49 protein-coding genes (2 of these 49 cut by a window edge) are annotated in these 57,671 nt (G+C 67.3%); 24 read left to right on the forward strand and 25 right to left on the reverse strand.

Going from position 1 to position 57,671, the window contains the following annotated elements; all coding sequences use genetic code 11:
• Positions 1-644 carry the 5' portion of an RluA family pseudouridine synthase gene (locus JF515_RS00800; RefSeq protein WP_203099977.1) on the reverse strand. It extends 313 nt beyond the left edge of the window, so the window shows 644 of its 957 coding nt (coding positions 1-644); the start codon lies at positions 642-644; its stop codon lies off the left edge, out of view.
• Between the two features lie 674 nt (positions 645-1,318).
• On the opposite strand from JF515_RS00800, the gene rne reads away from it, so the two are divergent.
• Complete coding sequence (gene rne, locus JF515_RS00805; protein WP_203099979.1) at positions 1,319-4,750, forward strand: ribonuclease E; 3,432 nt, start codon at positions 1,319-1,321, stop codon at positions 4,748-4,750.
• A gap of 297 nt (positions 4,751-5,047) precedes the next feature.
• Here the strand turns inward: rne and JF515_RS00810 are convergent, their stop codons facing one another.
• The 11 genes from JF515_RS00810 to JF515_RS00860 form a co-directional block, all read right to left on the reverse strand.
• Positions 5,048-8,167: an efflux RND transporter permease subunit gene (locus tag JF515_RS00810; RefSeq protein ID WP_203099981.1), complete on the reverse strand. Its 3,120-nt coding sequence runs from the start codon at positions 8,165-8,167 to the stop codon at positions 5,048-5,050.
• The gene (locus JF515_RS00815) at positions 8,164-9,387 is read right to left on the reverse strand and encodes an efflux RND transporter periplasmic adaptor subunit (protein ID WP_203099983.1); all 1,224 of its coding nucleotides are present in this window, start codon (positions 9,385-9,387) and stop codon (positions 8,164-8,166) included. Before JF515_RS00815 ends, JF515_RS00810 begins: the two co-directional genes overlap by 4 nt.
• On the reverse strand, positions 9,384-10,772 hold the full coding sequence (locus tag JF515_RS00820) for an efflux transporter outer membrane subunit (protein WP_203099985.1): 1,389 nt from the start codon (positions 10,770-10,772) through the stop codon (positions 9,384-9,386). The genes JF515_RS00815 and JF515_RS00820 overlap by 4 nt, the downstream gene beginning before the upstream one ends.
• A 202-nt stretch (positions 10,773-10,974) precedes the next feature.
• The gene (gene murB, locus JF515_RS00825) at positions 10,975-11,988 is read right to left on the reverse strand and encodes a UDP-N-acetylmuramate dehydrogenase (RefSeq protein ID WP_203099987.1); all 1,014 of its coding nucleotides are present in this window, start codon (positions 11,986-11,988) and stop codon (positions 10,975-10,977) included.
• Positions 11,985-12,467 carry a low molecular weight protein-tyrosine-phosphatase gene (locus tag JF515_RS00830; protein WP_203099989.1) on the reverse strand — a complete coding sequence of 161 codons (483 nt, stop codon included), beginning with the start codon at positions 12,465-12,467 and terminating at the stop codon, positions 11,985-11,987. The genes murB and JF515_RS00830 overlap by 4 nt, the downstream gene beginning before the upstream one ends.
• The gene (kdsB, locus tag JF515_RS00835) at positions 12,467-13,225 is read right to left on the reverse strand and encodes a 3-deoxy-manno-octulosonate cytidylyltransferase (RefSeq protein ID WP_203099991.1); all 759 of its coding nucleotides are present in this window, start codon (positions 13,223-13,225) and stop codon (positions 12,467-12,469) included. Before kdsB ends, JF515_RS00830 begins: the two co-directional genes overlap by 1 nt.
• Positions 13,222-14,223 carry a tetraacyldisaccharide 4'-kinase gene (gene lpxK / locus JF515_RS00840; protein WP_203099993.1) on the reverse strand — a complete coding sequence of 334 codons (1,002 nt, stop codon included), beginning with the start codon at positions 14,221-14,223 and terminating at the stop codon, positions 13,222-13,224. Before lpxK ends, kdsB begins: the two co-directional genes overlap by 4 nt.
• The gene (gene msbA, locus JF515_RS00845) at positions 14,216-15,964 is read right to left on the reverse strand and encodes a lipid A export permease/ATP-binding protein MsbA (RefSeq protein ID WP_203099995.1); all 1,749 of its coding nucleotides are present in this window, start codon (positions 15,962-15,964) and stop codon (positions 14,216-14,218) included. Before msbA ends, lpxK begins: the two co-directional genes overlap by 8 nt.
• Positions 15,961-16,386 (reverse strand): biopolymer transporter ExbD, encoded by a 426-nt coding sequence (locus tag JF515_RS00850; protein WP_203099997.1) that lies wholly within the window; start codon positions 16,384-16,386, stop codon positions 15,961-15,963. The genes msbA and JF515_RS00850 overlap by 4 nt, the downstream gene beginning before the upstream one ends.
• On the reverse strand, positions 16,383-17,024 hold the full coding sequence (locus JF515_RS00855) for a MotA/TolQ/ExbB proton channel family protein (RefSeq protein ID WP_203099999.1): 642 nt from the start codon (positions 17,022-17,024) through the stop codon (positions 16,383-16,385). Before JF515_RS00855 ends, JF515_RS00850 begins: the two co-directional genes overlap by 4 nt.
• 21 nt (positions 17,025-17,045) lie before the next feature.
• On the reverse strand, positions 17,046-19,274 hold the full coding sequence (locus JF515_RS00860; protein ID WP_203100001.1) for a DNA internalization-related competence protein ComEC/Rec2: 2,229 nt from the start codon (positions 19,272-19,274) through the stop codon (positions 17,046-17,048).
• 118 nt (positions 19,275-19,392) lie between these two features.
• On the opposite strand from JF515_RS00860, the gene JF515_RS00865 reads away from it, so the two are divergent.
• On the forward strand, positions 19,393-19,914 hold the full coding sequence (locus JF515_RS00865) for a DUF2062 domain-containing protein (protein WP_203100003.1): 522 nt from the start codon (positions 19,393-19,395) through the stop codon (positions 19,912-19,914).
• 95 nt (positions 19,915-20,009) lie between these two features.
• Here the strand turns inward: JF515_RS00865 and JF515_RS00870 are convergent, their stop codons facing one another.
• Together JF515_RS00870 and JF515_RS00875 are read right to left on the reverse strand one after the other, a co-directional pair.
• Complete coding sequence (locus JF515_RS00870) at positions 20,010-20,690, reverse strand: ABC transporter ATP-binding protein (RefSeq protein WP_203100005.1); 681 nt, start codon at positions 20,688-20,690, stop codon at positions 20,010-20,012.
• A complete protein-coding gene (locus JF515_RS00875; RefSeq protein ID WP_203100007.1) occupies positions 20,683-21,918 on the reverse strand; it encodes a lipoprotein-releasing ABC transporter permease subunit in 1,236 nt (411 codons plus the stop codon). The genes JF515_RS00870 and JF515_RS00875 overlap by 8 nt, the downstream gene beginning before the upstream one ends.
• A gap of 237 nt (positions 21,919-22,155) precedes the next feature.
• Between JF515_RS00875 and JF515_RS00880 the strand changes: the two genes are divergently transcribed.
• From JF515_RS00880 to JF515_RS00890, 3 genes are all read left to right on the forward strand, one after another.
• On the forward strand, positions 22,156-22,758 hold the full coding sequence (locus JF515_RS00880; protein ID WP_203100009.1) for a hypothetical protein: 603 nt from the start codon (positions 22,156-22,158) through the stop codon (positions 22,756-22,758).
• Between the two features lie 68 nt (positions 22,759-22,826).
• Positions 22,827-23,834 carry an agmatine deiminase family protein gene (locus tag JF515_RS00885; protein ID WP_203100011.1) on the forward strand — a complete coding sequence of 336 codons (1,008 nt, stop codon included), beginning with the start codon at positions 22,827-22,829 and terminating at the stop codon, positions 23,832-23,834.
• 32 nt (positions 23,835-23,866) lie between these two features.
• Complete coding sequence (locus JF515_RS00890) at positions 23,867-24,760, forward strand: carbon-nitrogen hydrolase (RefSeq protein ID WP_203100013.1); 894 nt, start codon at positions 23,867-23,869, stop codon at positions 24,758-24,760.
• A gap of 132 nt (positions 24,761-24,892) precedes the next feature.
• Here the strand turns inward: JF515_RS00890 and JF515_RS00895 are convergent, their stop codons facing one another.
• The 5 genes from JF515_RS00895 to JF515_RS00915 all read right to left on the reverse strand — a co-directional run bounded on the left by JF515_RS00895 (position 24,893) and on the right by JF515_RS00915 (position 29,386).
• Entirely contained in the window at positions 24,893-25,852 is a 960-nt protein-coding gene (locus tag JF515_RS00895) for a DegV family protein (RefSeq protein ID WP_203100015.1), read from the reverse strand.
• A 195-nt stretch (positions 25,853-26,047) separates the two neighbouring features.
• Positions 26,048-26,290, reverse strand: a complete 243-nt coding sequence (gene tusA / locus JF515_RS00900) for a sulfurtransferase TusA (protein WP_203100017.1) — start codon at positions 26,288-26,290, stop codon at positions 26,048-26,050.
• A 94-nt stretch (positions 26,291-26,384) separates the two neighbouring features.
• Entirely contained in the window at positions 26,385-27,425 is a 1,041-nt protein-coding gene (gene rlmM / locus JF515_RS00905) for a 23S rRNA (cytidine(2498)-2'-O)-methyltransferase RlmM (protein ID WP_203100019.1), read from the reverse strand.
• A 61-nt stretch (positions 27,426-27,486) separates the two neighbouring features.
• Positions 27,487-28,359, reverse strand: coding sequence for a formyltetrahydrofolate deformylase (gene purU, locus JF515_RS00910; protein ID WP_203100021.1), 873 nt, complete (start codon positions 28,357-28,359; stop codon positions 27,487-27,489).
• A complete protein-coding gene (locus JF515_RS00915; RefSeq protein WP_203100023.1) occupies positions 28,346-29,386 on the reverse strand; it encodes an AraC family transcriptional regulator in 1,041 nt (346 codons plus the stop codon). The genes purU and JF515_RS00915 overlap by 14 nt, the downstream gene beginning before the upstream one ends.
• A 177-nt stretch (positions 29,387-29,563) precedes the next feature.
• On the opposite strand from JF515_RS00915, the gene JF515_RS00920 reads away from it, so the two are divergent.
• From JF515_RS00920 to JF515_RS19330, 6 genes are all read left to right on the forward strand, one after another.
• Positions 29,564-30,226 carry a TetR/AcrR family transcriptional regulator gene (locus tag JF515_RS00920; RefSeq protein ID WP_203100025.1) on the forward strand — a complete coding sequence of 221 codons (663 nt, stop codon included), beginning with the start codon at positions 29,564-29,566 and terminating at the stop codon, positions 30,224-30,226.
• Positions 30,223-31,221, forward strand: coding sequence for an HlyD family secretion protein (locus tag JF515_RS00925; RefSeq protein WP_203100027.1), 999 nt, complete (start codon positions 30,223-30,225; stop codon positions 31,219-31,221). The genes JF515_RS00920 and JF515_RS00925 overlap by 4 nt, the downstream gene beginning before the upstream one ends.
• Entirely contained in the window at positions 31,211-32,161 is a 951-nt protein-coding gene (locus JF515_RS00930) for an ABC transporter ATP-binding protein (RefSeq protein ID WP_203100029.1), read from the forward strand. Before JF515_RS00925 ends, JF515_RS00930 begins: the two co-directional genes overlap by 11 nt.
• Positions 32,161-33,267, forward strand: a complete 1,107-nt coding sequence (locus JF515_RS00935) for an ABC transporter permease (RefSeq protein WP_203100031.1) — start codon at positions 32,161-32,163, stop codon at positions 33,265-33,267. The genes JF515_RS00930 and JF515_RS00935 overlap by 1 nt, the downstream gene beginning before the upstream one ends.
• 87 nt (positions 33,268-33,354) lie before the next feature.
• On the forward strand, positions 33,355-34,557 hold the full coding sequence (locus tag JF515_RS00940) for a cryptochrome/photolyase family protein (protein ID WP_238400758.1): 1,203 nt from the start codon (positions 33,355-33,357) through the stop codon (positions 34,555-34,557).
• Entirely contained in the window at positions 34,523-34,888 is a 366-nt protein-coding gene (locus JF515_RS19330; protein ID WP_238400759.1) for a hypothetical protein, read from the forward strand. The genes JF515_RS00940 and JF515_RS19330 overlap by 35 nt, the downstream gene beginning before the upstream one ends.
• A gap of 93 nt (positions 34,889-34,981) precedes the next feature.
• On the opposite strand, the gene JF515_RS00945 is transcribed toward JF515_RS19330, so the two are convergent.
• Positions 34,982-35,599 carry a 2-hydroxychromene-2-carboxylate isomerase gene (locus tag JF515_RS00945; RefSeq protein ID WP_203100033.1) on the reverse strand — a complete coding sequence of 206 codons (618 nt, stop codon included), beginning with the start codon at positions 35,597-35,599 and terminating at the stop codon, positions 34,982-34,984.
• A gap of 174 nt (positions 35,600-35,773) precedes the next feature.
• On the opposite strand from JF515_RS00945, the gene JF515_RS00950 reads away from it, so the two are divergent.
• A complete protein-coding gene (locus tag JF515_RS00950; protein WP_238400760.1) occupies positions 35,774-37,066 on the forward strand; it encodes a dicarboxylate/amino acid:cation symporter in 1,293 nt (430 codons plus the stop codon).
• On the opposite strand, the gene JF515_RS00955 is transcribed toward JF515_RS00950, so the two are convergent.
• From JF515_RS00955 to JF515_RS00970, 4 genes are read right to left on the reverse strand one after another with little or no spacing between them, the layout of a single operon-like run.
• Complete coding sequence (locus JF515_RS00955) at positions 37,047-38,681, reverse strand: sigma-54-dependent Fis family transcriptional regulator (RefSeq protein WP_203100035.1); 1,635 nt, start codon at positions 38,679-38,681, stop codon at positions 37,047-37,049. The genes JF515_RS00950 and JF515_RS00955 overlap by 20 nt on opposite strands.
• Entirely contained in the window at positions 38,681-39,502 is an 822-nt protein-coding gene (locus JF515_RS00960; protein WP_203100037.1) for an ABC transporter permease, read from the reverse strand. The genes JF515_RS00955 and JF515_RS00960 overlap by 1 nt, the downstream gene beginning before the upstream one ends.
• The gene (locus tag JF515_RS00965; RefSeq protein WP_203100038.1) at positions 39,499-40,746 is read right to left on the reverse strand and encodes an ABC transporter substrate-binding protein; all 1,248 of its coding nucleotides are present in this window, start codon (positions 40,744-40,746) and stop codon (positions 39,499-39,501) included. The genes JF515_RS00960 and JF515_RS00965 overlap by 4 nt, the downstream gene beginning before the upstream one ends.
• A gap of 28 nt (positions 40,747-40,774) precedes the next feature.
• The gene (locus tag JF515_RS00970; RefSeq protein WP_203100040.1) at positions 40,775-41,584 is read right to left on the reverse strand and encodes an ABC transporter ATP-binding protein; all 810 of its coding nucleotides are present in this window, start codon (positions 41,582-41,584) and stop codon (positions 40,775-40,777) included.
• 583 nt (positions 41,585-42,167) lie between these two features.
• Here JF515_RS00970 and JF515_RS00975 point away from each other — a divergent pair.
• Genes JF515_RS00975 through cynS form a run of 4 tightly spaced genes read left to right on the forward strand, consistent with a single transcriptional unit; the run spans position 42,168 to position 45,769 of the window.
• A complete protein-coding gene (locus JF515_RS00975; RefSeq protein WP_203100042.1) occupies positions 42,168-42,716 on the forward strand; it encodes an OsmC family protein in 549 nt (182 codons plus the stop codon).
• A gap of 57 nt (positions 42,717-42,773) precedes the next feature.
• Complete coding sequence (locus JF515_RS00980; protein ID WP_203100044.1) at positions 42,774-43,925, forward strand: acyl-CoA dehydrogenase family protein; 1,152 nt, start codon at positions 42,774-42,776, stop codon at positions 43,923-43,925.
• Entirely contained in the window at positions 43,922-45,268 is a 1,347-nt protein-coding gene (locus JF515_RS00985; RefSeq protein ID WP_203100046.1) for an FAD-dependent oxidoreductase, read from the forward strand. Before JF515_RS00980 ends, JF515_RS00985 begins: the two co-directional genes overlap by 4 nt.
• Positions 45,269-45,319: 51 nt before the next feature.
• Entirely contained in the window at positions 45,320-45,769 is a 450-nt protein-coding gene (cynS, locus tag JF515_RS00990) for a cyanase (protein WP_203100048.1), read from the forward strand.
• 64 nt (positions 45,770-45,833) lie between these two features.
• On the opposite strand, the gene JF515_RS00995 is transcribed toward cynS, so the two are convergent.
• A complete protein-coding gene (locus tag JF515_RS00995; RefSeq protein ID WP_203100050.1) occupies positions 45,834-46,250 on the reverse strand; it encodes a PaaI family thioesterase in 417 nt (138 codons plus the stop codon).
• A gap of 266 nt (positions 46,251-46,516) precedes the next feature.
• On the opposite strand from JF515_RS00995, the gene JF515_RS01000 reads away from it, so the two are divergent.
• From JF515_RS01000 to ubiM, 8 genes are all read left to right on the forward strand, one after another.
• On the forward strand, positions 46,517-48,544 hold the full coding sequence (locus tag JF515_RS01000) for a TonB-dependent receptor domain-containing protein (RefSeq protein ID WP_338015152.1): 2,028 nt from the start codon (positions 46,517-46,519) through the stop codon (positions 48,542-48,544).
• Positions 48,544-49,521, forward strand: coding sequence for an alpha/beta hydrolase (locus JF515_RS01005; protein ID WP_203100052.1), 978 nt, complete (start codon positions 48,544-48,546; stop codon positions 49,519-49,521). Before JF515_RS01000 ends, JF515_RS01005 begins: the two co-directional genes overlap by 1 nt.
• Positions 49,522-49,577: 56 nt before the next feature.
• A complete protein-coding gene (locus tag JF515_RS01010) occupies positions 49,578-50,117 on the forward strand; it encodes a sigma-70 family RNA polymerase sigma factor (protein ID WP_203100054.1) in 540 nt (179 codons plus the stop codon).
• Positions 50,118-50,203: 86 nt separating this feature from the next.
• The gene (locus JF515_RS01015) at positions 50,204-51,145 is read left to right on the forward strand and encodes a FecR family protein (RefSeq protein WP_203100055.1); all 942 of its coding nucleotides are present in this window, start codon (positions 50,204-50,206) and stop codon (positions 51,143-51,145) included.
• A gap of 89 nt (positions 51,146-51,234) precedes the next feature.
• Entirely contained in the window at positions 51,235-53,988 is a 2,754-nt protein-coding gene (locus tag JF515_RS01020) for a TonB-dependent receptor (RefSeq protein ID WP_203100057.1), read from the forward strand.
• A gap of 28 nt (positions 53,989-54,016) precedes the next feature.
• Entirely contained in the window at positions 54,017-56,476 is a 2,460-nt protein-coding gene (locus JF515_RS01025; protein ID WP_203100059.1) for a PKD domain-containing protein, read from the forward strand.
• A 66-nt stretch (positions 56,477-56,542) separates the two neighbouring features.
• Complete coding sequence (locus JF515_RS01030; protein WP_203100061.1) at positions 56,543-57,124, forward strand: tetratricopeptide repeat protein; 582 nt, start codon at positions 56,543-56,545, stop codon at positions 57,122-57,124.
• Positions 57,063-57,671, forward strand: partial view of a 5-demethoxyubiquinol-8 5-hydroxylase UbiM gene (ubiM, locus tag JF515_RS01035; protein ID WP_203100063.1) — the start only. 726 nt of this gene lie beyond the right edge of the window; the window shows 609 of its 1,335 coding nt (coding positions 1-609); it begins with the start codon at positions 57,063-57,065; its stop codon lies beyond the right edge, outside the window. Before JF515_RS01030 ends, ubiM begins: the two co-directional genes overlap by 62 nt.

Below are 57,671 nucleotides of genomic sequence, written 5' to 3' on the forward strand. Positions count from 1 at the left end.
GACGGCTTGCCCTCCCGGGACACCCGCACCACCCGCTCATTGCCCTGCATGAGCTTAAGCAGCGGCGCCTCCATGCGGCGCTCCTTGCCCTTGAAGCCCTGGCAGAGCAGCCAGTAACGCTTCTCCACCCCACCCTGCTGCATCAGCCTCTGCAGCTTACGCAGGAATCCCCGGTGACGGGCCACCATGATGCAGCCGCTGGTATCCCGGTCGAGCCGATGCACCAGCTCCAGTTGGGTCTCCTTGGGATAGAGCACGCGCAGCGCCTCGATCAACCCCAGGCTGACACCGCTGCCGCCATGCACCGCCAGGCCGGCGGGCTTATTGAAGATCATCAGGCGGTCGTCCTGGTAAATCAGCGCCCGGGACAGGCGCTCGGCGAGGCCGTCGCTGACCACCGGCGGCGCCGACGACTCACTGGTGCGAACAGGCGGGATGCGCACCACGTCGTCGGTGGCCAGCCGGGTGGTGGGCTTGGCGCGCTTCTTGTTCACGCGCACCTCGCCGGCACGGATGATGCGGTAAATACGCGAGCGCGGCACGCCCTTGAGGTGGACGAACAGGAAATTATCCAGGCGTTGGCCGTCGCGCCCGTCATCAATGGTGATGAAGGTGACGCGATCGGCGGCGGGGGTGTCAGACATGCGGCGATTCTAGCCAAGGCGCCCGGCCCGCGCCAGCGCCGGCGCGCGGCCCCGCCCGATTCGTCGACCTTCACCCCCCTCATTCATGTATCTGATTGATCGCATTATGGTTTCACTGCTATTATCCGGTGTCGGCCGAGGCTGGCCAACGGCGACGCGCAGCGACCATTCGCCGTCGGTAGACACAGTACCCGCCAGCCCGCCCGACAAAAACAGAGACGAACGGGCCCTTGGGGCCCCGACGCTGCATGGCACCGCGGAGCGGTCACACACTCCCTCCGGCGGCCGACCGAAAACCAACAACGGCGGTCTGCAGCATCAGGTCGAAGACAAAACGGTGTGCCGTCGTGGCCGCGCGTGACGCGCCCGACGACACCCCGGCACGGTATACAGACACGAAGAGTTTACCCGGTCCGACGCGCCTGGCGCGCCGGACACAGCGCGAAGCCGATAAGAGGATATCGCCTCGCGAGCGACGCCAACGGCGCAACTTCACCCGGTCCGGAGAACAAGGAAAGGTCGAGAGCAGGCACCATCACCGTTGATCCGGCGCCCCGCGCCACCACCCGTGACGTTCATGCCTGACAGGCATTTCCCCTCCCCCGGACCGCAGGTCTGATACCGGTTATTGATACCGGCCCGCTGCATGCCGCCACGAACCTTGTGGTAGCACAATGAAACGTATGTTGATCAATGCCACGCACCCCGAAGAAATTCGGGTGGCGCTGGTGGATGGCCAGAGACTTTATGATCTGGACATCGAGCACCGCACCCGCGTGCAGAAAAAAGCCAATATCTATAAAGGCAAGATCACCCGGGTCGAACCTTCCCTGGAAGCCGCTTTCGTGGATTTCGGCGCCGAGCGCCACGGTTTCCTGCCGCTGAAGGAAATCTCCCGTCAGTATTTCCAAAAGGACCCGAAGGACATCCAGGGTCGCATCAACATCAAGGATGTGATCAAGGAAGGCCAGGAAGTGATCATCCAGGTGGACAAGGAAGAGCGCGGTAACAAAGGCGCCGCCCTGACCACTTTCATCAGCCTGGCCGGTCGTTACCTGGTGCTGATGCCCAATAACCCCCGTGCCGGCGGCATCTCCCGCCGTATCGAGGGCGAGGAACGCCAGCAGCTCAAGGAAGCCCTGGGCAGCCTGCAGATCCCCGACGAAATGGGCGTGATCGTGCGCACCGCCGGCCTGGGCCGCTCCGCCGAGGAACTGCAGTGGGACCTCAACTACCTGCTCAAGCTGTGGGGTTCCATCGCCGAGGCGTCCGAGACCCGCAAGGCGCCGTTCCTGATCTATCAGGAATCCAACGTCATTATCCGCGCCATCCGCGACTACCTGCGCAAGGACATCGGCGAAGTACTGATCGATTCCCAGAAGGTCTACGATGAAGCCCAGGCCTTCGTGCAGCAGGTGATGACCGACTTCCAGCACAAGATCAAGCTGTACAACGACGACACCCCGCTGTTTTCCCGCTACCAGATCGAGTCGCAGATCGAGACCGCCTTCGAGCGTGAAGTGAAGCTGCCCTCCGGCGGTTCCATCGTCATCGATCCCACCGAGGCACTGGTGTCCATCGACATCAACTCCTCCCGCGCCACCAAGGGCGCGGACATCGAGGAAACCGCCCTGCAGACCAACCTGGAGGCGGCGGACGAAATCGCCCGCCAGCTGCGCCTGCGCGACATCGGCGGCCTGATCGTGGTGGACTTCATCGACATGGGCCCGGCGCGCAACCAGCGCGAAGTGGAAAACCGCATGCGCGAAGCCCTGGAGGCGGATCGCGCGCGCATCCAGTTGGGCCGCATCTCCCGGTTCGGCCTGTTGGAGCTGTCCCGTCAGCGGCTGCGTCCCAGCCTTGGCGAGACCTCCAGCATCGTGTGCCCGCGCTGTGACGGCCTGGGCCACATCCGCGACGTGAAATCCCTGGCCCTGAGCATCCTCCGCCTGATCGAGGAAGAGGTGATGAAGGAGCGCACCGGCGAGATCCAGGCCCAGGTGCCGGTCGCCGTCGGCACCTTCCTTCTCAACGAGAAACGCCAGGTGCTGCGCGAGATCGAGGCCAACCACAATGTGCGCGTGCTGGTGATCCCCAACCCCAATCTGGAGACGCCCCACTTCGAGGTGGAGCGCATCCGCGACGACCAGACCAAGGCCCTCGTGAGCCACGAGCTGGAGTTGCACGAAGGGCACAAGGACCCGGCCACGGTCTCCGCCCAGGACACCGAGATCAAGACCCAGGAGCCCGCCGTCAAGGTGGTGGCGCCGGACACCGCGCCGCCGCCGCCCAAGCCGGTCGCCGAGAAGCCCCGGGAACAGCCGCAGGCCAAACAACAGCCCAACCGGCCCCAGCAAGGCAAACCGCCGGCGGCCAGGAACGATCAGGCGCCGCTGCAGCCCGGGCTGCTGGCACGCTTCTTCACCTGGCTTTCGGCACTGTTCGGTGGCTCCGAGGACGAGCGGAAGGCCCGCGCCAAGGGTCGCGACGAGCAGCGTAAAGGCCAACGTCAGAATCGTGGCGACCGTGACGACGCGCGCGGCAACCGCAACGATAACCGTCGTGGCGGCCAGAACCGCGGCAAGGGCGGAAATCAGCGCGGCGACAAGGCCGGGGGCAACCGCGACCAGAACGACAACCGCAACGGCCAGCGGGACGACAGACGCAAAAGCGGCAAGGACGACGGTGACGGCAGAAACGGCGAAAACCGTGGCCGTAGCCGCAACCGCCGTGGCGGTCGCGGTGGCAACAACCGCAACAATGAAAGTCGCAACGGCGAAGGCCGCAACACGGAAGGCCGCAACGGCGACAATCGTGACGGCAAGGCCGACAACCGTCAGGATAATCGCCAAGACAGCCGTCAGGACGCCAAGCCTGATAATCGGGGCGGCAACGACGGCAAGGCCGGCGGCAGCAGAGGCAAGAGCGCCGACAAGCAGGACAAGGCGCCACGCAAGGACGACGGCCCCAAGGCAACCCGTCGTACCGAGTCCAAGGACGACCGGCCGCTGCGTGAACGTCAACGCCCGGATGGCAAGGACGCCCAGGCCCAGCAGCCCGCCAGGCCCCAGGACCAGGCTCCGGTCGAGGCGCCCCGGGAGGAAGCCACCACCCTGCCCGCGCGCATGACCTCGGAGGACAACACCCCGGGCCGTGATCAGGAGCGCGGTGACAGCCGTCCGCCCAAGGCCAAGCTGGTGCCCGCCGACGAGCACGCGCCCAGCATCGAGCAGCCCGCCCCGGGCGCCCAAGCCGACGCCGAGAAGCCGGCCGCCCAGAGCGACCAGCCCAAGGCCGAACCGGCTCCGGTGCGGGAAGCGAAGCCGGCCCGGGAAGAGAAGCCCGCGCAACAGGACAAGCCCGCCCAGGACGCGAAGCCCGCGGAGCAGGCCCAACCGGTGACGCCGGCGCAACCCGCCGCCGAGAGCCCGGCTGAGCAGCCCGCCGCCAAGCAGCCTGAGCCGGCGTCCAAACAGCCTGAGCCCAAGCAGGAACGGCCTGAGCCCAAGCAAGCACAGCCCGAGCCCCAGCAAGCACAGCCCGAGCCCGATGGGGATAAGCCCGAGCCCAAGCAGCCGGAAGTCGGGACCCGGCAGGCCGAGCAGCAACCGGAGCCGCAACAACCGGAGCAGGCCAAGCCGGCCGTCGCGGAAGCCGAACCGGCTGAACCGGCCCAGCCCGAGCCGGTGAAGCAGCCGGAGCCGCAACAGCCGGCCCCCGCCGCCGAGGCCCCGAAGCAGCCGGAACCAGCCGCCGAAGCCAAAGCGGAGGCCCAGGCCAGGCCGGAAGCGGACGCCGAACCGAAGCCCGAGCCCGCCGCCGAGGCGCCCCGCGCCGACGCGGAACAGGCCGCCCCGCGACGGGCCGCCAACGATCCGCGCTCGCGGGCGCCCGGCACCCCGGCGCCGCGTCCGGCGCCCAAGCCGCGGCCCGAGAAGCCGGCTCCGGCGGCCCAGGAAAGCACCTTCGAGGCGCCGACCTTCGCCAAGCCGAAACCGGCGGACATTCCCGCCGGCCGGGCCGGCAACGACCCCCGTCAGCGCCGTCGGCAGCAACAGGCCGAGCAGGCGTCCGGGAATGATCAGGACTCCAATCCCGGTACCTGATTGATCCCGCCGTAACGAAAGAAGCCGCCTTCGGGCGGCTTTTTTGTGCCCCGGGGTTTTGGGCATTGAGCAGGATCGGGCCCTCCAGTGGGGCCGCGTCTCGGTGTGGTCCCCCTTCCGGGAACGCCGTGAACCCGTCCCTGGGGGCTCCCGGTTTGACATCCTGTCAAACAGGGTCCCGGAAGGGGGACCACACCGAGACGCTACGAGGTAGCTTCCCCGGAGGCTTCGCAGTGTGGCGTTGGCGTGGGAGGTTGCGGTAGGAGCGGCTTTAGCCGCGATGGCCCGGCGGGTTGGTTAATGCCGCGCCGGTTGATCGGGGTTAAAGCCGCGCTTGCTGCTTTCCATGAGGTCGTCGAGAGCCAGATAGAGGCACGGCACCACGAACAGGATCAGGGCGGTGGCGAACACGATGCCGAAGCCCAGGGAAACCGCCATGGGAATCAGATAGGCCGCCTGCAGGGAGGTCTCGAAGATGATCGGCATCAGACCGGCAAAGGTGGTCAGAGTGGTGAGCAGGATCGGCCGGAAGCGTCGCAGGCCGGCTTCGTAGACGGCATCCGCCGCGCTCAGGCGGTGCCGTTGGCGGTTGGCGTAGTCGACCATGATCAGGGAGTCGTTCACCACCACGCCGGCCAGCGCGATGATCCCCATGAAACTCACCAGGGACAGATCCATGCCCAGCAACATGTGGCCAAGCACCGCGCCCACGGCGCCGAACGGAATCGCCAGCATCACCACCAGCGGCTGCAGATAGCTGCCGAAGGCCACCGCCAGAAGGGCGAAAATCACGCCCAGGGCCAGGCCAAAGCCGCCCCAAAGCGCCGAGGTGGATTCGCGCATGTCCGCCTGGCCACCCTGGAAGGTCCAGGTCAGTCCCGGGTAGTCAGCGCGCAGTTGCGGAAGGATTTCATCGCGCACCACGTTCAGCACCCGGGTGGTGGCGCTCTTGGGCAGCACGTCGGCGCCCACGGTGATCACCCGGCGGCCATCGCGGCGGTCGATGGAGCGGAACGATTCGCTCACCGAAACCCGCGCCACGTCCATCAGCGGCACCTCGCCGCCGTCCGGCAGTTGAACGATGAAATTATCCAGGTAGCGCAGGTCCTGGCGCTCCGCCTCCGGCAGGCGCACGCGGATTTCATTTTCATTGATGCCGCGCAGCTGGCGCAGGGCGATGGCGCCGTAGAAGGCGTCCCGAAGCTGCCGCCCCACTTCGGCGCCGGTCAGTCCGAGGGCGTCCGCCTGGGGCGTGAGGCTGATGTCGAACTGGGGCTTGCCGGCGGTGTAGCTGTCATTGACGTTGCGCGTCTGGGACAGTCCCTTGAGGGCTTCGAGCAGGCGTTCGCTGGCCTTGGCGAGCACGTCGATGTCGGTGTGGCTAAGATCAACGCTGATGTCGTCGCGCCAGGAGCCGGGCCCCTGCTCCGCCTCGAAGGTGATCTGATCGACGCCCTTGAAATCACCGATCTGGTCACGCCACAGCTCGACGATCTGCTGCACCGTCATGTCCCGCTCGTGCTCCGGCTTGAGCACCAGTTCCACGTCGATCACCCGCTCGCCGCGCACATTGCTTTTTATGCCATGGGCATTGCGACCCAGATCGTGTTCCTCGAACAGGCGCTCGGTTTCGCGGGTCAGCGCCAGGGCGAGATCGGCGGCCTGGCGGGGCGTGGTGCCCACCGGCAGGCGGATACCGGCCTCGATCTCGTCCGCCGGCGCTTCCGGCATCATGATCATGCCCATGTGATCACTGACCGCGTAGGCGCCCACCACCAGCATCAGGGTCACGGCGGCGCTCAGGGTCAGGTAGCGGGCAGCCAGGGCACGGTCCAGCAGCGGTCGGTAGCCACGTTCGACCAGCGCCTGGAAACGTTGGGAGAAGGCGCGCTGCACCCGGTGCAGGGCGCGCCCGTACACGGTCACCGTGCCTCGACCGCTGTGCGCCAGGTGGGCGGGCAGAATGAACAGCGCCTCGAACAGGGAGATCGCCAGCACCACGATCACCACGGCCCCCAGGGGCCACCAGAAATTGCCGGTGACACCGGGCATGAACAGCAGCGGCATGAAGGCGACGATGTTGGTGAGAATACTGAAGGTGACCGGCCCGGCAATGTCGCGGGCACCGCGAATCGCCGCCTCCATGAAATCCATGCCTTGCTCGCGGTATTCGTAGATGTTCTCGCCCACCACGATGGCGTCGTCGACGACGATGCCAAGCACCATCAGGAAGCCGAACATGGAGATCATGTTGATGCTGACGCCCATCACCGGCAGAAACAGCACGCCGCCCACGAACGATACGGTCATGCCCATCATGATCCAGAACGCCAGGCGGTATTCCAGGAACAGGCTGAGCACCACCAGCACGATGACCATGGCCAGCACGCCATTCTCCAGCAGCATGCTCATGCGATCCTCGAACTGCTCGGCGCGGTTGCTGTCGATACGCACCCGGATGCCCTCGGGCAGCGTGGTTTCCAGCTCCGCCATCACCGCCTCGGCGGCCTCGGCGATATCCAGCGGCGACTGCCCGCCGGTGCGGAACAACTCGATTTCCACCGACGGCTTGCCGTTGAAGCGGGAATGGAAGCCCCCCTCCTCGAAACCATCATGGACGGTGGCGATGTCGCCCAGGGTAACCACCGCGCCGGTGTCGGCGCGGCTCACCACGATGCCGGCGAATTCATCGGCCCACTGCTTGCGTTCCTTCAGGCGCAGCAGGATATCGCCGTTGTCGGTGGCCAGGTTGCCAGCGGGCACGTCGCGACTGGACTGCTCGATGATCGACGCCACCTTGTTCAGGGTGAGGCCGTATTCACGCAGCGCGTCCTGGGGAATTTCCACGCTGGTCAGGTAATCCGGCACGTCGCTGATGTCCGCGCGGGTGATGCCCGGTTCACTGAGCAACCGGTTGCGCACCTGTTCGCCAAGCTGTCGCAGAGTCCAGATGTCGACGTCGCCGTACAGCACCAGTTCCATTACGTCCGGGGTGTGCGCCAGCAGGCGCACGCGCGGTTCCTCGGCCTGGTCCGGGAAGGTCCGCACCCGGTCCACCGCCTGTTCGATGTCCTGCAGCGCCTGCATGCGGTTGGCGCCGGCCACCAGTTCGAGCTGGATCACGCCGCTGCCCTCACGGGCGGTGGACACCATCTCGGCGATGCTCTCCACGCCCTGAACCGCCTCCTCCACCGGCATCAGCACGCCCTGCTCCACCTCCTCCGGCGCGGCGCCGGGGTAGGTGACTTCCACTTCCACCACATCAAGCCGCGCTTCCGGGAAGATTTCCTTCTGCACCTGCGCCGCCATCCACAAACCGCCGCCGAGCAGCAGGATCATCAGCAGGTTGGCGGCGATGCTGTTGCGCGCCATCCACTCAATCGGGCCCACCCAGCCCTGGCGGCGCGGCGCGCTCATTCCGGTGCCTCGCCGGCGGGCTGTTCCAGGCGCAGGGGCGCGCCGTCCACCACCGTGGCCAGATCGGTGCGCACCACCTGATCACCGTGGGCCAGCCCGTCGGCGATGTAGGCGTATTCACCGTCGCGCAACAGTACCGTCACCGAGCGGATATCCAGGGCGCCGTCGGCCATCACCCAGACGGTGTCGCCGCGACGCACCAGGCCCCGCTCCAGACGTACCACGTGTTCCAACTCACGGCCCTGGATCAGCGCGCTGACGAAGCCGCCCAGCATCAGCGGCGGCGTACCCGCCGGCGCCGCCAGGGCAAGCGGGTCGTCCACGGTGATCAGCACCCGCGCCAGGCGGGCGGCCTCGTCCAGCTCGCCCACCAGCCGCCGCAACCGGCCTTGGCGGTACCGATCCTCGCCCCACACCGCATCCTGGCGCAGGGTTACCGGCGCGCCCTCCGTGTCGCCCTCGGCGAACCGCAGCCAGCGCAGCCGCGACAGTGGCACGCTGGCTTCCACCCAATAACGATCCGTGGCCACCAGCCGGGCAAGACCGTCGCCGGCGTTGATCTGACTGCCCAGGGTGACCTCGCGGCTCAGAATCTGGGCGTCGAACGGCGCCGTCAGCCGGGTGCGTTCAAGGTCCAGCCGTGCCCGCCGCAACGCCGCTTCGGCGGCCTCTACCCGGGCCCGGGCCTGCTTGAGCTGCGGCTGGCGCAGCACCAGGGCGCGGTTGCCCTGGTCCAGGTCCTCGCCGAGCAGTTCGAAATCCTGCCGCGCCACGGCCTGGCGACCCTGCTCCAGTTCCAGGTCGGCGCGGGCCTGGTCCAGTTCGCTGCGGCGCTGGCGTAACACGGCGTCGTAATCGGCCGGGTCCAGGCGCAGCAATACATCGCCCTCGCCCACCCGGCCACCGGGCTCGAACGCCTCGCGGGTCTCGATGACCCGACCGCCCACCCGCGGGCGCAGGGTCACTTCGCGGGCCGGCACCACCCGGCCCATCACCTCGATGCTCGGGTGGAAGCTGCCCCCTTGCGCCGGCGTCACCTCCACCAACATGGCGGTTTCCCTGGCCACGTCGCGGCGGGTGGCGGTGGGCTCGGTCTTGAAGATCAGTACCATCAGGGCAACCCCGACCAGCAGGATCGCCACCGAGATCAGCGCCGTCTTCAGGCGACCGGCGCGACCGCTTTCCGGGCGGGCGGCCCGATCATCCACCGGCTTGCTCATGCGTTCTCATCCTCCTCGTCAACCGGGAGCCCCCCGGCCAGGGCGCGGTACAGGGCGACCCGAAAGGTCAGCAGTTCCTGGCGGGCGGTGATCAGCGTGCGGCGCAGCGCCTGACGATCCTGCAGCGCGCTGAGCACTTCCAGATAGCCGACCGCGCCGTTGACGTACTGAATGCCCAACTGGCGATAGGCGGTGTCCGCCAGTTCCACCTGCTCGCGCAGGCTCTCCATGCGGCGCTGCTGCTGGCGCTCCTGGACCAGGGCGTCCTCCACTTCCTGGAACGCCACCAACGCCGCCTGGCCGTATTCATGGACACGCTGCTCGCGCAGGGAGCGGAACCGGCGTGCCTCGGCGCGGCGCTGACCGCCGTCCACCAGCGGCAGCACCAGGTTGCCGGCCAGGGTGGAGAGCCAGTCATCGAACAGATCGGCGCTGTCGTCGGCCTCGCTGGTCACCGAGGCGGACAGGGTCAAACGGGGAAAGCGCTCGGCGACGGCCGAGGCCAGGTCGGCGTCGGCGGCGCGCAGCCGGTACCAGGCGCCGAGCAGGTCCGGGCGCCGTTGCACCAGATCCGCCGGCAGCCCGGTGGCGGGCAGCGGCGGCAACGCCGGCAGGGTGCCATCGCCGGGCAGCGTCACGGCGCCCGGCGGCACGCCCAGCAGCACCGCCAACTGGTGTTCCAGCACTTGGATGCGCGCCTCCACATTGAGCAGTTGTTCCCGGGAGGCGGCCACCAACTGGCGCTGGCGCAGCACATCGGCGCTGGCGCTCTCGCCGATGGCGAAGCGGGCACGGATCAGCGACAGCACGTCCTGGTTGGTCTCCAACTGAGCGCGGGCCAGTTGCCGCTGGGTACGCTGGGTGAGCAATTGGAACCAGGTGTTGGCGACCTCCGCCGCCAGGGACAGGGACGCCGCCTGATAGTCCGCCAGGCCGGCGCGGGCGCGCAGGGCCTCGGCATCCGCCTGGGCGCCCACCCGCCCCCACAGATCAAGCTCATAGTCGGCGGCCAGGCCGGCGCTGAACAGATCGCTTTCGGTATCGCCGTCATCGCGACGCTGGGCACCGGCACGGGCTTCCAGGCTGGGGAACAGCCCGGCCCGCTGACGATCACGTAGCGCCCGGGCCTGGCGCAGCCGCTCATGGGCGGCGCGCAGATCCAGGTTGGCGCCCAGGGCCTGCTCCACCAGGGTGTTCAGGGAGGCATCATCGAAATCGGTCCACCAGCGCTGGGGGGCGGGCCGCTCGCCGTCGCGGGAAAAAGCGTCCGGCGGCGACACCGGTGGCGGTGGGGTATCCGGCTTGATCGCGCAGCCGGCCAGCGCCAGCAGCACGGACAGCAAGGCGGCGCGAGCCGCGAACCGGAGGTCGGCGGAGGAGGACATCAACGTCAAGGAATCCTGATTTCTTATTGGCGGCGTGCCAGCGAGGCGAAGCGCTATTAGGCTAACAGGGGCAGCCCGGCATAACCACCGACGAACGGTGGGGCCATTCGGATTCATCGCGCTCGCCGGAACGCCCGCTCTCCATTGGGGCCGCGTCTCCGCAGGTTGGATATTGCTGTAGGAGCGACCGGGCGGCGTACCGCTAACGACCTGGCAGCAGCACCGGTTCCTGCTCCAGATCCACATCGAAGCGCTGGCGCACGTCGGCGCGCACCGCCGCCGCCAGGGCGCGCACGTCGGCGGCGCGGGCGCCGCCGTGGTTGACCAGCACCAGGGCCTGGTCGCGGTGCATGCCCACCGGCCCCAGGCTGCGGCCCTTCCAGCCGGCCCGTTCGATCAGCCAGCCGGCAGCCAGCTTCATGCCGTCGCGGTGCGGGAAGGCCACCAGTTCCGGCCAGACGGCCTTGAGGCGATCGTGATGGGCGGTGGACACCACCGGGTTCTTGAAGAAACTGCCGGCGTTGGGCAGTTCCCGAGGATCGGGTAGCTTGCTTCGCCGCTGCTCGATCACCGCCTGGCGCACCGTGGCCGGGTCCAGACTGGCCGGGTCGGTCCCGGCGAAGCGTGCCGCCAGGGCGCCGTAATCCACCCGGCAGGGGCCGTGGCGGCGCAGGGTCAGGGTAATGCCGGTAATGATGAATTCGCCGCGTCGGCGGCTCTTGAACAGGCTGTCGCGGTAATCGAATTCGCAGTCGGCGGCTTCGAAGCGCACTGGACGGCCATCCGCCACCGCCAGGGTGTCCACGCTGTCCAGCACGTCGGCCAGTTCCACGCCGTAGGCGCCGATGTTCTGAAACGGCGCGGCGCCGGCGGTGCCGGGGATCAACGACAGGTTTTCCAGACCCCGCCAGCCGCGCGTCACGGTGTCCGCCACCAGGGTATCCCAGACCACGCCAGCCCCCACGGTGACGCGCGCGGTATCGCCCTGCTCCCGGTACTCGATGCCGGAGAGCGCCGGGATCAGGGTCAGCCCGGGCAGATCACCGTCGAGCACGATGTTGCTGCCCTGCCCCAGCACGAACAGGGGTTCGCCTGCGGCCCGCGCCGCCAGGGCCTCGGCCAGGGCCTCCTCGCTGGCGGGCCGGGCCAGCCGTTCGGCCCGGGCCGGCAGCGCCAGGGTGTTGGCGCCGGACAGGTCCGCGTTCCGTTCGATCACAGCCGCTCCCGCAGCCGGTCCAGCCACAGATCGCTGGCCTGCTCCACCAGGTCGAGCACGTGGTCGAAGCCATCGTCGCCGCCGTAGTAAGGGTCCGGCACTTCCCGGGGGCCGGCGCCGCCGAGCACGTCCAGGAAGCGGGCCAGCACCACGCCGTCATCGCCCCCCGCCCCGGCACGCAGCGCTTCCAGATCCGCCAGATTGTTATCGTCCATGGCCAGCACATAGTCGAAACGGTGGAAATCGTCGCCGCTGACCTGGCGGGCGCGCAGGTCGTCCATGGCGTAGCCCCGTTGCGCGGCGGCGGCGCTGGCGCGGCGATCCGGCGCCTTGCCGATGTGCCAGTCACCGGTGCCGGCGCTGTCGATGCGAATGCGTTGTTCCAGGCCGGCGTCGATCACCCGCTGCCGGAACACCGCCTCGGCGGTGGGCGAGCGGCAGATGTTGCCCAGGCATACGAACAAAACGGATACCGACATCAGGCTTCTCCCGCCAGGTGGCGACGCATGCGCGCCAGGTCATCCTCGGTGTCGACGCCGCCGGGCACCGGCTCCCGGGCCGGCGCCACATGGATGGCGGCGCCGTTGGCCAGGGCGCGCAATTGCTCCAGGGATTCCAGTTGCTCCAGGGGCGCCGGCGGCCACTGCACGAACTGGTGCAGGAAGCCCACCCGGTAGGCATAGATGCCGATGTGCCGCCACCAGCGGCCACCGCTCAGGTCTTCCCGGTCGCGAGCGAAGCCGTCCCGGTGCCAGGGAATCGGCGCCCGGGAGAAATACAGCGCGCGGCCATTGACGTCGAACACCACCTTGCAGACGTTGCTGTTGAACAGGTCCGCGGCGTCCTCGATGGGTTCACACAGGGTGGCCATGCGGCAATCGTCGTGGCGGCGCAGATTGTCCGCCACCTGATCGATTACCGTCGGCGGAATCAGCGGCTCGTCGCCCTGCACGTTGACCACGATGTCGTCGTCGTCCAGGCCCAGTTGCGCCGCCACTTCCTGCAGCCGGTCGGTGCCGGAGGGATGGTCGTCCCGGGTCATCACCACCCGGGCGGTATCGCCCACCGCGTCACGTACCCGGGGATCATCGGTGGCCACCAGCACCTGGCCGGCGCCGCTGCGCGCGCAGCGTTCCGCCACGCGCACGATCATCGGCTTGCCGGCCAGATCCGCCAGCGGCTTGCCCGGCAGCCGCGACGAGGCGTAACGGGCCGGCACTACCACATAAAAACTCATTGTCTCTCCTCGCGGGGACCCTGCCCCAGGGTCCGGTCGAGCATGGCGTCCAGGATCGCCGGCGGCAGGTCGGCGCGCACCGGCAGCGTCCACAGACGGGGATCATCGAAACCCTGGCATTTTACCGCGTCCTTCTCGGTCATGATCACCGGGCGGTCGTCACCGAAGGTCAGGTCCGAGGGCCGGAAGGCGTGGTGATCGGGGAACGCGTGGGGAGTCACCGCCAGGCCGAGCAGGTCCAGGGTGCGGAAGAACCGCTCCGGGTGGCCAATGCCGGCCACCGCGTGCACCGCCGGGTAGCGGTCCCGGAACGTGGCCGCGTCCAGGGCAGCGCCGTCACTCAGCCGCGACGGATCGCCGGGCACCAGGTGCATGACCACGGCGCCGGGCCAGGGCCCGCCGTTGGCGACCACGAAGTCCACCCGGTCAAGGCGGTCGGCGGGCTCGCGCAGGGGACCGGCCGGCAGGCAGCGACCGTTGCCCAGGCCCCGCCGGGCGTCGATCACCGCCACCTCGGCGGAACGCGGCAAGGCGTAATGCTGCAGCCCGTCATCACTGATCACCAGATCGGCGCCGTGGCGGCGCGCCGCTTCGTCCAGGGCCCGGTCGCGGCGCGGATCAAGCACCACCGGCACGTCCGCGCGGCGGGCGATCAGCAGAGGTTCGTCGCCAACCCGGGCCGGGTCATCATCGGCGCGCACGGTGAGCGGATAGTCACCGCCCTCGCCGCCATAGCCCCGGGAAATCACCACTACCGTGAGCCCCCGCTCCCGGGCCCGGCGCGCCAGGGCGATCACCAGCGGCGTCTTGCCGGTACCACCCACGGTGACATTGCCCACCACCAGCACCGGCACCGGCGGTGCCTCGGCGGCGGCCAGGAAGCGGCGCAGCCGGCGCCGCGCCACCCGGCCCACCAACCAGCCCAGCGGACGCAATGGCGCCAGCCAGGGGCTGCCGGCGTACCAGCCCTGTTCAACGCGGCGGGCCCAGTCAGCCATTGCCGCTGTCGGCGAAATCCATCTTGTAGAGCTGGGTATAAAGGCCGTTGCGGGCGAGCAGTTCCTCATGGCTGCCCTGCTCGATCAACTGGCCCTGGTCCAGCACCAGGATGCGATCCGCCTTCTCGATGGTGGACAGGCGATGGGCGATCACCAGGGTGGTGCGACCGGCCATCAAGCGCTCCAGCGCCTGCTGAATGTGGTGTTCGGATTCCGTGTCCAGGGCACTGGTGGCCTCGTCCAGAATCAGGATCGGGGCATCCTTGAGCAGCGCCCGGGCGATCGCCAGACGCTGGCGCTGGCCGCCGGAAAGCTGGGCGCCGTCCTGGCCTACCTCGGTGTCCAGGCCATGTTCCAGGCGCTGGATGAAGTCCCAGGCATAGGCGTTGCGCGCCGCCTCCTCGATGGCGGCGTCGTCGGCGCCGCGCATTTCCCCGTAGGCGATGTTGTTGCGCACGGTGTCGTTGAACAGCACCACCTTCTGGCTGACCATGGCGATCTGCGCACGCAGATCCGCCAGTTTATAGTCCGTCAGCGGCACGCCATCGAGGCGCACCTCGCCGGAATCCGGGTCGAAGAAGCGCGGCAGCATCGCCGAGATGGTGCTTTTGCCAGCACCGGAGCGGCCCACCAGGGCGATGGTCTCGCCGCTGGTCACCGAAAAACTCAGGTTGCGCAGCACCGGCTGGGCCGGATCATAACCGAACGTGACATTGCGAAATTCGATCTCGCCGCTGGTGCGGCTCAGGGTCTGCGTACCCAGGTCCGGTTCCGTGGGCCGGTCCATCAGCTCGAACAGGGACGAAGCGCCGGTGACGCCACGCTGGATTTTCACGTTCACGTCGGTGAGTTGCTTAAGCGGCTTTTGCACCATGCCGGCGGCGGCGATGTAGGACAGGAAGCCACCCACGGTGAGCGCCTCGCCCATCAGGGTGATGTACAGATAGGTGACCGCGCCGATCGCCGCCGCCACGAACAGCTGCACGATCACCGTGGAGGCGATCTTGCTGGCGTTGAGCTTGGTGTTCTGCCGCGAAAAACGGCGGCTCACGGAATGGAAGCGGTCGGCCTCCAGCTTCTGGCCACCGAAAATCTTCACCGCCTGGTTGCCCTCGATGGCCTCGCCCAGGAACTGGGTGATGTTGCCCATGGACGACTGGATGCGCCGGCTGATGCGTCGGAAACGCTTGCTGGTCAGATTGACCACGGTGGCCACCAGGGGCGCCATCACCAGCAGGATCAAGGTCAGCTTCCAGTTCTGGTAGAGCAAAAAGGTGATCAGCCCGATCACCGTCAGTCCCTCGCGCAGCATCACGATGATGGCGTCGGTGCCGGCGCTGGTGACCTGCTGGGCATCGAAGATGATCTTCGACATGATCCGCCCGGAAGCGTTGTTGTTGTATTCCGCCTGGGGCAGACGCAGCACCTGGCCGAACACTTCGTTGCGCAACCGGTAAACAATCTCCTGGGCCACCCAGGTCATCGAGTAACTGCCCATGAACTGGCCGATGCCCTGGGCCAGGGCGATAAAGAACGGCGCGATGGACACGATCACCACCCGGTGCGGTTCCGGGTTGACCACGGTCTCGCCCAGGTAACCGGCGAGCTGGGCGGCGCCGGCCTGGGTGGCGGCGTAGATGGCGTAGCCGAAAAAACTGGCGAGCAGAATCGCCCAGTGGGGTTTTACGTAGGAAAGCAGCCGTTTGTAGGTCTGCCAGGCATCATCGGGTAGTTGGCTCATTGCCCCTCGTCATCGGCTTCGCGCGTGGTGAGCGACAGCTTATCAAAGCCGAGCTGTCCGGCCACGTCCATCACGCGCACCACCGCCTGGTAACTGGCGTTGGCGTCGGCGGTAATGATCATCGGCCGGGTGGTCTTGTCCTGACCCAGACGCAACAGCGCCGAGCGCAGACCCCGCTCGCTGTTGTCGGCGAGCTTCTCGCCATTGATCACATACTCGCCCAGCGGCGACACCAGAATCTCCACCGCCTCGGGCACCGCTTGCGGCGGCGTGCCCTTGGCCTCGGGCAAGGTCAGCGCCAGCTGGGTCTCGCGGGTGAAGGTGGTGGACACCATGAAGAAAATCAACAGCAGGAACACCACGTCGATCAGCGGCGTCAGGTTGACGCTGATTTCCTCCTGACGCGGGCGCGGGAATTTCACGGCTTGCCTCCGGCACCGTCCGCCGGGCCGGCTTCCCGGTCACCGTGCACCAGATCCACCAGGTGCACCGCGTTCTGTTCCATGCCCACGGTAATCTCCTCCACCCGGCGCACGAAGAAGCGGTGGAAGAAAATCGCCGGGATCGCCACCACCAGACCGGCGGCGGTGGTAAGCAGCGCCTGGGAAATGCCGCCGGCCAGTTGGGCGGCGTCACCGGTACCGTGGATCATGATCGCGGCGAACACGTCGATCATGCCGATCACCGTGCCCAGCAGGCCCAGCAGCGGGGCGATGGCGGCGATGGAACCCAGGGTGGCCAGGTATTTTTCCAGATCGTGGACCACGCCGGTGGCTTCCTCCTGGATGCTCTCCTTCATGATCTCGCGGCCATGGCGGGCATTGGCCAGGCCGGCGGCGAGGATGCGCCCCAACGGCGACTGCTCACGCAAGGCATTGAGGCGCTGGGCGTTGAGTTGCCCTTTGCGCAGCCAGCCGCGCACCTGGTTGAGCGTATCCGGCGGCGACAGTTTACTCGGACGCAGGGTCCAGAAGCGTTCCACCACGATGGCCAGGGCCACCACCGAACTGATCAGGATCGGGAGCATCATCCAGCCCCCGGACCGCACTAGATCCTGCACGTAAGATCCCCTTTCCACGATTCACCAATAGCGCCCGCTGGCGGGCCGGTGCCAGGGCCGGCCATGGTCCTGGCGCCACTTTGTTATAAGCGCGGCATTATCAAGGCCCCCCAGGCGAAACACAATCATGCCGGTCCGGTCGGTGCGCAGAACCGTGACACCGGCCGCTTCCAGGCGGGCGACCAGGTCCGGCGCCGGGTGGTGGAAGCGGTTGGCGTAACCCACCGAGGCCACCGCCCAGCGCGGCGCCAGCGAACGCACCCAGGCGTCGGCGCTGGACGAGGCGCTGCCGTGATGGGCCAATTGCAGTACTTCCACCGGCGCCACCTTGCCCAGCAGTCGGTATTCCACCGCCGTGGTGATGTCGCCGGTGAGCAGCAGGCTGGCGCCCACCGCGTCCACGCGCAGCACACAGCTGGCATCGTTACCGCTCCAGCCATCGTCGCGGGGCCACAGCACCCGGAAATCAACGCCGTCGAAACGCCAGTGCTGACCGGCCCGGCAGGCCGTGGCCGGCGCGGAGAGACGGCCCGGCTCCCCGGCCAGCAAGCGCCCCGGCCAGGGCAGATCCCCCAACCCGCCGGCGTGGTCGCCATCGCCATGGCTGACCACCGTGACATCCGGTCGCAGCCGATGACGGCGCAGCCAGGGCACCACCACCCGGGCCATGGCGGAGCCGCCCTCCCAGGCCGGCCCCACGTCGTACAGCACCAGATGCCGGGCGGTGCGCAACGCCAGGGCCTGGCCCTGGCCGACCTCGAACACCACCAGATCCACCCGCCCTGGCGGCGGTGCCCCCGGGTCCGGCAACCACCAGGGCAGCAGACACAGCACCAGCAACCGGCGCGGCCAGGGCCAGGCCGGTAACAGCCACAGCAGGCAGGCGGCCAACAGCAATGCCCCACCCCAGCCGGCCGCCGGCGGCAGCGACGGGGCCGGCCAGGTGGCCAGGCAGTCCATGATCGCCACCGCCAGTTCCACGCCGGTCGCCGCCGCCATCAACGGCGGGCCGCTGTCCACGACCGCCCCCAGCAACGCCGCCGGCACCACCAGCAGGCTGAACAGCGGCACCAGCAGCAGATTGGCCAACGGTGCCCACCAGGCCCAGATACCGAACAGCGCGGCGCCGGCCACCGCCATGGGCACCGGCAACGCCAGCATCACCGGCAGGCGCCCGCCGTCGAGCAGCAACAGAATCACCGCCACGGCGCCGAATGACAGCCACAAGCCCGCCGAGAGCGCCGCCAGCGGGTCCACCAGCAGCACCGCCATCAACGCCAGAGCCAGCACCCGGCCGGCGGGAGGCCCACGCCGGCGCAGCCGGCACCAGGCCAGCACCGCCATCATCAGCAGGGCCCGCTGGGTAGGCAGGCTGAACCCGGCCAGAGCGGCATAGCCCAGCCCCCCGGCCAGGGCCGGCAACCAGGCCAGTTGCTGCAGGGCCAGGTGCCGGGCCGGTGGCCACGCCCAGGCGTACAGGGGCGCCAGCAGCCAGCGACCGACCCACCACAACAGGCCGGTGACGAGAGTGAGATGAAGGCCGGAGATCGCCAGCAGATGGGCGGTGCCGGTGGCCTGGAACCGTTCCCGCAGGGTGGGACCCAGACCGCGCCGGTCACCGGCCACCAGGGCCGGGATCACGGCCGCGCCCAGAGGGCTGCCGGCCAACCGCTCGCGCAGGCGCGCCGCCAGCCGCGCGCGAAAGGCATGCAGCCCCCCGGCGGCCCGCACCGGGCCCTCCACGGCCACCAGCTCGCCACGGGCATCCAAGCGCCGGGACAGCGCGAAACGGGCACCATCCGGCCCGGTCTGGTTGTGCCAGCCATGGGGGAAATAGAGCCGCACCCGGCCCTGGAAGCGGTCTCCGGCCTGGAGGGCGGGCAAAGGCCCCCAGGCGGTGACCCGCACCCGGTGGCGCCCCGGCCAGCGTGGCTCACCAGGACCCGGGCTCACCTCCAGCCATAGCCGCTGCCAGGCCACCGGCTCGCCGTAGCGGGCGCGCTGGTCACGCTCCACCAGATCCACCACCCGGGCCCGCACGCTCAGTTCCTGGCCGTTCAACGGCTCCGGCAGCCGCGCCGCGAGGCCCTGGTGCAGCGTCAGCGCGCCCAGCCCCCAGGCCAGCGCCAGGCTCACGGCCAGGCGCGGCTGGCGGGCCACCACGGCCAGCCCCACCAGAGCCGCCAGGGGCCATGGCGAGGTACTCCATACCGCCGCGACCAAGGCCACGGCGACACCGGCGTAACGCATCCTTGCGCTCCTGATCATCCTGGTCGCGGAGATTCCCTAGGCGACGGCGCCCGGGATCGGCATAATAGCGCCCGCAACGGAACCCTCGTATGGATTCCCGCCCGGGAAGCAGTCTCACATGCCGAAACGGTTATTCCGAAAATACCTGCCCTCGCCGGACCGCCTCAAAGGACATAAGTCCCTGAGCTTTCTGGGTGGCGTGTTGTCGGACCCCAACCTGTGGCACATCAACCGCCATTCCCTGGCCGGCGCCGCCTTCATCGGCGTCTTTACCGGGCTGCTGCCCATTCCCCTGCAAATGGGGCTGGCCGCCCTGCTGGCGGTGCGCTTCCACTGCAACCTGCCGCTGTCGGTGGTTCTGGTATGGATTTCCAACCCCGTTACCTATGTGCCGATCTTTTATTTCACCTACCGGATCGGTGCCTGGATGCTGGGCATGACCCCCAGCCCGCCCCACGGCATCAACGTGGCCTGGTTCGTGGAGCAACTGGTGCCGCTGTGGGCCGGTTCCCTGGTCTGCGCGCTGATCGCCGGCTTCACCTCCTACCTGGCGGTGAAACTGTTCTGGCGGCTGGCGGTGGTGCGCAGCTGGCACCTGCGCGCGCGGCGGCGCCGTCAGCAGCGCCGTAACAGCCGCTGAACCCGGCCACCCGACAGGACGCAGAATACCCGCCACGCCGGGCCGCCGCTGTCGGCCATCGCGGTGTCTTTGCGTAGGCTGGGGCTTACCCGGCGTCAGAACGTTCTGAGAAGACCTTCGTGGAGTTCGTGGCGGGTCTGGCAGCGGCCGGCGATGCGATGATCGTGGGTGACGATCAGCAACGCGGTGCCCAGGCGCCGGTTGAGATCCAGCATCAGTTCCTGAACCTGATCGGCGGTGCGCTCGTCCAGGTTGCCGGTGGGCTCGTCGGCGAGCACCAGGGCCGGGTCGGTGACCAGCGCCCGGGCAATGGCCACCCGTTGGCGTTCGCCGCCGCTGAGCATGGCCGGCTTGTGGCTGGCGCGTGCCGCCAGCCCCACCTGGTCAAGCAGGCGCGCCGCCCGTTCCCGGGCCTCGGCGGGCCGCAAGCGGCGGATCAGCAACGGCATGGCCACGTTTTCCAGGGCGGTGAATTCCGGCAGCAGATGGTGGAACTGGTAAACGAACCCCAGGTAGTGGTTGCGAATACGCCCCAGACCCCGGTCGTTGAGCCCGGCCAGGGGCTGCCCACCGATGGCCACGGTGCCCTCGGTGGGCGCGTCCAGGCCACCGAGCAGATTCAGCAGGGTGGACTTGCCGGAGCCCGAGGCGCCAACGATGGCGGCGGTGTCGCCACGGCGCACGGTCAGGTTGACGCCGCTCAGCACCTCCAGCTCACCCTGCCCTTCCTGGTAGCGTTTGATCAGGCCATCGGCGGCCAGCACGATGTCATTCATAACGCAGCGCCTCCGCCGGCCGCACCCGGCTGGCCCGCCAGGAGGGGTAGAGAGTGGCGGCGAAGGTGATCACCATGGCGATGGCGACGATGATCCCCACGTCGCTCCATTCCAGTTGCGACGGCAAATAGTTGACGAAGTAAGCATCGAACAGCCGGGTATTGAAGGTGCGTTCGATCCAGGCCGCCACCTCGCTGACGTTATTGGCCAGCAGCACCCCGAGCAGGGTGCCGAGGATGGTGCCGGCCAGACCGATCACCGCTCCCTGGACCATGAAGATCCGCATGATGGTACCCGGCGACGCGCCCAGGGTGCGCAGCACGGCAATGTTGCCGCGCTTCTCGGTGACCAGCATCACCTGGCTGGAAATAATATTGAACGCGGCCACCGCGACGATGAAGCTGAGCAGCAGGGTCATCATGCTCTTTTCCATCTTGATGGCCTGGAACAGATTGCCGTGGGTGCGGGTCCAGTCGGTGGTGTAGTAATCCGGGCCAAGTGCTTGCTGCAGCCCCCAGCCGATGTCCGGCGCCGCGAACAGATCGCTCAGCCGCAGATGGATGCCCTCCACGGTGCCAGGCTGGCGGTGCAGCACGGCGGCGTCCCGGGTGGATACATAGGCATACAGGCCGTCCACCTCGGCGCGGGCGCGGAACACCCCCACCACCTTGAAGCGCTTGAAGCGCGGCATCACACCCGCCGGCGACACGCTGGCCTCGGGCAGCACCAGGGTCACCTTGTCGCCGACCTCCGCGTTCAGCTTGCGGGCCAGACCGTAGCCCAGCACCACCCCGAAACGGGTATCCGCCAGGGCATCGAAATCCCCTTCCCACATCATGTCGCCAACGATGGAAACGCGCCGTTCCGCCTCCGGCTCGACGCCATTGATCAGGGCGCCGGCCACGTTGCCCTTGTGGGTGAGCATGCCTTCAAGCTGAATGAACGGCGCCGCCGCTTCCACGCCCGGGTAACCGCTCACCTGATCGGCGAGCTGGCGCCAGTCCTCCACCGGCTCGCGGCCATGCACGGACAAATGGGTCACCATCCCCAGGATGCGGGTCTGAAGCTCACGGTCGAAGCCGTTCATCACCGACAAGACGGTGATCAATACGGCGACGCCGAGCATCAGCCCGAGCGCGGAGATCAGGGTGATCACGGAAATGAAGCTATTACGGGCCCGGGCGCCGGTGTAGCGCAGGCCCACGAACAGGGCAAAGGGTCGAAACATGGCGCGCATTTAAGCACTAAAAGGCCGCGGGGCGCCAGACGAAAACCGGCCCGCTGCCGGGATTGGCACGGGCGGGTTGTGATCGGCATCCACGACCGTCCAGCGCGGTCCTGGTTGAATTCGAATCCGCCGGCGAACACCGACGGTGTTCGGGCGAGGGTCCCGTTGGGACCGCGCCACTTGAACAAAGGTTCAGACTGTGGATGCTAAGGGGTCCAGATTGGGGGAAGGAACAATATGAACAACATCATTGCCGCGCTGCTGGTGGCGCTGATCGTCTCGCCGATGGCCGCCTGGGCCGCCGACGGCCCTACCCGGGGCATGAGCAAGGCGCAGGTTCGCCAGCAGTTCGGCGAACCGCAACGGGTGCGGACACCGGTGGGCAATCCGCCCATCGGGCGCTGGCACTACCCGGACTTCACCGTTTATTTCGAGAACGACATCGTGCTGCACAGCGTGTCCGAGGAGCGCCCGGCACGCACCGATGAGACCACCACCGTGCGTGAACGGGAAACAGGCCACCCTTTGCCTCCGGACGTGGAGAACGAGGAAACCCAGATCGAAGTGGAGTCGCGCATCAAGAACCGGGACGCGGATTCCGACGATGAGCGCGACAAGAAAAGAGACGACGACGAAACCGACGAATCCGACATCGCCCCGGGCAGCACCGGCGTGCGCGCCGCCGGCAGCGAGCAGGAAGAGGAAGCGGAGCGCGACCTGGATGCCGACCCGCAAGACCAGGACACCGCCACCGACCCGGACAAAGCCGCCGACCGGTTCCGTTTCGACCCGGCGTCCGGCCGCATCGTGATCGAGGATGAGGACGACAACGAGGGCTAGGCGGTTATCATTGACGCTGATCGGCGACCGCCACACAATCGCGCGGTTGCCAATCAGCGAGCCGACCGATGCGCCTGTTATTGCCCGAATGGCACCCCCAGTGGGGGGTGCTGCTGGCCTGGCCCGACGCCGACACCGACTGGGCCCGCCAGTTGGACGCCGCCCACGCCACCTACACCGCCCTGATCCGTGCCCTGCTCGACCACGAGCGGGTGCTGTTGCTGTGCCGTGACGACGAGCGCGCCGACCAGGCCCGCCGATGCCTGGCCGAGGCCGGCGCCGACCTGAGCCGGCTGCGCATCGAGTTGGCCGACTACGACGATACCTGGGCCCGGGACTTCGGCCCCATCAGTGTCGCCGACGACGGCGCCCCGCGACTGCTGGACTTCCGTTTTACCGGCTGGGGCCACAAGTTCCCGGCGCGACGGGACGACGCCCTTAACGCCACCCTGCCCTGGCGCGCCCCCCGGGAAACCGTGGACCTGGTACTGGAAGGCGGCGCCATCGACACCGACGGCCACGGCACCCTGCTCACCACCCGGGCCTGCCTGCGCAACCCCAACCGCAACCCGCTGCTCAGCGAGCAGGAACTGGCCGAACGCCTGCGCGTCACCCTCGGCGTCGAGCGCATCTGGTGGCTGGACCATGGCGAGCTGGAAGGCGACGACACCGACGCCCACGTGGACACCCTGGCGCGCTTCGTCAACGCCAACACCATCGCCTACGTGGGCTGCGACGACCGGGAGGACGCCCACCACGCAGCCCTGGCGGACATGGCCCGGGAACTGGAAGCCCTGGCTGATGCCCACGACCTGAGGCTGGTGCGCCTGCCCATGGCCAACGCCCAATACAACGCCGAGGGCGAGAGGTTGCCGGCCACCTACGCCAACTTCCTGATCACCAACCGCAAGATCCTGGTGCCGGTGTACGGCTGCGCCAGCGACGCGGCGGCACTGAATGCCCTGGCGGCGGTGGCCGGCGAGCGCGCCGTGGAGGGTATCCCCTGCCGGCCGCTGATCGAGCAGGGCGGCAGCCTGCACTGCGTGACCATGCAACTGCCGGAAGGCGTGCTGTAGACTGATTCACCCAACCCCTGAAAAGGAACACCATGCGCGTCGCCGCCATTCAGCAGCAAAACAGCGCCGACCTGGCGCGCAACCTGGACCGCTCCATGGAGAAGATCCGCGAGGCCGCCGCCGCCGGCGCCGAGCTGGTGATGCTCCAGGAGCTGCACCGCAGTCTGTATTTCTGCCAGACCGAGGATACCTCGGTGTTCGACCTGGCCGAGCCGATCCCTGGCCCCAGCACCGACGCGCTCGGCGCCCTGGCCCGGGAGCTGAACATCGTGATCGTGGCCAGCCTGTTCGAGAAGCGCGCCACCGGCCTGTACCACAACACCGCCGTGGTGCTGGAACGCGATGGCAACCTGGCCGGCCTGTACCGCAAGATGCACATCCCCGATGACCCGGGCTTCTACGAGAAGTTCTACTTCACCCCCGGTGACGCCACCTTCAACACCGGCCAGTCCGGCTTCACACCGATCCGTACCAGCGTCGGCAAGCTGGGGGTGCTGGTGTGCTGGGATCAGTGGTACCCGGAAGCGGCGCGGCTGATGGCCCTGGCCGGCGCCGACCTGCTGCTCTACCCCACCGCCATCGGCTGGGATCGCACCGACGAGCCCGACGAGCAGGCCCGTCAGCTGGACGCCTGGATCACCGTGCAGCGGGCCCACGCGGTGGCCAATGGGCTGCCCGTGGTGGTGGCCAACCGTACCGGCTTCGAACCGGCGCCGGACGGCGACGGTGGCATACAATTCTGGGGTAACAGCTTCATCTGCGGCCCCCAGGGCGAATACCTGGCCCGCGCCGGCGACGACCAGGAGCAGATCCTGATCGCCGACCTGGACCCGGCACGCTCCGAATCCGTGCGCCGCATCTGGCCCTACCTGCGCGACCGCCGCATCGACGCCTATGAGGACCTGACCAAGCGCTTCCGGGACTAAACCCCCACTCCTCGCGCCCGCAAAAAATGGTAGGAGCGGCTGTAGGAGCGGCTGTAGGAGCGACTTTAGTCGCGATCACCCCACCGCGATCCGATTCCGGGGATCGCGGCTGAAGCCGCTCCTACGCGGGCGCTACTCGAACTGGTCGTTCTCGCTGGCGTAGGCCACGAACAGGCAACCGGCGCCCACGTTGATGGCGCCGGTGGGACTCATGGTGGAAATCAGCAGGCGCACGCCGCGCTCCTCCGCCGCCACCTTCAGCTCCGCGTAGCCCGGCATCGCCGAGACACGGCTCACGTCACCGGCGTAGCTCAGGCACACATGGCGGGAAATCAGATGGCCGCCACGAATGCGCCCGGCCACGTGCTCGAACAGCCGCCGCACGGATTTTTCGTAGCTGCGGTTCACCGCCGCCGGATTCTCCTCGCCGCCATGAATGCGGATGATCGGATGCATGGACAACGCCGACCCCACGCTCAGCGCCAGCCCGCGCATGGAATCCGAGAGCCGCTTGCGCTCGCCCTTCTTGAAACCCCGGTCGCGCACATAGCCCAGGTCCGCCGGCACCATGTAGCCGCAAACGTGGGGAACCATCTCATCGATATTGAGGCGAATGGCGTTGCGATTGGCACCGCCGCGAATCAGCTCCACCGCTTCGCAGACCAGTACCGCGGTACCGGAAAAAAGGGTCTTGCTGTCGATCACCCGCATGGAGAACGGGCCTGACACGCCGGCATCGGCGCGCACCTTCTGGTACTCCTTGAGGATCGAGAAGGACGCCTGGGTGGCGTTGTCGAAAATCTGGCTGCGCTTGCCGGACACCGTGATGCAGAACACCAGGTCGTAATCCAGCACCAGTTCCTCAAGGAACACGGCGCGAATCTGATCCGCCGAATAAGGAATGGATTCCGCGTCGCGGCCCTTGGCGTCGAGCTGGTCACGGTAGAAACGCGCGGTGGCGTCCGGGTCCCGCTTGTCCACCAGCAGGTCTTCACCGAGACGGACGGAAATAGGCAGGATGCGAAGATTGTGTTCGCGGAAATATTGTTCCGGCAAATCGCAGGTCGAGTCGACGACGATACCGATACGCATGGTGGTTCCCCCAAATTGTGCTTGTTGTTATGGCGCGGCGGCTGGCCTCAAAAACTAGCACGCCGGTACGGCAACAACCACACCCCGATACCGTGGCCATTGACCGTCGGTATCGACATTAGGGGAAAAAAGGTCAGCGGCAATTGGCGCCAGCTTTGCCCGGCCGGGTCGCCGGAGCAAGCGGTCCGGCGCCGCTCAGGCCGGTTTCTTCTCGATCCAGTAAAGATACAGCTCGCCGTCCTGGCGCCACTCCAGCAGGCGGTGACCGAGAAACTGGCAGAACTTGGGAATATCGCGCTCGGTGGAGGGGTCCGTGGCGCGCACCTCCAGCACCTCACCGGGCGCCATGTCGCGGACCTTGCCGTGCAGCAGCATGACCGGTTCCGGGCACAGCAGGCCGGTGGCGTCGAGGTGGTGTTGCGGCTGAATGTCAGTCATGGGGTATCGGCATTTCGGAGGGTGCGAAAAAAGGGCGGCCATTATAACCGGCCCGCCAAGGGCGGCGGCAAGCGATCACCGCCCACCGCGCCGGTCACGGCGCCCGGGTATCCACCCAGACGGTGATTTCCTCGCGATCATGGTAAAGATGGGAAGCCTGGATCAGCGCCCCCACCTGGCGGCGTTCCAGGCTATCGGCAAGGCGCTCCAGCAGCGCCCGGCTTTCCCGGTAACGGCGCGCCATGGGCAGCTTGAGGTTGAACAGCGCCGCCCGCGCCCAGCCCTGCTCCAGCCATTTCTGCATCAGCGCCAGAGTTCGCGCCGGCTTGTCCACCACATCGCAGACCACCAGATCCACCGGCCGCTCCGGGCGCCAGGTAAAGGCATCGCCGAACACGTGACGCACCGGGTACTCGTCCAGCAAACGGGCATCCAGGCGCCCATGATCGACGCCGGTGACCTTGAGCCCCAGGCGTGCCAGCTGCCAGCTCCAGCCGCCCGGGGCGGCGCCCAGATCCACGGCGGTGTGCAGGCCCGGCGGCTTGCCCCGGCCCAGGAAGCGCAGCATCGCCTCCTCCAGTTTCAGCGCCGAACGGCTGGGCGCCTCCGGCGCCAACCGCAGCCGCGTGACGCCGCCTTCCGGCAGCGGCACCTCGATCGGGCTGACGCCCACCCGGCCAGTGCGGGAATCCTCGAAGAAAAGATGCAGGCGGCGATCGGCCCGGTCGCGCAACAGACCGGCCTTGCGCAGGCGTGGTTCCAGGGCCTTACGGAAGCCGCGCAGAAAGCGCGCCAGCTCCCGGCCATCGTTGGTGTCGGGGTGCTCCAGATAGAGCTCGGCGAACGGCCCCTGCAGTGCCAGCTCCGGCCACAGGGCGCCGATGCGATCGTGCTCCGGCAGGTCCTCGAACGTCGCCGTGAGCGGGTAGAACGAGCGACCGAAGATCAGCCCGGTGTGCAGCAGAGCATCCGGGTCCCCCTGCAGGTTGTTCCACAGCACATAGCCGCTGCCGTCGGTGGCCTGGGGGTACCCGGAGGCCCCCAGTTCGGCGCAGCGGTCGGTGAGTTCCCCGGCCAGGTCCGATTCGAACCCGGGCCGGCACAGCGCCAGGAACACTTCCTCGCTGGATGACATGATGACTCCATACAGGGCCCCATCGCGGCTGAAGCCGCTCCTACGAAAACGTGGGGGGCGGCTACTTAACAAACACCACGGTCTTGTTGCCGTCGACGATGATGCGGTCCTCCAGGTGCCAGCGCACCGCGCGCAGCATCACCTGACGTTCCACATCCTGGCCCAGACCGCGCAGCTCGGCGGCGGAATGCCGGTGCGAAACGCGCTGCACGTTCTGCTCGATGATCGGCCCCTGGTCCAGGTCCTCGGTGACGTAGTGGCTGGTGGCGCCGATCAGTTTGACGCCCCGGTCCCAGGCCTGCTGGTAGGGATTGGCGCCGACGAAGGCGGGCAGGAACGAATGGTGGATATTGATGATGCGGTGCGGATGCCGGGACACGAATTCCGGGCTCAGGATCTGCATGTAGCGCGCCAGCACGATCACGTCCGCCTGGCCTTCCAGCAACTCCAGGGCCCGCGCCTCCGCCTCCGCCTTGTTGTCCTTGTTGACCGGGATATGGTGGTAGGGAATGCCGAAGCGTTCCACCTCGTCGCGCAGGTCGTCGTGGTTGCTGATCACCATCGGGATGGTGGCTGGCAGGTCGCCCCGGGATACCCGCCAAAGCAGGTCCATGAGCACATGGTCGTGGCGCGACACCAGGATCGCCATGCGCTTCTTGGCGCCGGGATGGCTGATGTGCCACTGCATGCCATAGCGCGCCGCCACCCGGTTGCGGAAGTTGTTTTCCAGGGCCTCGTGGCTGCAATCCAGATCCGGAGTCTGAAATTCCAGACGCAGGAAGAAAGTGCCATCCTGCTGGTCGCTGGAATGCTGGTCGAAATCGGTGATGTTGGCGCCGTGGTTGTACAGGAACGTGGATACGGCACTGATGATGCCCGGCTGGTCCGGGCAGGTAACGAGCAGGCGCGCGGTGGCGTCGTCAGCGGCGGTCATTGAGGTCTCCGTGGAAATCGCCGAAATGTTGTCGCCGGTAGGCGGACGGGGTCTGGTTGGTCCATTTCTTGAACGCCCGGTGGAAGGAGCTGGCCTCGCTGAAGCCCATCAACAGGGCGATCTCGTCGATGCTCAGCTCCGGCTTGGACAGGTAGTACACCGAGGCGTCCTTGCGGATCGAATCCTTGATCTCCTGATAACTGGTGTTGCCCTCCTTGAGACGGCGGCGCAGGGTTTGCGGGGTCATGTCCAGTTTCTCGCAGATTTCGCCGAAATCCGGAAAGTGGTTGCCGTACTCAGTGGAGATGATGGCGCGAATCCGCGCCGGCAGGCCCACGTTGTGCACCGTGCCGTCGAACAGTTGCGCCAGGGATGCGCGCAGGAACTTGGACAGTGACAACTCGTTCTGCACCAGGGGCAGGTCCAGGTAGTGGGCGGGAAACAGCACCTGGTTGCAATCACTGTCGTGGTAGGTGGGGCAATCGAACATAAAACGGTATTCATCGTCCTCGCGCAGGGGCTCGTAATCCAGATAAACCGCTTCCGGCACCACCGGCTTGCCCACCAGCCAGCCCATGAAACGCAACGACAGGAACAGCATCGTCTCGATGATCACATCACGGAAATCCAGGCGGGGATCGACCCGGGTGATCAGCCGCGCGGTATCACCGTCGCGCACCAACTCACTGTTCATGCTGAGATTGAACAACTGGTAGAAGCGAATACCCCGGTCCACCGCCGCTTCCAGGTTGGGACAGTTGATCACCGCATGGGCCATCATGGAAAAAGTGCCCGGCTTGGATTTGCGGCCCTGGCCGAAGCCCAGGAACTCGTCCTGGGTCTGCTCCATCACCCGGAGCATCAATTTGATGAAGGTATCGCGCTCGATGCGCGCTTCCGGATCCTCCAGTACCCGCCGTTCGATGCCGCAGTCATCCAGCAGGGCGGGAATGCTCACCCCGCCACGGGCGGCGCCCTGCAGCACCTTCACCACGCGGCGCACATTGATGGTTCTTTTCTGAATCATTGGCCGTCCTGAAGCGTCTTCGTTCCCCGGGGAACCCTGCCCGAAGCGGGCAAGCGCCCCATGATAATGAAACTGACGCCGAATGGCATGGCCGGCACCCTCGTTGGCCGCCGCCGGCCCACGGCGCGGGCGCCGATTCCCCTTTTAATTAAATTAAATATTAATTAAATTAGCGCCATGAAAAAGCCCCCTGCCGCCAAAACGCCGCGACGGCGCGGCCGCCCCAGCGACGAAACCGGCAACCTGCGCGACCGGCTGCTGGACAGTGCCGTGCGCCTGTTCGGCGAGCATGGCGTGGCCGGTACGCCCCTGAACCGCATCGCCCGGGAGGCCGGCGCCACGCCCGCGCTGATGCACTACTACTTCGGCCACAAGGAACGCCTGCTGGAGGCGATCGTCGAGGAGCGCATCCTGACCCTGATGGCGCCGGCCATCACCCTGGTGCTGAACGCCCCGCCGTCGCGACCGGCACGGGCGGTGATCGTCGAGCTGACCCGCCACCTGATCGTCACCGTGGACGCGGCGCCCTGGCTGCCGCCTCTGTGGATCAAGGAAATCATCTCCCGGGAGGGCCAGCTCCGCCCCCTGCTGATGCAACGCGACGCGCCCCGGCTGTTCCGCCAGCTCGGCGAACTGGTGGCCCGGGGTCAGGCGGAAGGTGACCTCAATCCGGATCTCGAGCCGCGCCTGTTTCCCATTTCCCTGATCGGCCTGACCATGTTCACCCTGGCCTCCCGACCGATCTGGTCACGGCTGCCTGATTACGGCGACATCCGCACCGAGGATCTCATCAACCATGTGCTGGCCCTGCTCGACCGGGGCCTGGGGGGACCACCATGAAAACCACTGGCGCCGTTCTGTTCGCCAAGACGGCCATTCGATTTGTCGCCGTGGCACTGTCCCTGGCCCTGTTGAGCGCCTGCGACGCCGAACCGGAGACGCTGCCTGGCACCCTGGAATGGGACCGGGTCGATATCCTCGCGGAAGCCTCGGAACCGGTGGTGGAGTTGTCGGTTCGGGAGGGCGAGCGGGTCGAGGCGGGGCAATTATTACTGCGCCTGGACCCGCGCCGAACCCAGGCACGGCTGGACGAAGCGCGGGCCACCCTGCGCCAGCAACAGGCCCGCCTGGAAGAGCTGCGCCACGGCGCCCGGCCGGAAACCGTGGATGCCGCCCGGGCGGAACTGGCCCAGGCGGAAAGCGACCGCGACACCGCCCGCACCGCCCTGCGCCGGGCCCGCTCCCTGCAAGAACGGGGCGCGCTCGCCCAAGCCGGCTTGGACGATGCCCGCAACGCCTTCGACACCGCCGAGGCCCGGGTCAACGCCCAGAAGGCCCGCCTCACCGAGTTGCTGCACGGCACCCGCCCGGAGCAACTTGAACAGGCGGAAGCGGCGGTGGACAGCGCCACCGCCCGGGTGGCGGGCCTGGCCATCAGTCGCCAGCGGCTGGACGTGATCGCGCCGGCGCCGGGCCGGGTGGACGCCCTGCCCCATCGCCTCGGCGATCAGCCCACCACCGGCGCCACCCTGGTCACCTTGCTGGCCGGCGCGGCACCTTATGCGCGGGTGTTCATCTCCGAGCCACGACGGGCTTCGATCCATCCCGGGGACCGCTACCGGGTGCGCGTCGACGGCGTCGACACGCCGTTCGACGCCGTCGTGCGCAGTGTGCGCAGCGAGCCTGCCTTTACCCCCTACTACGCACTCACCGGCGACGACGCCAACCGGCTCTCCTATCAGGCGGAGCTGGTATTGCAGGGCGAGGCGGCGCGGCAACTGCCCGCCGGGCTGCCCTGCCAGGCCTGGCCGGCGGAAGACGGTGATGAGCGATAACCCGGGCAGCCCCGCGATCCAAACCCGGGGCCTGACCCGTCGGTTCGGCGACCTGGTGGCCGTGGACCACCTGGACCTGTCGGTGCCGCGCGGCCAGGTGTACGGTTTCCTCGGCCCCAACGGCTGTGGCAAATCCACCACCATCCGCATGCTGTGCGGTCTGTTGCTGCCCAGCGACGGCGACATCCGGGTGCTCGATCTGGACATCCCCCGCCAGGCCGAGACACTCAAGCAGCATATCGGCTACATGACCCAGAGCTTTTCCCTGTACCGGGATCTGAGCGTACGCGAAAACCTGGAATTCGTGGCGCGACTGTTCGGGCTGTCCCGGGCACGCCGGCGCCAGCGGCTCGACGAGCTGTTCCAGACCTACCGCCTGGAAGCCCTCAGCGAGCAACTGGCGGGCACCCTGAGCGGCGGCCAGCGCCAGCGGCTGGCGCTGGCCGCCGCCGTGCTCAACGAACCGGAACTGCTGTTTCTCGACGAGCCCACCAGCGCGGTGGACCCGCAATCCCGACGTGATTTCTGGGACGTGCTGTTCGGCCTCGCGGACAGCGGCACCACCCTGCTGGTGTCCACCCATTACATGGACGAGGCGGAACGCTGCCACCGGCTGGCCATCCTGCAGCAGGGCGAGCTCGTGGCGGAGGGCAGCCCGGACCAGCTCAAGCAACGGATGGAGGCGGTCTCCCTGCTGGTGGAAACCGACCGCCCGCGCCGCGCCCAGCATGCCCTGGACGGCCTGGAAGGAGTGCGCTCCTGCGCCCAGATCGGCGCCACCCTGCGGGTACTGGTGGACGACGAGGCCGCCCTCGCGCCGGTGCGCCAGCGGGTACGCACGGTGGACCCGGACGCCGGGGTGAACGTCACCGACGTCAACCTGGAAGACGTGTTCGTGGCCGCCACCCTGGCCCGCGCCCGGCACGGGGAGGCGCAGTGATGATCGGATTCAGCCCCCGGCGCCTGTGGGCGGTGGTCACCAAGGAACTGCGCCAACTGAAACGGGACCGGCTCACCTATGCCATGATCGTGGGCATCCCGATCATGCAGCTGCTGCTGTTCGGCTACGCCATCAACATGGACGTGCGCCACCTGCCCGCCGCCGTGGTCGACCAGGCGCACAGCAGCCGCAGCCGCCAGGTCATCGATGAACTGCATCAGGCGCGGGTGTTCGATTTCCTGCACGCTCCAACCACCGCCGACCAGGCCCAGCGCCTGCTGCGCGCCGGCGACATCAAGGTGATCCTGGTGGTGCCAGCGGATTTCGAGCACCGTCTGACCACCGACCAGCCGCCGTTGCAGCTGATCGTGGATGGCTCCGACCAGGTGGTGCAGCAGGCCGCCCGCCAGCTCAGCCAGTTCCCGGTGCGCGCCTATCTGAACGGGCAATCACTGAGCCCGCCAGCGGCGCAGGTGGCGGTGGTCGCTTACTACAATCCGGACCGCGAGGCCCCGCTGAACACCGTGCCCGGCCTGATCGGCGTGATTCTGACCATGACCATGGTGATGTTCACCGCCATTGCCCTGGTGCGCGAACGGGAGCACGGCAATCAGGAGTTCCTGATCACCACACCGTTGTCATCAGCGGAGCTGACCCTGGGCAAGGTGCTGCCGTTCATCGCCATCGGCCTGATCCAGACCAGCCTGGTGCTACTGCTCGGCAAGCTGATCTTCCAGGTACCGGTGCGCGGCCCGCTGCTGGACCTGTACCTGGCGGCGCTGGTGTTCATCGTCGCCAGCCTGGCGTTGGGCATCCTGATCTCCACCGTGGTGCGCAGCCAGTTCCAGGCCATGCAGGCGGCGATCTTCACCTTCCTGCCACAAATTCTGTTGTCCGGCTTCATGTTCCCGTTCGAGGGCATGCCAAGGCCGGCGCAATGGTTCGCCGAGATTCTGCCGCTCACCCATTTCGTGAGGCTCAGCCGTGGCATCATGCTACGCGGTGCCGACCTGTCATCGCTGTGGCCGGAACTGCTGGCGCTGACGGTGTTCTCGGTGGTGGCGCTGAGCGTGGCCATTCTGCGCGTCAACAAGCGGCTCGACTGATACCGACCGGCGGCGGCTTGACTCGCCGTTGATGGCCACCGGCTATGCTGGGGCTTCCACCAGCGCGATGCACCATTTGGAAGTCCCATGCCCCGACCCCGCTTGATTCTGATTCTCGGCGACCAGCTCAGCCCCGGCCTGAGCAGCCTGGCCGAGGGCAACCCGGCCCGCGACCGCATTGTCATGGCGGAGGTGCGCGAGGAAGCCGGCTATGTGCCCCACCACCGCAAGAAGCTGGTGTTCCTGTTCAGCGCCATGCGCCACTTCGCCGCGCGCCTGCGCCGCCAGGGCTGGACGGTGGATTACCACGGGCTGGACCAAGGGCTGGGTGACCTGTGTGACGCGGTGCTGAAAAGCGCCCGGGAGTTCGACGCCGGCGAATTGCTGGTCACCGAACCTGGCGAATACCGCCTGCGCGAGGCCATGAAACGGCACTGGCCGCAACGGCTGAGCCTGTCGGTACGGCTGTTGGAAGACCGCCGTTTTCTGTGCCGCGCCGAGACGTTCCGCGATTGGGCCGCCGGCCGCAAGCAGTTGCGCATGGAGTTTTTCTACCGGGAAATGCGCCGCCATACCGGCCTGCTGATGGAGCCGGACGGTGAGCCAGTGGGCGGTCGTTGGAATTTCGACGCCGACAATCGCAAGCGCTACGACGGCAAGCAGCGGCTTCCGGGGCCAGCACGCTTCGAACCGGACGCCACCACCCGTCAGGTGATCGACCTGGTGGCCGAACACTACCCGGACCGCTTCGGCGATCTGGAGCCGTTTTGGTTCGAGGTCACCGAAACCCAGGCCGAGGAAGCCCTGGCCCATTTTCTGGAGCAGGCCCTGCCCCACTTCGGCGACTACCAGGACGCCATGACCGAGGGCGACGACTTCCTTTTTCACAGCCTGCTGAGCCCATACCTCAACGCCGGCCTGCTCGACCCGCTCAAGGTCTGCGAGGCGGCGGAACGCTGCTACCGGGAGGGGCGCGCGCCGCTCAACGCGGTGGAGGGCTTTATTCGCCAGATTCTCGGCTGGCGCGAATACGTGCGTGGCATCTACTGGCTGCTGATGCCGGACTACAAGGAAGAGAACCGGCTCGCCAGCCACGCCGACCTGCCCTGGTTCTACTGGAGCGGCGAGACCAAAATGCGTTGCGTGGCGGAGGCGGTGCGCGCCACCCGGGAGCACGCTTATGCCCATCATATTCAGCGGCTCATGGTCACCGGCAACCTGGCGCTGCTGCTGGGCGTGGAGGTAAAGCAGATCCATGAGTGGTATCTGGCGGTGTGTGGACGCCTATGAATGGGTGGAACTGCCCAATACCCTGGGCATGGTGATGCACGCCGACGGCGGCTACCTGGGCTCCAAACCCTATGCGGCCAGCGGCAAGTACATCCAGCGCATGTCCGATTACTGCGGCGCCTGCCGGTACAAGGTGAGCAGCGCCGAGGAGGACAACAGCTGCCCCTTCAACAGCCTCTACTGGCACTTTATTCAGCGCCACCGGGGGCGGTTCGGAAAGCACCCGCGCATGGGCATGGTGTACAAGGCCTGGGAGCGCATGGCGCCGGCCAGGCGCCGGGCCATTCTCCAGCGCGCCGAGGCGCTGCTCGACGACATCGAAAACCTGTAGTTCCGCCCACGCTTTGGTGGGGTTCTCCATTCGGGCCGCGTCCCGGAAAGGGGCCCACACCGAGACGCTTCGAGGTAGCGTCCCGCGCGGCTCCTACGGAGGCGACCGGCGGTCCAGGGTGGGGCTGGTCCAGGCGCGCTCGAGGGCCGAGGCAAGGCGCTCGTTGCCCCAGAACAATTCGCCGCCGACCACGAAGGACGGCGCACCGAAGATGTCCAGGTCCCGGGCCCGATTGACGTCGGCGCGCAGTCGCTGGCCACCGCCCTCGGCCAGGGCCCGCTCCAGGGGAGCGTCGTCCAGGCCGGCGGCACGCAGGCAGGCCGATACCACCGTCGGCGTGGCCGGGTCGCGACGCTCGGCGAAGCCGGCCCGGAACAAGGCCCGGCAGTATGCGGGCAGGCGCTCGTCCGGCTCGATCCAGGTGGCGGTCTTGGTGGCCAGGGCACTGTTGAACGGGAACCGGGTGGGCCTTTGCCAGGGCACTCCCAACCGGCGGGTCTCGCGCTGCAGATCGCGCCACAGGTAGCGGCCCTTGGCGGGGAACAGATTGAACGGCGAATCGGTCCAGCCCTGTTCCTGGAAGATCGGTCCCAGCACGAAGGGCTTCCAGCGTACCATCACGCCGGCGTCGGCGGCGGCGGGCTCGATCGTCTCCGCCGCCAGGTAGGCGTACGGGCTGGCGAAATCAAACCAGAATTCCAATTCGGCCATGGCTGTTTTCCGGTGAGTCCCCAAAAAAACGCAGTTTAGGCGCAAAAGGCGGGGCGCTTCACCCTCCCGTTGCTCATTTCGCCGTGCGTCGCCCATGGCGTCTTGCCAGCCGGCGGGAAGACGCTATCGTTAGACGCATCCCAGCCGTCCGTGATTCAGCACCGAGGAGCGCCGTTGCGTCAGTCTCTTTCCATTCGTGAAGTAAGTGCCCTGATCCGCACCCGTCTGTGGTTGCAGATCGTGATCGCCATGGTACTGGGCGTGGCCCTGGGCCTGCCGCTGTCGCCGGAAAGCGGCGGCCCGCTGGCGCTGGACGGCGCCACCGCCGCCGCCCTGGGTGAGTGGCTGACACTGCCCGGCGCGCTGTTCCTGAACATGATTCAGATGGTGGTGATTCCGCTGGTGGCCACCTCCATCATTCTCGGCCTGACCAGCGCCGGCGACGCCGACTTTCTGCGCCGGGCGGCGGTGCGCATCGTGCCCTACTTCGTGGCCACCACCACGGTGGCGGTGCTCATCGGCCTGACCCTGGCGTTATGGCTGCGGCCCGGCGACTACGTGCAGCAGGACCTGCTCAACCTGCCTCCCAGCCAGGCGTCCCTGGACATCGCCGGGGCCGCCCCGGATACCGGTGCCAGCCTGGCGGACACCATCGCCAATCTGATCCCGGCCAGCATCTCGGCGGCCAGCCTGCACAACAACATGCTGCAGATCGTGGTCGCCTCGATCTTCGCCGGCGCCGCCATCGCCGCCCTCGGCCGGCTGCGCACCCGCACCCTGACGCGACTGCTGGAATCGGTGCAGCAGGTATCGTTGAAGATCGTCGGCTGGGCCATGTTCCTGGCGCCAGCGGCGGTATTCGGGCTGATCGCCGACTTCGTGATCCGCGCCGGCGCCACCGCCCTGGCCGGCATGTCGGCGTATATTTTCACCGTGCTGGCCGGTCTGGCGGTGCTGCTGGCGTTCTATCTGCTGCTGGTGGCGGTGTTGGGGCGAACCTCGCCGCTGCATTTTCTCAAGCAGGTGGGCGGTGCTCAGTTGCTGGCGTTTTCCACCTCCAGTTCGGCGGCCACCATGCCGCTATCGCTGAAAACCGCCGAGGACAAGCTGGGTGTGAAACCGCAGGTGGCCGGCGTCATCATTCCGCTGGGCGCCACCGTGAACATGGACGGCACCGCCCTCTATCAGGTGGTGGCGGCGGTGTTCATCGCGCAGATGTTCGGCGTGCAGTTGGAACCGGCCACCCTGGCGCTGCTGATCATCACCGTGGTGGGCGCGTCCATCGGCAGCCCCAGTACCCCCGGGGTGGGTATCGTCATCCTCGCCACCCTGCTCGGCGGGCTGGGCATTCCCGCCGAGGGGGTGGCGATCCTGTTGGGCGTGGACCGGCTGCTGGACATGAGCCGCACGGCGCTCAACGTCACCGGCGACCTGACCGCCTGCCTGATTATGAATCGCTGGCTTTAGACAGGCCCAGTTTATCCAGGTGATAGCGGTACTGGCGCGGCGTCATGCCCAGCGCCCGGGCCGCCCTCGCCTTGTTGCCACCGGCCTCCTCCAGGGCGCCCAGCAACATGTCGCCGTCCTGTTCGCGCACCCGGCGGTAGGGCCGCGCCGCCGGCAACGGGGGCGGCGTGATGGTCGCTGGCGGTGCCGTCGCCGTGGCCCGCGGGCCATCGGCCAGCGGTGCCGGCACGCTTTGTTCGATGCTCGATTCCTGGGCCAAAATCGCCTCCACGTCGGCGGCGGACACCTGGTCGCTGCGCGCCATCAGCACCGCGCGGCGCAGAATGTTTTCCAACTGACGGATGTTGCCCGGCCAGGCGTAGCTTTCCAGCCGCTCCAGCACACCTTCGCCGAGCACCACATTACGGCGGTACTCCCGGTTGGTGCGGTACAGGAAGTGCCGGGTCAGCAAACGCACGTCGCCCCGGCGCTCGCGCAAGGGCGGCAGATGCAGCGGGAATACATTGAGACGGTAATACAGATCCAGCCGGAAACGGCCCTCGTTCACCGCCTGCTGCAGGTTCTTATGAGTGGCGGCGAGAATGCGCACCGTGACCGGAATATCACGATTGCCGCCGACCCGCTGGATCACCCGCTTTTCCAGCACCCGCAGCAGCTTGGTCTGCAGGTCCGGGCTCATGTCACCGATTTCGTCCAGGAACAGGGTGCCGCCGTCGGCCATTTCGATCTTGCCCTTCTTGGCGGCGTTGGCGCCGGTGAAGGCGCCGCGCTCGTGGCCGAACAGTTCCGATTCCAGCAGTTGCTCGGGGATGGCGGCGCAGTTGATGGCCAGGAAAGGACCGTCGCGGCGACCGCTCTGGTCATGCAGCAGTTCGGCGAAACGCTCCTTGCCGGTGCCGGACTCGCCGGTGATCAGCACCGTCACTTCGGTGTCCGCCACCTTGAGGGCGTTGTGCAGGGCGACGCGCAACGGCTCGCTTTCGCCGAGAATGCCGTGGGCCGGCTGGGCGCTGCTGAGGGCGTCCTTGAGCTGGCGGTTCTCGTCGCGCAGGTGGGCGGTGCGCTCCTCCAGCAAGGCATTGAACTTGAGAATCTGGACGATGAACACGGCGATGGTCTGCAGGGTGCCCAGGTCGCGATCGATCTTGCGTGGCCGCTGCCGCAAGCGGTGCGCCGCCAGCACCCCCATGGGCACGCCACCGTCCATCAGCGGCACGGCGATGTAGGCGACGATTTCATCCGGCAGCGTGCGGCGGCGCACGGCGCGCCCCAGGAACAGAGGCTCCTGATCAATGTCCTGCACCACCGCCACCTGACCGGTGCGCATCACGCGACCGGCCACCCCCTCGCCGGCGCGATACTGACCACGCTCGCGCTCCTCGTCGGTGAGCCCGTAGGCGTAGCGAATCGTCAGGCCCGGATCGTGGATGCGTGGCAGCATCACCCGGGCGCGGTTGAGGCCCAGCATCTGCGACAGCAGCCGCAGGATGCCACTGATCGCCAGTTCCGGCGATTCGGCGCGACCGATCAGCCGTGCCGCTTCGCGCAGCACGGTGAGATCCACGTCCTCGTCGCCGGCGGCCCCGTCCGGGGCCGGCAGCCCGCCGTCGAGCATCAGCCCTCCAGTTGCCAGTTGAAACGCCGCATCAACATCACGCAGACGCTGTCCAGGGCGTAGCCGATCACGCCGATCACCAGCACCACCGCGGTCAGCGCCGCGTAGTCCAGGGTGTCACGGGCGTCGTTGATGGCGTAGCCCAGGCCGCTGGTGACGCCCAGGTATTCCGCCGGCACCAGCACCACCCAGGCCACGCCCACCGCCAGGCGGATACCGGCCATCATGTCCATCATCACCGCCGGCAGGATCACCCGGCGCAGCATCTGCAGGCTGTCGGCGCCCAGGTTGCGGGCCACCTTGAACCAGCCCGGGTCGATGCGCTTGACGCCGTGGGCGGTGGAAAACACGATCGGCCACAGCGCCGCCATCAGGATCAGGAATACGATGGCGCCGTCCCAGCTGTCGAAGATCAGCACCGCCAGGGGCATCCAGGCCAGCGGGCTGATCATGCGCAGAAACTGGAACGGCAGGTTGGCCATGCGCATGGCCAGGGAGAAATAGCCGATCAGGATGCCCAGGGGAATGCCAATCAGCGCGCCCCAGAACAACCCGGCGCCAATGCGATAAAGGCTGGCGCCGATGGCGTCCCACAGCGCCGTCTCGCCGAGCATCCGCCACAGGGCGGCGAAGGTGGGCCCGGGGGCGAAGTTGGCGAACATCATCGTTTCCGGGTTGCTGGCCAGGTAGAGCCCACCCAGCCACCAGACGAACAGCATCACGGCGATGCCACCCAACGGCCAGGCCAGCGGCGCCACCCGGCGCCACAACGCCGGCCAGGCCGGTGCCGCGGGGCGGGCCCGGGAAGCGAGGGTATTCATACGCGGATCACCTCTTCCCGGACAAAGGGGTCGTCGTCGTCCTTCTTGCCGGCGGGGAAGGCGATCAGCGACTTGCGCACGAAACGGTCATCGACCAGATCGCCGGCCACGAACTCCGGGTCCAGGGACTGCAGAAAACCGGTGTCGCCGCTGACCAGGGTGTCTTTCATCTGCTCGACGATGAAGCGGGTGGCGGACGGGTACGGCCAGGAGTGGAAATCCACCCGGCCAGTGTGCCATTCCGGGTGGCGGATGGCGTCCGGGTGCTCATAGTCAGCCGGGTTGTAGTGGGTCATGGCGCGCTCCACCACGTTGGCCGGCATCGGCAGGTAACCCTCGCCATCCCGGGACAACAGCCGGGCCACCTCGGCCTTGTTTTGCTGGGCGTCGTTCTGGGCGCGCACCAGGGCGTTCATCACCTTCTGGGTCCACACCGGCTTGGCGTTGACCTGGTTCTCGTTCATGCACACCACGCAACAGGGGTGGTTCTTCCACATGTCACCGGTGAAGCGCAGCACCTTGCCGCCGGCCAGCAGTTCGCCGGCGGCGTTGAAGGGCTCGGCGACGATGTAGCCGTCGATCTTGCGCGCCGCCAGGGCGGCGGGCATGTCCGGCGGCGGCATGATCTGCAGGTTCACTTCCTTGGGCCCGAGCGGCTCGCCCTGCCCCTTGATCACCGGGGTCAGGCCGGCCTGGCGCAGGCCCATCTGCAGCACCACATTGTGCATGGAGTACCAGTACGGCACGGCGATCTGGGTGCCGCCCAGGTCGGCGAACTCCTCGGCGTCGGTATGGCGGCCCACCACGATGGCGGAACCGTTCACATGGGCCCAGGACATCACCTTGACCGGGAAATCGTTGCTGTAACGCATCCAGATCGGGATCGGCTTGAGGAAATGCACCAGGTTGAACTTGCCACTGGCGAAGCCTTCCACCAACGGCGACCAGCCGCGAATCAGGGTGGGCCGTTCCGCCTTCACGCCCTCTTCCTCGAAATAGCCGCGGGCATGGGCCACCAGCAGCACCGCCGCGTCGACGATGGGGATATAGCCGATGCGCAGCACCGGGTCCTGTTCCTCGGCGAACGCCTGCCGGCTCAGCCCCAGGCCACCGGCGGTGAACATGCCGGCACTGGTGGCGGCGACGATGTCGCGCATGAAATCACGCCGGCTCAGCCCGGTGTCGCAGGACTCGCAGGTGGGCAGGACCTGATCGTCGTCGTGGTGGTGGGATGAATCACTCATGAATCGCTCTCCTCGGGATTGAAGGCGGTCAGCCGTTGCTGACGCGACGCAAACGGCCGCCATCGCGGTCCTTTTCCGGCAGCGGCGTGACGCTGTCGGTTTGCTGGAACAGGTCCATCAACGCCCGCCGGCGCTGCTGGAATTCATTGGAGGCCGGGTCCCGGGGCCAGGGCAGCCCCACCTCCAGGCGGCTTTCGATGCGGCCCGGGTTCTGGGCCATGATCAGCACCCGGTCGGCCATCAGGATGGCTTCGTCGATGTCGTGGGTAACGGTGACCAGGGTGATGCCCAGCTCGCCGCAGATGCCCGCCACTTCCTGCTGAAGACTGGCGCGGGTAAAGGCATCCAGCGCGGAAAACGGTTCATCAAGGAGCAGCACGTCCGGGCGCGTGGCCAGGGACCGGGCCAGGGCCACCCGTTGTTGCTGGCCACCGGACAGGCTCTGCACATTGACCCGGCTCTTGTCGGCCAGGCCCACCATCTCCAGCAACTGGTCCACCCGTTCGGCGATGTCCGCCTTGGAGGCGCCCGCGAACAGCAGGCCCAGGCCGACGTTGTCGCGCACATTCATCCACGGATACAGGGAGGGTTTCTGGAACATCATGTTCCACTTGGCGGAAGGCCGGGTGATCTGCCGGCCGCCGATCTTGACGCAACCGTCGGACGGCATCAGCAATCCGGCGATCATGTGCAGCAGGGTGGACTTGCCACACCCGCTGCGTCCGATCAGCACCACCCGTTCACCGCTTTTGATCTGGTCGTCAATGTCCTCGAGGACGGTGGCCGCCCCGGGTTTATAGCGGTGACTGATGGCGTTGAGACTAATGGTGGCTCCCATCTGCGTACTCCGGTTTGCAACGGACCCCTTAACGGGTCGACGCAGTGTGAAGAGCAGGTTCCATGCCAGCTCACCGGGCGGGACGGTGGCGGGCCATCGACCGGACCGGCCCCCAGGCCCGAAAACGCCTTGATAACAGGCACTTGGCGCGGCTCTCGCGGCGGCACGCCGGCGCCGAAGCCGTGCAGAGGCCGGGGCCGGGGCGGCCCGCCAGGAACGACAAAGTCGGACATTGTCGGCTTTGTTGGTCTTTGTCGCCGCCCAAACAGCCCGCTAACGGGGCACCGAAGCGCTGCGACGGCAACCGGACAATGATCGGCAACGAAACCGGACATTGTTTCTGTTTGTCGCGCTTCGTCCCGCCCCACGGGAATGCCGAGAGTCCCGTGATTCCGGCGCCCGGCGCCCCCGGCGTTCCGTTTCATCGCCGCCAACGGCTTGTTTTCCCTGCCTTTTCCCCTCCCTGCCCCGGGCCGGGCGTGGCGCGACAGCGCTTCTGGCACAGCGCTTGCGATAGGGCCCTTCGTGATGGCGGACCGCGCCGGTTCCGCCCCGTTACAACGACCCATGAAGGAGATGTCCCTTGAGCACGCAAACCGCCACTACCGTCAGCACCTACCTGCGCCCGATCGACCGCGACGGCCTTGAGGGCTTCGCCGAAAAAGGCCGCGCCAACCCGGAAAACCGGGGCACCAACAAGGTCCACACGATCTGTGAGGGCCAGTACCGCACGCTCAGCTACGTGGGCGACCATGAGCCGGTGGTGGTGGACGAGCCGCTGCATCTGTTCGGCCAGAACACCGCGCCGGCCCCCGGTGAAATCGTGTTGTCCGCCCTGGGCGGTTGTCTGGCCGTGGGCATCACCGCGGTGGCCACCTGGAAGAAGGTGAAACTGTCCCGCCTGGAACTGTTCCTTGAAGGCGACATTGGCAACACCGCCGCCTGGGGCGCCGGTGGCGCCCACCGCATCCCCTCGCAAATGGGGTTCCAGGAAATCCGCGTGCGCGTGGTGGTGGAAGGCGACGCCAGCCGCGAAGAGCTGGACGAGATCGTCCAGCAGGCCAACTACTACTCCCCGGTGGCCAACACCATGCGCAACCCGATCGCCTTCGACATCGCCCTGGCCGAGTAACCGGCCCGATCCACACACAGCGGCTCCGGCCTCGTGCCGGCGCCCCGGGAGGAGCCCATGAACAGCGCCCAACCCCTTGATGTCACGCCGCCGGACAGCGACGCCGCCCTGCTTGAGCGGGTCGAGGAGATCGCCGCCGGCCCGCTCGCCGCCCTCGCCTACCGCATTGACCAGGAAGGCCATTACCCCCTGGAGATCATCCGGGCCCTGGGCGAGGCCGGCGCCCTCGATCCGCACCTGGCGGATCGCGGTGGCCGCTTCGATCTGGCCATCGCCGCCATGCAGCGGGTCAGCCGCCATTGCGGCACCACCGGCTTTTTGATGTGGACCCACCAGGTGTGCGCCCTGTACATGGCGGAATCCGGTAACCCGGCCCTGACCGGCGAGCGTCTGGAAGCCCACCGGCGCGGCGAACGCTTCGGCGGCACCGCCCTGTCCAACCCCATGAAGGCGCTCTCCGGCATTGAACGGATGGCCCTGCGCGCCCGGCCCGACGGCCAGGGCGGCTACCGGGTCAGCGGCGTACTGCCCTGGGTGAGCCATATCCAGAAAGGCCAGTACTGCGGCGCCCTGGCCCGGGTCCACGACGACCAGGGCGGCGACCAAGGCGAAATCATGTTCATGCTGGACTGCGACGACGACGTGGAGCTGCGCCCCTGCCCGGCCTTCGCCGGCATGGAAGGCAGCAGCACCTGGGGCATCCGCCTGGAGGATTACCCGGTGGGCGCGGAGCGGCTGATCGCCGACCCGGCGCAGCCGTTCGTGGCGCGCATCCGCGCCGGCTTCATCCTGCTGCAGGCGGGCATGGCCCTGGGCGTGGCCCAGGGCAGCCTGGATTCGATCCTGGAAGTGGAAGGCCAGCTCGGCCACGTCAACCAGTTCCTGGAACAGCGCCCGGAAGCACTGCGCGCGGAAATGGAGGATCTGGAAGCCCGCGCCGTGCGTCTGGCCGCCACCCCCTACGACACCAGCCGCGATTACCTGCTGGACGTGCTCGACCTGCGCACCCAGGGCGCCGAGTTCGCCCTGCGCGCCAGCCAGTCCGCCATGCTGCACCAGGGCGCCCGGGGCTACGCCCTGTCCGCCGCCGCCCAGCGGCGCCTGCGCGAGGCCCAGTTCGTGGCCATCGTCACCCCGGCGATCAAGCACCTGCGCTGGGAAATGGACCGGCTGTGCCGGGAGGACTGGCCCGAGGAGGCGGCATCATGAGCGCATCGCAACGCCCCTGGCGCCAATACATCTGCCTGGCCTGCGGCCTGATCTACGACGAGGAGCAGGGCGACCCGGACGGCGGCCTGCCACCGGGCACCCGCTTCGAGGACATCCCCGACGACTGGGAATGCCCGCTGTGCGGCGTCGGTAAAAGCGACTTCGAGCTTTACGAACCGCCCGCCGCCGCGATCAATCCGCCGCAGGCGCCGGCGGCGCGGCCGGTGGACGACAGCATCGTGGTGGTGGGCGCCGGCATCGCCGGCTGGAGCCAGGTCGAAGCGCTGCGCGCCCTGGACCGGGACGTACCCATCACCCTGGTCACCGCCTGCCAGGGCGACGTCTACCACAAGCCGGAGCTGTCGGTGGCCCTGAGCCGGGGTCTGGACGCTCCGGCCCTGGCCCGGGAAAGCGGCGCCGACGCCGCCCGCCGACTGGGCGTTACCCTGCTCGCCAATACCTTCGCGGTGGGGCTGTCACCGGCGCTCAAGCAGCTGCGCACCACCCGCGGCACTCTCACCTACCGGGCTCTGGTGCTGGCCCACGGCGCCCGCCCGGCGCTGCCGCCGGTGCTGCCGGAGACCCTGTGCTGGCGCATCAACCACCTGCATGGCTGGGCCGGCCTGCAAACCGCCCTGGCCGGCGGTGCCCGGCGGGTGGCGGTGGTCGGCGCCGGCATGATCGGCTGTGAACTGGCCGAGGACCTGGCCCACGCCGGCCATGCCGTGACCCTGATCGACCAGCAGCAAGGCCCGCTGGCCAATCTGCTGCCGGCCCCGGCGGTGCGACGCCTGACCCGCCACCTGGCGGACCTGGGCGTGACCTTCCTGGGCGGCACCCGGGTAGCCGGCGTGCGCGCCGCCGACGGCGGTCGTGACCTCACCCTGGAAGACGGCCACCGACTGCACGTCGATCAAGTGGTGGCGGCCACCGGCCTGGTCACCGAGCCACGCCTGGCGCGCCAGGCCGGGCTCGCTTTCGACCGGGGCATCGTGGTGGATGGGGACACCCTGGCCACCAGCCAGCCGGGCATCCATGCCCTCGGCGACTGCATCAGCATCGACGGCGCGCCGTGCCGTTTCATCGAGCCGATCCCCCGGCAGGCGGAGGCCATTGCCCACCATCTGCTGGATCTTCCCCACCCGGGCTATGGCCACCGGCCGCCGGTGGTGCGCCTCAAGACCCGGCGCCTGCCCATCGTGCTGCGCGGCGCTCCCAGCGCCGACCTGGCCTGGGAGGTAGAACACGACGACGACGATTACCTGGCCATGCGTCAATGCCGCGACGGCGAGGTCACCGCCAGCCTGACGGTGGGCCGCGCCCCACGGCGGGACGCCGCCTGATTTTTCATCCCACACTCCCCTCTTTTTCCCACACTCCATGGAGACGCAACCATGATCAGTAACCGCACTCAAGTCACCGAAATGATCCGCGCCGCCAAGGTCGCCAAGGGCCTTACCTGGAAAGCGGTGGCCGACGCCGTCGGCAACAGCAAGGAATGGACCACCGCCGCCTGCCTCGGCCAGATGGCCATGAACAAAGAGCAGGCCGCCGTCGTCGGCGAGCTGTTCGGCCTGTCCGACGAAGCCGTGGCCTGGCTGCAGATCGTTCCCTACAAGGGCGGCGAATCCGACACCCAGCACAAGGACCCGCTGATCTACCGCCTCTACGAAGCAGTGCACGTCTACGGCGGCGCCATGAAGGAACTGATCCACGAGGAATTCGGCGACGGCATCATGAGCGCCATCGATTTCGATCTGGACATCCAGCGCCAGGAAGATCCCAAAGGCGATCGCGTGCGCGTGCTGATGACCGGCAAGTTCCTGCCCTACAAGGTGTACTGACCCCCGCCCCAACAATACCGTGGGAGCGGCTTTAGCCGCTCCTGCGGTGTGGTTCTGGCCTGGCTCAACGCACCGGCACGATCGACAGGGTCACCGTGGCCTTGGCGATCAGCTTGCGCTGGCCGTGCCCGTCCTCGGCGTATACTTCCGATTCGGCCACCGTGATGGCGCGGCCGGCCTTCAGCACCGTGGCCTCGCACACCAGCGCCACGCCCAGGGCCGGGCGCAGCAGGTTGACCTTGTACTCGGCGGTCAACGGCATGTGGGCGTCGTCCAGCAAGGTGCCCGCCGCCGCCCCGGCGGTATGATCCGCCAGGGTGCCCACCGCCCCCGCATGCACATAGCCGTTCTGTTGATGCAGCGCCTCGCGCACCGGTAACCGGGAGACCACCCGACCGGCTTCGATGGACACCGTCTCCACGCCCAGCAGCCTCAGAAACGGCGGCCCCATCAGCTCGGCGATACGATCAAACTGGCCCATGGCCTTTCTCCTCACAGCCGGAAAAACCACAAGCATCTCCCAGGCCGGCACTTTTCTCCAGCCGCGCCTGCAGGCCATGGAAAAACTGGGACTGTATCTATCCGGCCCGGTGACCCGCCCCGCCTGACGGTGCCATCATCCGGCATTGCCCTCTCAAATCTAACTGGTTCTCATTTACAAATGGGAGGCAATATTCTATAAAGCCGCCTTACCGAGCGCCCCCGGCGTCGGCTTTTTTGGTTTGCCTTTTCAGAAGGATTTGTATCGTGACTTACCCCTCCCACGCCGTTACCGCCCTGGCTCTGGGCGTCGCCCTGGCCACCCAGACCGCCCACGCGGCCCAGCCCGACAACCATGTTCTCGAAGCGGTCACCGTGGTGTCCGCCGCCGGTTTCGAACAGCACATCGCCGACGCGCCGGCGTCGATTTCCGTGATCGACCGGGAACAGCTGGAAACCCATGGTTACCAGGACGTTACCGACGCCCTCAAGGACATTCCCGGCGTCACCATCACCGGCGGCGGCTCCCGCCAGGACATCAGCCTGCGTGGCATGTCCGCCAAGTACACCATGATCCTGGTGGACGGGCGCCGCCTGTCCGGCCGCGAAGCCACCGCCAACGGTAACGACGGCGGCCTGGAGCAGAATTACCTGCCACCGTTGCGCGCCATTGAACGCATCGAGGTGATTCGCGGCCCGATGTCATCACTGTACGGTTCCGAGGCCATGGGCGGGGTCATCAATATCATCACCCGCAAGGTACAGAAACAATGGCTGGGTTCCTTCGGCAGCGAAGTCACCCTGCAGGACAACAGCGAATCCGGCGACGCCCGCCAGTCGGATCTGTACCTGGCCGGCCCGTTGCTCGAGGACAAACTGGGTCTGCAGGTCAACGGCCAGGTCCGCCATCGCGAGGAAGACGACATTCTCGAGGGCTTCGAGGAGCAGAAGGTACGCGGCGGCGGCGCCAAACTGGTGTTCACGCCGGATCACCGCAACGATCTGGCGGTGTCCTACGACGAGGTGCGCCAGGAGCGTAACGGCTCACCGGGCAAATACTACGAGCCCGGCGCGGAAGCCTCGCAACGGCGCTTCAACAAGGAAACCGCCGCCCTCACCCACGAAGGCCGCTTCGGCGCCTGGAGCACCGAGTCCTATGTACAGAACGAAAAAACCGAGAACCCGGATCGGGAAGGCGAATTGCGCGACGGCATCACCCTGGAAACCCTGATCGCCAATACCCAGGCCACCTACTTCGGCGACCGCCACATCGTTACTTTCGGCGCCCAGTACAAGGACGAGGACCTCACCGACTACGCCACCAACCGTTTGCCCACCAGCGACGCCACGGAAATCAGTCGCTGGCAGTACGCGGTATTCCTGGAGGACGAATGGCGGCTGACCCGCACGCTGTCGCTCACCGGCGGCCTGCGCTTCAACAAGGACGAGAACTTCGGCAACCATGTGTCGCCCCGACTCTATGCCGTGCACCACCTGACCCCGGCGCTCACCCTCAAGGGCGGTGTATCCACCGGTTACCGGCAGCCGTCGCTGCGCGAAGCCGCCGACGACTGGGGCGGCGTCACCGGCGGCCCCTGGTCCGCCGCCGGCCAGCCCCGCGCCATCATGAAGGGCAACCCGGATCTGGACCCGGAAACCAGCATCAACTACGAAGCCGGCTTCGCCCTGGACCTGCCCACCGGCATCGCCACCAGCGTCATGCTGTTCCAGACCGACTTCAAGGATAAGATCACCGAATACCGGGAGTGTGAATCCGATCCGTCCTCGGACCGGAACGACCCTTCCACCTGGGATTGCAGCGATTCCGGCGAGGCCTATTACTTCATCAGCAACCGCATGAACGTGGACGAGGCGCGCATGCAGGGCGTGGAGGCCACCCTGGCCTGGCGGCTGGCCACCGATCTGCGCTTCAACGCCAGCTACACCTACACCGATTCCGAACAGCGCACCGGTGAATTCAAGGGCGAGCCGCTCAACAAGATTCCCCGCCACATGTTCAACGCCGGCCTGGAATGGCAAACCACCGACAAGCTGCAAAGCTGGGCCCGGGTCAATCATCGTGGCCGCACCTCGGACTATCAGTCCCGGGTCAGCATGGCCGAAGGCACGCCGGGTTATTCGCTGGTGGACGCCGGCCTGAACTACCGCGCCAGCGAGCACCTGACCCTCAAGGCCGGGGTCTACAACCTCACCGATCGCCAGGTCACCAACGAGGACTTCGAGATCATCCTCGACGGCCGCCGCTACAACGCCGGCCTGGTGGTGGATTTCTGATGAGCATCGACCGCCGACGCCGTTCCCTGTGCGCCGCCCTGGCCGGGGTCGGGTTGCTGCCCGCCACCGTGCTGGCGCGCCCGGACATGACCCGCACCATGGGCACCACCCTGGCCGACACCGGCTCGCGCTGGTACCGGCTGCGAAGCTGGCGCCTGGACGCCGGACCCGACCGCCGCGCCCACCGCATCTGGCTGGCCATTCCCCGTGCCGAGGCCCCCGCCGCCGGTTACCCGGTGCTCTACCTGCTGGACGGCAACGCGACGCTGGCGCGCCTGCGCGAGGAGTGGCTGGCGCCGCTGATCGAAGGCCGGCCGCCGGTGCTGGTGATGATCGGCTACGATACCGATCTGATGTTCGACGGCGCCGCCCGGCAACGGGACTACACGCCACCCCGACCGGACGGCACCCGCCCGCGCGACCGCCGTCATCCGGATCGGGAAAGCGGCGGCGCGGCACGGTTCCTCGATCGCATCGAACGCCATATCGTCCCGCGCGTGGCGGACACGGTGGCCATCGATCCGACCCGGCGCGCGCTCTGGGGACATTCCTACGGGGGCCTGTTCACCCTGTTCGCGCTAAGCAGCCGCCCCACCCTGTTCGATGACTACTTCCCCACCAGCCCGTCCCTGGGCTGGGGCGACAACGTGCTGAACGCGCACCTGGAACGCCTTGCCGGGACCCCGCCGGGACAACCGGCGCGGGTCTGGTTGCGGCGCGGCAGCGAGGAACTGCGCGCCCCCGCCGACGCCGATCCGGCCACCCTGGAGCGGCTTCGCCGCCAGGCCAGCGAGCGCTTCTTGTCGTTCTGCGACGAGCTGGCGGACATCCCGTCGCTGACGGTGCGCCGGCGCATCGACCCCGGTCTTGGCCACGGCCCTATGTTCAGTGCATCGCTGCCGGACACCCTGCGGATCGCCGCCGGGCTGGCACCGCTTCAGGACTGGTCAATTGACAATGATTCTCATTCCAAATAAAGTCCGGTCGCGATAACAGCTTCGCTTTTTCTCTACTTGCACTTGGGGTGACCGGCATGCACGCGGACGACGACAAACTCAGGGTCTACCTTGAGCACCGTGCCGCGCTGATCAACTACGCCACGCCGCTCACTGGCAGCCGGGCCACCGCCGAGGAGGTGGTCCAGGACGCCTGGCTGCGTTTCGCCAATGCCAACACACCGCGCCAGCCGGCGCAGTATCTGTACCGCATCGTCCGTAATCTGGCCATGGACCTGACCCGCCGCCTGACGGTGGAGAACCGCTACCGCCAGGAACAAGGAGAGGACGCACAGGGCTGGATGGCCCCCGGTGCCCTGCCCGAGCCGGAACGCAGCCTGATCAATGATGAACAGCTCCATGAGGTGGCCCGCGCCATGGCGGCACTGCCGGAGACCACCCGCAAGGCGCTGGAGATGCATCGCCTGGGCGGCGCGCGCCTGCAGGAGATCGCCAAGGCGCTGGGTATTTCCACCTCCTCCGCCCAACGTTTGGTGCATCAGGGCCTGGTGCGGGTGGCCCTGCATCTGGACCGGGCCAACCAGACCGGTTCCGACAATGCCGATCTCCCTGAGTAATTACCCCGACTCATTCGTCATATAGGGGATAAGCACCTATCATGATCAGCCTCTTTTATCCGGGCACGGACCAGCAGGACGGAACCATGACGACGTCGCCGACACCGCGCGAACAAGCCATCAGCGAGGCCATGGACTGGCTGCTGCGCCTGCAGGAAGAGCCGGATAACGTCGCCTTGCACGACCAGCACCAGCGCTGGCTCGACGCCGATGAACAGCACCGCGACGCCTGGCGCCACGCCCGCCATTCCTGGCGGCTGATCGGCGCCCTGCCCGCCGCCGAGCCGGCGCCGCCGGCGCAGGCGCGCCCGGCCCGTCGCGGTCGCTGGTATCGGGGCGCCGCCCTGGCGGCGGCGGCCTGCCTGCTGCTGGCCTTGCTGCCGACCCTGTGGCTGCATCTGCGCGCCGACTATCTCACCGGCACCGAGGAAACCCGGCTGGTCACGCTGCCCGATGGCAGCCGGGTTCACCTGGGCGCCGCCAGCGCCCTGCGTACCGATTTCGACCAGGGCCGGCGCCGTGTCACCCTGCTGCGCGGCGAGGCGTTCTTCGACGTGACCCGGGACCCCGCCCATCCCTTCCTGGTACGCACCGACACCCTCGATGTCACGGTGCTCGGCACCCGCTTCAATGTCGCCATCGGCGCCCTGTCGGACACCGTGAGCGTGGCCAGTGGCCGGGTGCGGGTGGCCGACCAGCACCGCCGGCTGGCCGATCTGCGACCGGGCCAGCAGCTGTCGCGCTATCATGACGGCGAGGTGCGCGAGGCCCGGCTGGCCGTCGAGGACGTGGGCGCCTGGCAACAACAACGGCTGTTCGTGGTGGACACCGCCATCGCCGATGTGATCGCCGTTCTGCGGCGCTACGACGACCGGGGCATTCTGCTCGCCGATGATCGCCTGGGCGAACAGCGAGTCACCGGTTCCTTTGATCTGTCGGCGCCGGAACAGGCCCTCGACAATCTGGTGCAACCGCACCAGGGCCGCATCCTGTCCCTGCCGGCGCTGCCGCGATTGGTGTTTCAGTAGAATTTTCTGGGAAAAAACATCCCGGTCTCCGTCTTAGGGTTTTAAGAGAATAAATCTCATTCTCGAACCCAGGACAGGAGAGCCGCTTCATGCCTCAATCGCTACCATGCCACCTGCTGGCGCTGGTACTGATCGCTCTATTCACCACAGGCGCCCAGGCCGCTGGTACCGATCCCGCACCGGCCGCCTCCAGCCAGGATTTCCAGATTCCCGCGCAACCGCTGGCAAGCGCCATCAGCGCCTTTGCCCGGCAATCCGGCTGGCAGGTATCGGTGCGTTCGGAGCTGGCGACGGGCCGCCAGTCCCACGGCGTGAACGGCGCCCTGCCACCGGGGGCCGCGCTGTCGCGGCTGTTGGTCGGCACCGGGCTGGATTGGCGCGCCACCGGCCCCAACGCCGCCGTCATCCACCCGGAGGATCAGGCCGGCGCCACCCTGGAACCGGTACGGGTACAAGCCACCGCGCCCTCCGACTACACCTACCAAACCGCCGGCTCCAAAAGCGTCATCGATCGCGGTCACATCGAACGTTTCCGTGGCACCTCGGTGGGCGATATTTTCCAGGGCACCCCCGGCGTGCTGGTGGGCGAAAACCGCAACAGCGGTGGTCTGGATGTGAATATCCGAGGCATGCAGGGCCAGGGCCGGGTGCCGGTGCTGGTCGACGGCGCCCGCCAGGAAACCACCGTTTACCGGGGCTACGCCGGGGTATCGTCACGTACCTACATTGACCCGGATCTGATCGCCAGCATCGACATCGACAAGGGTCCGGTGATGGACGCCGGCGCCAGCGGCGCCACCGGCGGCGTGGTCAGCATGCGCACCATCGACGCCAATGACATCATCAAGCCCGGCAAGGACTGGGGCCTGCGGCTGCGCGGCACCGCCATCGGCAACAGCAGTTCGCCGCCCCCCTCCGGCACGCCGTCCGGCATCAACGGCACCGGTGCCGTCTACCGCACCGACTGTGCCGTGGCCAGCCTCTGCGAAGGCGAATACGCCCTGCCCGACAGTTTCGGCTCCGACCAGGGCATGGACCGCCCGGGGCTGTTCGACATGCGCAGTTGGGCCGGCAGCATCGCCGCCGCGCGCCGTTTCGAGAACTTCGATCTGCTCGCCGCCTATGCCCAGCGCAATCAAGGCAACTACTACTCCGGTGCCCACGGCCCCACCCCCGAGGTACAACTGGATACCCGCGAGCTGCCGTTCTATACCGAAGTCACCGCGGTACGTGAGGGGGTGTCCCGATTCCGTGGCGAGGAGCGCATCGTCAACAGCAACAATCGCAGCAACACCCTGCTGCTGAAGGGCAACTTCTATTTGCCCGCCGACCAGATGTGGAAACTCAGCTACCAGCGCTACGACAGCGAGTACGGCGAGCTGATGCCCTCGCAACTGATCTGGTTCGACCAGATCAAGCAGACCCGCCCCAGCACCGTCACCGCTCATACCTATACCAGCCGCTACGACTGGGACCCGCTCGACAATGCCTGGCTGGATCTGCAGTTCAACCTCTGGCACACGCACACCACAAGCGTTAATCGCAGTTACTCCGAGGACGTCTACCAGAGCTTCACCTCCAATCCCTCGCCGGAACGCTATGACCGCTGGGGAAGCGATCTGAACAACGAAAGTCAGTTCGCCTGGTGGGGCGACCACACCGTCAAATACGGACTCACCGCGCAACGGGAAGACATCGATACCGAGGTGCCGGCGGACGCGGCGGGCAACCCGGATCTCAACACCGCCTATGGCCGCATCGGCGACCGCGACGAACTGGGTGCCTTCCTCAACTGGCAATGGCGCCCGATCCGGCCGCTCACCCTGGACGCCGGCATTCGCTATACCCGCGTGGAAACCGACGATCACAAGCTGGTGGTGCCGAAGGGGCACACCGAAAAACTCTACGACGACGACGGCCAGGTGATCGATGAAGTCTACGTGGAAAGCGTGTTCTGCGTGGACAACGACAACGACGGCGCCTGCGACCCGATCCGCTATCGCACCAGGAACAGCGGCAGCGCGCCGGTGTTCAGCGTCACCTGGGAGCCGTGGATGAACGGTCTGCAGTTCTACGCCCTGCACGCCGAGGCGCTGCGCATGCCGAGTCTGTTCGAGGCCACCCAGGGCTGGTCGGTGCAACCGGCCCTGGACGTGCCGCTCCAACCCGAGCATGCCACCAACCGGGAAGTGGGCATCAACTTCCTGGGCCGGGACCTGTTCCTGGGCGGCGACCGGCTCGCCGTCAAACTGGCCCGCTTCGACAACCTGACCGAGGACTACCTGACCCGCACGTCCACCAATACGTGGGAAGACAACCGCCAGCTGTTCGTGATGCGCAACATCGAAAGCGTCTCGCTACGTGGCGTGGAGCTGACCCTGGAATACGACGCCGGCTTCGCCTACATGAAGCTCGCCGGTACCAAATACGACCATATCGAAGTGTGCCACTACGGCAGCTACCGGCGCGAACGCTGCAACGACTACGGCGTCGCCAACTCCTACTTCAACAACATGATTCCGCCGGAATGGCACGCCTCCGCCACCCTGGGCGGCCGGTTGTTCCGGCGCCGCCTGGACCTCGGTACCCGGGTGACCTTCATGGGGCGGCGCACCGAAACGCCGGCCTTCAACGACGACACCTCACTCGGCTTTCTCAGCCCGGTGCCGTGGCACGACTACCGCATCGTCGATCTCTACGCCAGTTGGCGACACAACGACACCCTGAGCATCGATTTCAACATCGACAACGTCACCGATCAGTACTACCTGGACGCGCTCAGCCTGGGCATGGTCCCGGCGCCGGGACGCACCGCCCGACTGGGCATGACCCTCAATTTTTAAGCACTCTGAACCCGATGGAGAAAGCATCATGCAATTCCTGAAAACACCGTGCGCCCTGCTGTGCGCGTCACTGCTGCTGATCGCCTGTGGCGGAGGTGGTGGCGGCGGCGGAGGCGGAGGAGATAGCGATGGCGGCGTGGAGAAACCCACCGCCAACGCCGGCAGCGACCAGACCGTGGAGATGGGCACCACCGTGACCCTGGACGGTTCCGCCAGCAGCTCGCCGAACAGCGGCGCCGACATCAGCTACACCTGGACGCTGGCGCGCAAACCGACCAACAGCGACGCTGAACTGTCCGATGACACCGACGAGCGCCCCACCTTCGTCGCCGACCAGCCCGGCATCTACCAGGCCCAGTTGGTGGTCAACGACGGCACCGCCGACAGCGGCCAGGATCAGGTCACCATCACCGCCACCAACCCGGAACCGGTGGCCGTGGCGCGGACACAACATAACGAGCTGGTCGGCACCACGGTGCTTCTGGACGGCGGCGAGAGCCTGCCGCCCACCGGTGGAGACGCCAGTCTGCTCAGCTACGAGTGGCAGCTCACCGAGACCCCCGACGGCAGCACCGCCACCCTGGCCGATACCGGTACCGCCCTGACCAGCCTGTACACCGACGTGGCCGGCACCTACACCGCCACGTTGACGGTGCGCTATCAGGCGCAGACCAGCGAACCGCTCACCGTGACCATCATCGCCGCCGAGGCCAACGCCCGGCCGGTGGCCGATGCCGGCGGCCCCTACACCGTCGAGCGGGGCACCACCCTGACCCTCGATGGCGGCGCCAGCTCCGACGCCAACGGCAACCCGCTCAGCTATCGCTGGTACCTGTTCACGCCCAACACGGAAAGCGGTGACCGCGTCGCGAGCATTCCACGCGGCTCCTCGCTGACCGTGGAGACCGCCCTGCAAGACGCGGACACCGCCACGCCCTCCATTACCCCGGACGTGGTGGGCACCTGGACCGTCTACCTGGTGGTCCATGACGGCACCTCCATCAGCGACGTAAGCAGCGCCGACATCGAAGTCACCTTGCCCGCCGGCGCCGCCAACACCCCCCCGGTGGCGACCTGGTTCCCGAAACCCCATGTCGGCTTCTACACCGGGCGCTACAGCAATGAAGTGGAGCTGGGGGTCACCACCTGGGCCAGCGGCAACTCCTACGACGTGGATGGCAACCGCATCAACAGCGCCAACCGGCGCTATCAATGGATCGCCACCCCGGACGGTTACGATGCCCAGGATCTCAGCGGCAGCGGCTCGTTCAGTTTCACCCCCAGCGTGGAAGGCGACTACACCGTCCAGATGATCGTCAACGACGGCGAGGCGGACAGCGCCCCCGAACAACGCACCTTCACCGCCCGCACCGGCGCCAACAGCGCGCCCTCGGCCCACATCGACGTGGATTCCGGCACCGTGCTGGTGGGCACCCCCGGCTGGTTCGACGGTCGCGAAAGCAGCGATCCCAACGACGACCGCCTGGAATACATCTGGACCCTGTTCGACAAACCCGACGGCAGCAACGCGGGGCTGACCTACCAGGACGTGACCCTGCAGGACGGCACGGTGCTGAACAACGCCCGCGCCGGCATCGTCCCCGACCAGCCCGGCATGTACATCGTGATGCTGGCGGTGCGCGATTCCCTGGGCGCCACCAACCGTCCCTCCGCGTTTCAGTTCGGGCGCCTGCTGGTCAAGTCCGAGAACAACGCGCCCACCGTGAACCTGCCCGGGTTCCGCTCCTCCGGCGTGAACACCAACCCGCTCTACCCGTACTGGGGCATGGATGAGACCCAGCCGGCCCCCACCGGCATCAGCACCATGATCCTGCCCCAGGTGGTCGACCCGGATTTCGACGACCTCTATTACCTCTGGACCCTGGACGAGCAGCCCGCGGGCAGTAATCTGGCCGACGCCTATACCTCGGAAAACCTGAGGCTCATCCCCACCGTGCCCGGTGACTACCGCGTGACCCTGGTGGTCAGTGACGGCATGGACACCTCGGAGCCGCAATCGCTGACCCTGCGGGTCGTCGACGCGGATGCCTACCCGTCGCTGAAACTCAGCCTCGGCGGCATCTACACCGGCGCGACCGTGGGCATCGGCGACGTCCCCGAGGACCTGGCCACCCGCGAGATGGGCAACAACAGCACCGTGACCTTGCCCTACCAGAGTGACGACATCACCACCCAGGGCCTGACGGTGATGTACAAACTGACCGCCTCCGGGGGCGACTACACCATCACCGACCTGGAGGTCAGCACCGCCTACGGCGGCACCGGCCAGGCCCGGCTGGTGGGGCTCAGCGAGGGCCAGGTGATTCGAGAAGGCGAATCGGTGAATTTCGCTCTGGCCAGCCCGTCGGACTACAGCATGATCAGTTCCGACGCGGACTTCCGCTGGTCCTTCAACATCAAGGAACGGGACGACTGGTGGTTCGACTATCACTATCAGCGCGAGCAGCTGGTGATTCCCGGCCTGTGAGACAACCCTGACCAACCGGCCCGCCCCGGCCTTCGTTCCGGGGCGGGCCGACGAGCGGAGAAATCCATGCCCAAGAACATCCGGCCCTGGCTGCTGGTCCTGGCCCTGACCCTGGCCGACCCGGCCCGGGCCGCCGACCCGCGACACATCCAGGCCCTCAACGACGAAGCCCTGTCCCTGCACGCCGCCGGTGATTACGAACAAGCCGCGCAACGCTACCGGGAACTGCTCCCCCTGCTGGACGAACATTTCGGACCGGACAGCCTGGAGGCCGCCCGCATTCGCGCCAGCCTCGCCGACACGCAACTGGCCCGCAAACAGTTCAAGGACGCCGAGGCCAGTTACCGCGACGTGCTCGCCGCGCCGGCCACCGACCAGGCCCCGCTGCTACGTGCGGATGCCCTCAACGGCCTGGCCTCGGCGCTCTATATGCGACGCCAGTACGGCAAAGCCGAACCCCTCTATCAACAGGCCCGGGAGCTGCTGGAGGCACAACCCTCGCCACCGCCGGAACGGCTGGCCCTGGTACTGGACAACCTGTCCTCGCTGTATCGCACCCTGCGCCGTGACGCCCAGGCGCAACGGTATGACGAGCAAGCCCGCAAGCTGCGCCGCCAGCAAAACAGCGCCGCGAAAGACCATCCCTAGGGCCCCGGCGCGCGGATCGGCGGCGACCCTGCCGCAGATCAAGGCGCCGGCGCTGGCCGGCGCCTACATTCACCGGCTGACCCTGATTCGAGGAGGCGACGGAATGGACGCGGATGTGATCATCGTGGGCGCCGGGCCCGCCGGGCTGAGTCTGGCCCGGGTACTGGGCAGCGCCGGCCTTCAGGTGCGGGTTCTGGAGAAACAGCCCCGCGCGGCCCTGGAGGAACCGGCCTTCGACGGTCGCGAGATCGCCCTCACCCACACCTCCCGGCGCCACCTGATCGACTGGGGCATCTGGGAGCATCTGCCCGCCGAGGACATTTCCGATCTGCGCCATGCCCGGGTGTTCGACGACGGCCTGCGCCGCCACAGCCTGGACATCGACGCACGGCTGGGCGGCCGCGACCAGCTCGGCTGGCTGGTGCCCAACCAATGCCTGCGCCGCGCCGCCTGGGCGGCGGTCCGGGCCTGCCCCGGGGTGACCGTGCTGGACGGTGTCGAAGTCAGCGACCCGCGCATCGAGCGCGACGCCGCCAGCGTGGCGCTG

The organism is Alloalcanivorax marinus, from assembly GCF_016785095.1.
Classification (GTDB): domain Bacteria; phylum Pseudomonadota; class Gammaproteobacteria; order Pseudomonadales; family Alcanivoracaceae; genus Alloalcanivorax; species Alloalcanivorax marinus_A.

Coding starts and splice junctions, on each gene's coding strand:
- rne (WP_203099979.1), top strand. CDS start 1,319: ATGAAACGTATGTTGATCAATGCCACGCACCCCGAAGAAATTCGGGTG.
- JF515_RS00810 (WP_203099981.1), bottom strand. CDS start 8,167: ATGAGCGCGCCGCGCCGCCAGGGCTGGGTGGGCCCGATTGAGTGGATG.
- JF515_RS00815 (WP_203099983.1), bottom strand. CDS start 9,387: ATGAGCAAGCCGGTGGATGATCGGGCCGCCCGCCCGGAAAGCGGTCGC.
- JF515_RS00820 (WP_203099985.1), bottom strand. CDS start 10,772: ATGTCCTCCTCCGCCGACCTCCGGTTCGCGGCTCGCGCCGCCTTGCTG.
- JF515_RS00830 (WP_203099989.1), bottom strand. CDS start 12,467: ATGTCGGTATCCGTTTTGTTCGTATGCCTGGGCAACATCTGCCGCTCG.
- kdsB (WP_203099991.1), bottom strand. CDS start 13,225: ATGAGTTTTTATGTGGTAGTGCCGGCCCGTTACGCCTCGTCGCGGCTG.
- lpxK (WP_203099993.1), bottom strand. CDS start 14,223: ATGGCTGACTGGGCCCGCCGCGTTGAACAGGGCTGGTACGCCGGCAGC.
- msbA (WP_203099995.1), bottom strand. CDS start 15,964: ATGAGCCAACTACCCGATGATGCCTGGCAGACCTACAAACGGCTGCTT.
- JF515_RS00860 (WP_203100001.1), bottom strand. CDS start 19,274: ATGCGTTACGCCGGTGTCGCCGTGGCCTTGGTCGCGGCGGTATGGAGT.
- JF515_RS00865 (WP_203100003.1), top strand. CDS start 19,393: ATGCCGAAACGGTTATTCCGAAAATACCTGCCCTCGCCGGACCGCCTC.
- JF515_RS00870 (WP_203100005.1), bottom strand. CDS start 20,690: ATGAATGACATCGTGCTGGCCGCCGATGGCCTGATCAAACGCTACCAG.
- JF515_RS00875 (WP_203100007.1), bottom strand. CDS start 21,918: ATGTTTCGACCCTTTGCCCTGTTCGTGGGCCTGCGCTACACCGGCGCC.
- JF515_RS00880 (WP_203100009.1), top strand. CDS start 22,156: ATGAACAACATCATTGCCGCGCTGCTGGTGGCGCTGATCGTCTCGCCG.
- JF515_RS00885 (WP_203100011.1), top strand. CDS start 22,827: ATGCGCCTGTTATTGCCCGAATGGCACCCCCAGTGGGGGGTGCTGCTG.
- JF515_RS00890 (WP_203100013.1), top strand. CDS start 23,867: ATGCGCGTCGCCGCCATTCAGCAGCAAAACAGCGCCGACCTGGCGCGC.
- JF515_RS00895 (WP_203100015.1), bottom strand. CDS start 25,852: ATGCGTATCGGTATCGTCGTCGACTCGACCTGCGATTTGCCGGAACAA.
- tusA (WP_203100017.1), bottom strand. CDS start 26,290: ATGACTGACATTCAGCCGCAACACCACCTCGACGCCACCGGCCTGCTG.
- rlmM (WP_203100019.1), bottom strand. CDS start 27,425: ATGTCATCCAGCGAGGAAGTGTTCCTGGCGCTGTGCCGGCCCGGGTTC.
- purU (WP_203100021.1), bottom strand. CDS start 28,359: ATGACCGCCGCTGACGACGCCACCGCGCGCCTGCTCGTTACCTGCCCG.
- JF515_RS00915 (WP_203100023.1), bottom strand. CDS start 29,386: ATGATTCAGAAAAGAACCATCAATGTGCGCCGCGTGGTGAAGGTGCTG.
- JF515_RS00920 (WP_203100025.1), top strand. CDS start 29,564: ATGAAAAAGCCCCCTGCCGCCAAAACGCCGCGACGGCGCGGCCGCCCC.
- JF515_RS00925 (WP_203100027.1), top strand. CDS start 30,223: ATGAAAACCACTGGCGCCGTTCTGTTCGCCAAGACGGCCATTCGATTT.
- JF515_RS00930 (WP_203100029.1), top strand. CDS start 31,211: ATGAGCGATAACCCGGGCAGCCCCGCGATCCAAACCCGGGGCCTGACC.
- JF515_RS00935 (WP_203100031.1), top strand. CDS start 32,161: ATGATCGGATTCAGCCCCCGGCGCCTGTGGGCGGTGGTCACCAAGGAA.
- JF515_RS00940 (WP_238400758.1), top strand. CDS start 33,355: ATGCCCCGACCCCGCTTGATTCTGATTCTCGGCGACCAGCTCAGCCCC.
- JF515_RS19330 (WP_238400759.1), top strand. CDS start 34,523: ATGAGTGGTATCTGGCGGTGTGTGGACGCCTATGAATGGGTGGAACTG.
- JF515_RS00945 (WP_203100033.1), bottom strand. CDS start 35,599: ATGGCCGAATTGGAATTCTGGTTTGATTTCGCCAGCCCGTACGCCTAC.
- JF515_RS00955 (WP_203100035.1), bottom strand. CDS start 38,681: ATGCTCGACGGCGGGCTGCCGGCCCCGGACGGGGCCGCCGGCGACGAG.
- JF515_RS00960 (WP_203100037.1), bottom strand. CDS start 39,502: ATGAATACCCTCGCTTCCCGGGCCCGCCCCGCGGCACCGGCCTGGCCG.
- JF515_RS00965 (WP_203100038.1), bottom strand. CDS start 40,746: ATGAGTGATTCATCCCACCACCACGACGACGATCAGGTCCTGCCCACC.
- JF515_RS00970 (WP_203100040.1), bottom strand. CDS start 41,584: ATGGGAGCCACCATTAGTCTCAACGCCATCAGTCACCGCTATAAACCC.
- JF515_RS00980 (WP_203100044.1), top strand. CDS start 42,774: ATGAACAGCGCCCAACCCCTTGATGTCACGCCGCCGGACAGCGACGCC.
- JF515_RS00985 (WP_203100046.1), top strand. CDS start 43,922: ATGAGCGCATCGCAACGCCCCTGGCGCCAATACATCTGCCTGGCCTGC.
- cynS (WP_203100048.1), top strand. CDS start 45,320: ATGATCAGTAACCGCACTCAAGTCACCGAAATGATCCGCGCCGCCAAG.
- JF515_RS00995 (WP_203100050.1), bottom strand. CDS start 46,250: ATGGGCCAGTTTGATCGTATCGCCGAGCTGATGGGGCCGCCGTTTCTG.
- JF515_RS01005 (WP_203100052.1), top strand. CDS start 48,544: ATGAGCATCGACCGCCGACGCCGTTCCCTGTGCGCCGCCCTGGCCGGG.
- JF515_RS01010 (WP_203100054.1), top strand. CDS start 49,578: ATGCACGCGGACGACGACAAACTCAGGGTCTACCTTGAGCACCGTGCC.
- JF515_RS01015 (WP_203100055.1), top strand. CDS start 50,204: ATGACGACGTCGCCGACACCGCGCGAACAAGCCATCAGCGAGGCCATG.
- JF515_RS01020 (WP_203100057.1), top strand. CDS start 51,235: ATGCCTCAATCGCTACCATGCCACCTGCTGGCGCTGGTACTGATCGCT.
- JF515_RS01025 (WP_203100059.1), top strand. CDS start 54,017: ATGCAATTCCTGAAAACACCGTGCGCCCTGCTGTGCGCGTCACTGCTG.
- JF515_RS01030 (WP_203100061.1), top strand. CDS start 56,543: ATGCCCAAGAACATCCGGCCCTGGCTGCTGGTCCTGGCCCTGACCCTG.